The following is a 57,671-nucleotide window of genomic DNA, read 5'->3' on the forward strand; positions in this document are numbered from 1 at the left end:
AGCCGCTATCCGAACATGATGCGGGCCAGCCACCTGCCGTACCCGGACCTGATGGACCGGCTGATCCAGCTGGCCGAAGCGATGGAGGTGGTTCGATGATCGGGGTTGTAGGCACGGCAGGCCGCGTGATTCATATCCAACCGAGCATGGTGTACCGGGGACACCTGGTGCTCATTAACAGTGAGTATCCGCTCCGCCAGGCGCCTTATTCCAAGAGCCTCGCTCCCGTGGAATCACTCGCTCATGCCAGTACTCATGAGCGGGTGATGCGTCTGGAACGCAGCTGCCTGCAGCAGCTGGAGGCGCTGCTGGACGCCTGCGGGGGCCGGGGAGGCATCGGAGTGGTCAGCGGCTACCGTACCGCGATGGAGCAGCAGCGCATCTACGACCGGTCGCTGGTGGAGAACGGGGAGATTTTTACCGCAAGTTACGTGGCTCGTCCCGGAGAAAGCGAACACCAGACCGGACTGGCGGCCGATGTGGGCGATAAGCATACGGGGGTCGACTATTTATGCCCTTCGTTTCCGGAGGGTGGCGTTTATGCCTCTTTCCGGAAACTGGCAGCGGAGCATGGCTTCATCCAGCGTTACAAGCAGGGCAAAGAGCATCTGACGCACATTGCCTGCGAGCCTTGGCATTTTCGCTATGTGGGCGTGCCGCATGCCATCATCATGGAGCAGTATGGGATGTGCCTGGAGGAATACACATACTACTTGAAGCAGTTCACCCTGAAGGGGCCGCATCTATTCAAGAAGGTGAAGGAACATCTCGTGGAGATATATTTTGTCCCCGTACATGAAGAAGAGCAGGTGCTGACGATTAAGGCCCGCCCTGAAACAAGAGTGGAATGCTCAGGGAACAATGTGGACGGCTGCATCATCACCATCTTCCATGATTTGCGGAAGGGGCTGGTGGGTTGAGGGCGCATCGTCTTCGGGCAGAGACGTTCCCTGTGAGATGGGGATACTCGCTTACTTCTCCGGGCGAAAAGAGAGAGGCCCGTCCTTCCCTATCCCACCGGGCGTGGGCGGAAATCAGCCTGGATCACTTGCGGCATAACGCCGCAGAGCTCCAGCGGCTTCTCCCTTCCGGGTGCCGCCTGATGGCGGTGGTTAAAGCTAATGCATACGGACACGGTATTACGGAGATCGCGGGGCATTTGAACCGTTCGGGGATGGATAGCTTCGCTGTGGCGGAAATCGGGGAAGGGATCCTTTTGCGGGAACAAGGCATCCAGGGGGAGATTCTAATCCTTGGCTACACCGATCCAGAGAGGGCCGCCGATTTAGCCAGGTACCATCTGACGCAGACGATGGTAAGTTTGGAATATGGGCAGGCCTTGGAGGCGCTCGGTATCGACCTGGAGGTTCATGTCAAAATCGATACTGGCATGAACCGGCTCGGCGTGCCTCACCAGGATACGGAGTCGATTCTGCGGTGCTATGACTTTGTCAATCTTCGGGTGACGGGCATATTCAGTCATTTGTCCATGTCGGACGGACTTGGGCCGGAGGAGACCGAATTTACGCGCCGGCAGATCGCTCAATTTGATGGTGTAGTCGCGCAAATCAAGAAAGCGGGCATCGATCCAGGCCTTGTGCATCTTCAGAGCAGCTACGGCATGCTGAATTACCCTGAGCTGCGCTATGACCGGGCCCGGCCGGGGATCGCGCTGTACGGCCTGCTCAGCCAGGAGGGCGACGCCGTGCGGTGCCAGGCCGAATTGCGGCCTGTGCTGGCGCTCAAGGCGACTGTGACGCAGGTGAAGGAGGTGCAGGCCGGCCAGCCGGTCGGCTACGGACGCCGCTTCGTGCCGGAACGCGATATCCGGATCGCCACGGTGTCCATCGGCTATGCCGACGGCGTTCCAAGGATGCTGTCGGACGGGGGTGGACAAGCTCTGATCCGCGGGAAGCGGGCCTCCATCATCGGCAGCATCTGCATGGATCAGCTGACCGTCGACGTGACCGGCATTGACGGCGTGCGGCAGGGGGACACCGTTACGCTGATCGGACAAGATGGCGATGAGCAGATCACTGCCGGCGAGATCGCCGCACGCTGCCGTACGGTCACCAACGAAATCGTGAGCCGGATCGGCAGCCGGGTGCAGCGCATATATGTTGAGTAGCCGCTGGAGACAGCGGCTTTTTTGCGCTTATGGCTGTGGTTGGGGTTACCCCGTTACTTCGTTGTATCGGCGCTTGAACTCTTTTATGATGAAGTTTTTTGCGGAGACGATCAGCATTTCCGGGATGAGAACGCACCCGATGTATAGCAGGATGATGAATGGAAGGGAGGCCGTGAAAATAGCGAAGGTTTGTTCTTCCTGCGGCTTCATGATAACCAGCCATAAAGGGATCGCGACCACCCAGGTTAATAGGTTGGAGATCAGCAAATAGGTCAGGTTTTCCCACAGCAAGCTGAATAGAATCAAAGCAGCAATAGGGATCGTCCACGAATCTAGCTGTTGATCCAGACTCAAAAAGCAGAAGAAGGCCATGGGATAGATCAGAGTGATCACGATTTGGCTGGCCTTAATTCGACTCCGTTTCATTTGGCTCTCCTTTCTTGATGTAATAAAAAACCACCGCCTTGTGAATGAACCTCCAGCGGTTAGCGGATGCCTAACAACGAGGAGACAGTTCCATCGATGAATCCTCCATCCCTATTCGTTTCAAAACTCCATTGTATTCGCTGCAGACCAACGAAATCCCTTTTAAACGGACCGGAATAAACTATATTTTCATACCTTTGAAAAAACACGGAAATTAACCGTTGACAGGGGTCACCCCCGGTGATAACCTCAACCAGAGGAAAAAAGCCAACCTGCTATACGATATGTATGATTGATTAACGCGGCAGACCCTTGAGGAGCCGTTTTTTAAAGACGTTATGTCCTTTGTGGACCCCTAGATCCGCATACCTGGCAAGCCGACTCTTCTTTCCGAAGGGTTTTTTCATTTTATAAAAACGTGGGCATGCTGCCAGATGCCTAATCCGACAAAAAGAAAGTGATCCCTTGTATCAGCTAAAGTTTAAGGCGAACACCGAGCGCCTGCTAGACAAACATCTTACCGGTGAATCGATCGATTACCGGCAGATTATTTCCCTGTTCATCCCGATTCTGATCGACCAGGCGTTTATTATTTCGCTGAACATGGTCAACGCCGCCATGATCAGTTCGGCCGGAGTCGCCGCCATTAGCGCCGTCAATATGGTCGACTCGCTCAATATTTTTCTGGTCAGCGTCTTTATCGCCATGTCGACGGGCGGAACGGTCGTCGTCGCGCAGTATAAGGGCAGCGGCAACGACCTGATGGTTTCCAAAGCAGCGTCCAGCACCGTCTCCGCCTGCGCGATCCTGGCGCTGGCTCTCAGTCTGATCCTGGTCTTGTTCCACCAACCGCTGCTCAGCGTGCTGTTCGGAGCGGCTTCACCGGAAGTTATGGACAACGCCAAAGTATATCTGCTCGGAGGCGGCGTGTCTTTTGTGGGGATCGCCATTACTGAAGCGGTGTGCGGGGCGCTGCGCGGGATCGGCAAATCGAGGGCTTCGCTCATGCTGTCCCTGTTCATGAACCTGACCTACGTCGCGCTGAATTTGGTGTTCATCAACCTCTTGCACATGGGCGTGCTTGGCATGACGATCGCGATCAACATCGCCCGGTACCTGGCAGCCGCCTGCGCGCTGTACTTTCTGGTGAAAAGGGACACCGATCTGCATTTCCAGCTCCGGTCCATCGTTCAGGTGAACCTGAAGATGCTCCGCAAAATCTTTTCCATCGGCATCCCGTTTGCAGCGGAGCAGATGTTCTTTAACGGCGGTAAAATGCTGACGCAGATCTTCATCGTCGGCCTTGGCACTTATGCCATTGCCACCAATGCGATCAGCGGGTCGCTGGCAGGCGTCTCCCAAATTCCGGCGAACGCTCTCTCGCTCACGCTGGTGACGGTAGTGGGGCAGTGCATCGGACGGAGAAACGTGGAGGACGCGCGCAAGTTCACCAAGACGTTCCTGTGGCTGGCGTCCTTCTCCTTCGTGCTGACGGGTGTAATCATGATGGCCTTGTTTCATCCGCTGGTCAGCCTGTTCCACCCGCCGAAAGAGATCATCGGGGACATCTTCACGGTCCTGCTCATCAACCTGATCGCGCAAGTACCGCTTTGGGCGATCAGCTTTATTATGCCGTCGGCGCTGCGGGCCGCCGGGGACTCCAAGTTCACCTCGCTGGTCTCCATGCTGTCGATGTGGCTGTTCCGGGTCATCCTGGGCTATGTGCTCGGCATTGTGCTGCATTGGGGAATCGTCGGCGTCTGGCTGGCGATGAACTGTGAGTGGGGTGTGCGCGGCACCGTCTTCCTGCTGCGTTTCATGGGCAAGAAGTGGTATCAGCACCGCTTGATCGATTGAATATATACGATATCCATTCTGAATTTTACGGTAAAAAAAGGACTTTCCCCGGTTTGTCAGCCAATCAGGGAGAGTCCTTTTGCGTTAGGCGGTTGCTCCGCTATTCGTCCGCAATAATAAGCTTCGTCTGCGTCTTCTTAAATTTGGCGGCATAACTGCGGTTCACCAGGTTGTCTGTCACGATCGCATCGATTTTATCCAGCGGCGCGATCGCAATGGTGACGTCCCGGCCGAATTTGCTGCTGTCGGCGGCGACGAAAACCTCTTTGGACAGCTCGATCATCTTTTTGCGCGTGGTCGCTTCCTCCAGATTGTAGTCGGAAATTCCCCGTTCGGTTGTGATGCCGCTGCAGCAAATAAACGCCTTGAGGACGTTCAGTTCATGAAAGTTGAAAATATACTCAAACGTTACGACCGACTGCTCGTCCTTGCGGATTTTTCCCCCGATGATCATCAGCTCGATGTCGGTGTTCATCAGCTCGGTAATGACCGGGATGGAGTTGGTAATGACCGTCAGCTTCTTCTTGTCCTTGATGTATTTGGCAATATGGTATGTCGTCGAGCCGCTGTCGATATAAATGCAGTCCCCATCCTGAATGTATTCGCAGCATTTCCGGGCGATGGCTTCCTTCTCCTCCAGCCGGTCGATCATGCGCTCATCCATGGAAGGCTCGCCATACTTGGGCTCGGCCAGCTTGATGCCGCCATAGATTTTGACGATTTTCCCCTGATTGGCCAGCACATTGATGTCCCTGCGCAGCGTGTCCACGGAGATGTCCAGCTCTTCGGTCAGCTCGTTCATCTTCAGCACCTTGCGGACATTCAGCAGGTCGATGATTTTCTTTTGTCGTTCTAATGGCAGCATGTTTTTCACCTGTATTTGTGACGTGGAAGCCTCGATATTCAAGTTAAGTCAATTCCAGTGTACTGATTACACCTTGCAACTTCAATACCGTTTATATCTTGTAGCCACAGGTTTCTGTTGAGCATCCTGCCTGATACTGTTTGGTCTTGTACCAGCTAAAAAGGGCCGTTGCCGGCCCTTCTGAATTCAATCCGCGACCCGCAGCACGATTCGTCCCCGTCCATGGCCGGTTTGGCATAGCTCGTGAGCTTGCCTGATCTCATGCAGTGGAAATTCCCTTCCGACCGGTGCCTTTATTTGTCCGCCTGCGATCAACTGTCCTATTTGCTGGAAAACGGTATCGGGTGCGAGCTCATTGCTGAACCGCGCAGTAATGCCCAATTGCTGAGCCCGCTCCGTAGAGGGGACGTCTACAAGCGAGAGCAAGGTTCCCCCGCGTCTCACGATGGACCAGGAGCGCTCCAGCGTGTCCCCGCCAACCCCGTCCAGAACCAAGTCCACGTCGTGTACCCTGTCCTCAAATCGGGTTGTTCGATAATCGATGACAGTGTCGGCACCCAGCCATTTGACGTAATCGATATGGTCCCCTGAACATGTGCCGATGACTTCGGCGCCTTTCCATTTGGCCAATTGAACGGCATACGACCCGACCCCTCCGGCCGCCGCATGAACCAGAACACGCTGGCCTGGCTGCAAATGGCCATGAGCGAACAGCGCCATCCATGCCGTAGTAGCACTTCCTGATATGGTGGCTGCTTCGCGGAAGGAGAGTTTTGGCGGCATGCTTGCAAGGGTGTCCACTGTTGTTGTGACGAACTCCGCGCATGCGCCTTGACTGGCTCTGCCGAATACCGCCTGACCTTTCCGAAACTTCGATACACGGGAACCGACATCGGCGACGACTCCCGCTACAGCTGAACCCGAGATAAAAGGAAGCTGCAGCGGGACATGCTCCTTCATCAGTCCTTGACGATACGCCCAATCCACCGGCAGTACGCCGACGGCATGAACACGAATCAAAACTTCCTCCGGTTTAGGAACCGGTACAGGCAGTTGTTCCAGTCTCAGCTCCTCCGGTCCTCCATACTGGTGAATACGAACAGCTTGCATCAGGTTTGAAGTCATTCTTCCATCTCCTTCGAAATCATTTTTGTGTGCTGGATATTGAGGATCCAATGGTTTTACGGGCTCGCACCAGCATAGAATAAAGCGCGACAACCACGACCAGGACGGTGAACAGCAGGGAAAACGCGTTGCTGTAGCTCATCGCTTGCTCGTGAAAGAGCAGCGGATTCAGCTGAACGGGCGCTCCCCAATCAAGTACTTTGCCGATCAAAGAAGTAGAGACCGCTCCGATGATGAATGTCATCATGGTAAGAAAGCCCATCCCGATACCCATATGCTCCTGTGACAAAGTGAGGGAAACGCTATTTGACGTAGCTACCTGGATAAAGGTCTGCCCCGTGCTGGCTAGAATCAGGAAGATCCATATATAGGCGGGCGGCATCCCGGGGAATACGGACAAGATACCAAAGGAAACTAAGAGCGGGGCTGCAGCCAGATAGAAGAGAAAGCCATTTCCCCTTTCGTCGGCGAGTTTCCCGCCTGTTCTTCCCAGCAAAGCGGATGCCATGGCTCCCGGAAACATGACAAAACCAATGAATGCGGGAGATACGTGGCTTATGTTCGTGAGCAGCTGCGGCATAATGAAGGGCATCCCGGAACTCAGGCTCGCCGCTAACAAAGCAATCCCTACGCCCAGGACATAACGCCGATTATGAAACAAGGCGGGCTGAACAAACGGCTCCTCTGCGGACCGGATGCGAAGGATGAATAGAGCAAAGAAGATGAAGCCGGTACCAAAGAACAGCCATGAACTATAAGTGATAGCAAGAAGGATTAACGCAATGGTACCTGCGAGCAGAAATCCGCCGATCCAATCCAGCTTGCTCCCTGTCCGCTCTGGTTCTTCATGCAAATATTTACGAAATACAGGCAGAACCAGCAGGATGAACAAAGAAAAACAAAAAAGCATACGCCAATGAAGCATACCTGTCACCAGACTAGCCGCTATAGGGCTAATGGCCGTCCCAAGAGCCAGCCCGCTTACCATGGTGCCAATGGCCCGGCCTCTGTTCTCCGGGGGAAAATATTTGGCCGGTATAATCATGGATACGGCAGGGATTACCGCTCCTCCGGCAGCCTGCAGCATCCGTCCAGCCACCATCATCCCGTAATGCTGTGCCGACAGCCCTAAGAGCGAGCCCGTGACCATAAGGATGAAGCCGAAAGTCAGCAAATCCTTCAGCCGGTAACGGTCTGCCAATTTACCGTAGGTCACTGAACCGATCGCATACATGATTCCATAGCCCGTGGTCATCCAGCTCACCTGTGAAGCCGTCAGCATAAACTCCTGACGAATGGAGGTGAGCACCACGTTAAAAATCGTTGCGTTCATGACCGATATGATCAAGGTGAAGTACATGATATGAAGCAGCTTATTGGCCGCATCCTTTTGACCCTCCATCTCCGTAAGTCCCCTTTCCTTTGCGTTCCATCGTGAAGATGGAGATTCATCCATATTATAAAGTTGATAAATGGCCGTTAAAAATATAAATTGGTCATAAGTTCATAACTTTAAAGCTATAAACTTGATTCGGTCCATCAGAATGGAAGGGTGGAATCCATGGAATTATTGCAATTGAAGTATTTTCAAACCGTCGCCAGGCTGGAACATATGACGAAGGCAGCCGAGGAACTGCATATCGCCCAGCCGGCCCTCAGCAAAACGATCGCCCGGCTGGAGCAGGATATAGGAGTTCCGCTATTCGACCGCCACAAACAAAAAATCCGCCTCAATTCGTATGGCAGACTGTTTTTGCAGCAGGTTGAGCCGGCCCTGACGATGCTGGAAGAGGGGAGACGCCAGGTTGCCGATCAGGCTGGCCTCGAGCAGGGACGTATTGTGTTGGCCACAACGAACCACAAATGTGACGCGGAGTTTATCAGTTCATTTTTATCGGCGTACCCGAAGGTCAATCTTCGCCTAACCCAAACTACCTCGCACGAGGAGAAGATCGAGCTCCTTCTTGACGGCGAACTGGACTTTTGCATTACTTCGCTGCCGATTGAACATGAGGAGATCGAAAGTATTGAATTTTTGCGGGAGGAGATTTATCTGGCTGTACCCTCCGGGCATCCTTTATCGAATCGAACCAGGATCTGCTTGAGCGAGTTGGCCGGGGAACCCTTTATCGGTTTGGACAGGAAGCACAGCTACCGGGTATTAACCGATCAATTGTGTAAATCGGCGGGGTTTGAACCAAAGATTTCATGCGAGGTTGACGATACGACCGTTATGAGTGCTTTTGTCAAAGCGGGTATGGGGGTTGCCTTATTAAACGAACCGGCGAAATTAAAAGAACCCTCACTTGTTCTGCTTCCGATTGAGCAGCCTGTGTGCCAGCGCGCTTTTCTGTTGGCCTGGTCGAGACATCATTACCTATCCAAAGCGGCTCATACGTTTCGTGATTTCCTGATCCGCTATTATGCGGACCTCACAACAGAATTAGCACAGTAAGCCTTGGTCAAACGCCAAAGCGCCGAATCGGTACTCCAAAGTACGGGTTGGGCGCTTTTTTTACGTATATATGAGAAGAAATGAAGGTAATTTAGGATGAAGTTAGTCAAAATATATGAATAACATATGCATAATTTACTTCGACTTTACACAATGGACGATTTGGATTGACATTCGCTTTTTATACTGGGGTTGTGTTTATGGGAGGTGAGCCGTCTGCTCAAGCTGCAGCATATTCGTAAACAATTCGACGAAAAGGTAGTTTTGGAAAACATCAGTCTCGAGATCGGCACGGGCGAAATTGTATCGCTCCTCGGTCCGAGCGGAAGCGGGAAGACGACCCTTCTCGGCATTATTCTCGGGTTAACCGATATGGATCAAGGCAAGATCCTGTTTAATGGTAACGACATCAGCCGGGTGCCTATGAACAAGCGCGGTTTCAATATCGTGTTTCAGGATTATGCCCTGTTCCCGAATTTGAACGCTTACGACAATATCGTATACGGGCTTCGCAACAAGAAGGGCATCAGCAAGGAGGAGGTTCGGGAAACGATCGATTTTCTGGAGCTCGGGCCACATCTGAAAAAAAGAATCAGCGAGCTGTCCGGGGGCCAGAAGCAGCGGGTGGCCTTGGCCCGAACGCTGGTCACCAAGCCGAAAATCCTGCTGCTGGACGAGCCGCTCAGCGCCCTCGACGGGGTGATCAAGGAATCGATCAAGCAGCGGATTCAATCGATCGCGCGGGAATTCAAGCTTACGACGATCATTGTGACCCACGATCCGGAAGAGGCACTGACCTTGTCGGACAAAATTCTGATCATCAACCAGGGCCAAATCGCCCAATACGGCACGCCGCAGGACATCATCCAGCAGCCGGCGGATGCTTTCGTGGAACAGTTTATCATCCGGCAGCTGCAGATCAAACGGCAGAACATTTACCAGCTTTTTGGTGCAGCCCATGCATAAAGTCAAGCCCGAAATGCGGGTGATCTTCATCCTGATCGTGCTGCTGTTCGCCGTGTTTCTGTTCATCCCGCTGGTGGTGCTGCTCATTCGCTCTTTGAAAAATGACCAGGGCTTTACGCTTGCAAACTATATCGATGTGTGGAGCAACCGGGACCTGACCCGTTCCATTCTGAACAGCGTCAAAATATCGGCGCTGACCGCACTCATTACGACGGTGCTTGGCTTTATTCTCGCTTATGGTATTCACTGTACCAATGTGTACCGCCCCATCAAGGGCGCAGTAAGGATTTTGGTCGCGCTCCCGATGCTCCTGCCCACGATTACCTACGGATTCGCTATCATGTACTCCTTCGGCAACCAGGGATTAATCACGCGGATCACGGGACGGAACTGGTTTGAGATTTACGGATTCAACGGACTGCTGCTCGGATATGTCATTTACACGCTGCCGTCGGCCTTTCTGCTGATCCACAATGCGTTCCGCTACATGGACCGGAAGTTCATCATCGTCTCCAGGTTGATGGGGGACGGCACGCTGCGCAGCTTCAAAAATACGGTACTGCGGCCGCTGGCGGGAGCGCTGGGCGGCGCGTTGATCCTGTCTTTTATCCTGAGTTTTACCGATTTCGGGATTCCGGCGTCGGTCGGCGGCACCTACGAGGTTGTAGCAGGACAGCTGTACCAGGTCATGCTCGGCTCCATCCCGGATTTTAACCAGGGGGCGGTCGTTGCGATCGTCATGCTGATCCCGGCGGTGTTCGGCATCTGGCTGCTGCAGGCGCTGGAGAAGCTCAACTTCCACGTCGATAAAATGGCCGATACGCCGCTGCCCAAGCACCGCATACGGGATACGAGTTTCGGGATCCTCTCCCTGATGGTCGTGCTCGGCATGCTCTCTATCTTTGCGGTTATGTTTATCGCACCGTGGATGAACGGATATCCGTACGATCTCACGTTTACCTTCAAGCATGTGGCGAGTGTGCTGGAATCCGGAGATCTCACAGGGGTGTACAAGCATTCGCTGTGGGTCGCGCTGCTGACGTCCGTCTTCGGTACCCTGGCTGCTTATGCCGCTGCACTGCTCAATGTGCGCACGAACCTGCGGTGGCGGGGAGTCACGGATACCATCTCGATGATCACCAACACGGTGCCGGGCATGGTGTTGGGGATTGCGTACCTGCTGTTTCTGAACGGGAGCAGTCTGAAGGGGACGTTTACGATTCTGGTGCTCTGCAACATCGTCCATCTGTTCACGACGCCATACCTGATGGCTAAAAACGCCCTTTCCCGGATGAATCCATCCTGGGAAACGACCGGGGAACTGCTTGGAGACAGCTGGCTGCGGACCGTCCGGCGGGTCGTGCTGCCGAATTCGGCCGCCACGGTGGTCGAAATGTTCGGATACTTCTTCGTCAACGCGATGGTGACGATCAGCGGTATCATCTTTCTTGTATCGGCGCAGACGTCGGTGGTGGCAAGCAAAATCAAAGAACTGCAGCATTTCGCCAAGTTTAATGAAATTTTCGTGCTGTCCATGCTGATCTTCGCAACCAACCTGATAATCAAGGTGCTGTGCGAAGTACTGCAGAGAAGGAGGGCGGTGCAGCGGTGAGCCCGGGGGTTGCCTACCACCGTAATGAAACGACTTGAAATGTTTTCATCACATTTTCTCAAACACCAAGCCCAGCGGAGGGGCCGAAGTCGGTTTGGAGAAGCGCAGCGATCAGAAAACCGATTCGGACCCGGAGCGGCCCCAGAAGGCACGCAAGCAGCAAGCCAGCATTACCATCATTTTATTTGAAACGAGGAATTTACCCATGTCCAAGTCCAAAACGTTCAAAGGCCTTCTGCTCACCCTGCTCGCCATCAGCCTCGTATTCGCTCTAGTCGGATGCAGCAGCAGTAAAGCGGAGGAATCCAAGAAGGTCGTCATCTACACCAACGGCGATGAAGAAGCGGTGGCCGCCATGGAGTCTGCGCTGAAAAATGCCGGCTACGACGGCAAATATGTGCTGCAGTCACTTGGTACTTCCGAGCTCGGCGGAAAGCTGATGGCGGAGGGAAGCGATATCGAGGCCGATCTCATCACGATGAGCTCGTATTTTATCGACAGCTCGCAGAGCAAGTACCACATGTACAAGGACCTGTCTTTTACCACGAACGCCATGGATTCCTACCCTTCCTACTATACGCCGATTCTGGCCAATACCGGATCGATCTTCGTGAATACCGAGGTGCTGAAGCAAAAAGGATTGGCGAAGCCGGCATCGATCAAGGATTTGACGAAGCCGGAATATAAAGGCCTGGTATCGATTCCGAACATTATGGACTCCTCCACCGGCTGGCTGCTCGTGCAGGCTGTCATCACGCAGTATGGAGAAGAGGAAGGCAAGGAGGTGCTGCACGATCTGATCGCGAACGTCGGCCCGCATCTGGAGAGCTCGGGCTCCGGCCCGATCAAGAAGGTCGAAGCCGGCGAAGTTGCCGCAGGCTTCGGACTGCGCCACCAGGCGGTCAAAGCCAAGGCTTCGGGCGCGCCAATCGATTATGTCGACCCGTCGGAAGGCAACTTCTCGCTGACCGAGTCGATCGCGGTCGTCGATAAGAAGAATGCTACAACCGACCTCGCCATGAAAATGGCCGAGACGATCATTAAGGATGCGCGCAAGGGCCTGATCACGAACTATCCGGTCGCCCTCTACCAAGGTGAGACGGTGGAAGACATCAACAAGCCGGCCAAATCGATGAAGTTCGCCAAACCGCTGACGGTGGAGCTCCTTGAGGAGCACCAGAAGTTTTTTAACGATGCCAAATAACAAGTGGCGACGACCCAAAAATGAACCCAATACACCGCAGGGAGTGACTTACCCATGAACCAATACAAGCTGTTAACCCCGGGACCGCTGACCACGACCCGTACGGTGAAAGAAGAAATGCTCCTGGACCGCTGCACCTGGGACGATGACTATAAATCGATCACGCAGCGGATCCGGTCCCAATTGCTCGGCATCGCCGGCGCCGATCCTGCGGAATACACCGCCGTGCTGATGCAGGGCAGCGGCACGTTTGCGGTTGAATCGGTCATGACCTCGGCCATTTCCGACCAGGACAAGGTGCTGATCATCACGAACGGCGCCTACGGCGAGCGGATCGTCCAGATGGCGCGGTATATCGGCTTGAACTATGCGGAATATCGCATCGATTATGACCAGCATCCCGACGAAATGGAGCTTCGTGACTTGCTTGAAGCCGATCCTTCCATTACCCATATCGCGATGGTTCACTGCGAGACGACGACGGGCATATTGAATCCGCTCGAAACGGTGGCTGCGTTGTCCCAAGCGTACGGCAAAACACTGATCATCGACGCCATGAGCAGCTTCGGCGGCATTCCGATCGATGTGACCGGTCTCGGAATCGATTATTTGATCAGCAGCGCCAATAAATGCATTCAAGGCGTACCCGGCTTCGGTTTTGTCATTGCCATGCTGGAGAAGCTAAAGGAGCGCCAGGGCACGGCGCGCAGCCTGTCGCTGGATCTCTACGACCAATGGAAGGGCATGGACAAGGACGGCAAATGGCGGTTTACCTCGCCTACCCATGTCGTGGCAGCCTTTGCCAAGGCGCTCGACGAGCTGGCGGAGGAGGGTGGCGTAACGGCCCGGTTTGAACGCTACCGCCGGAACAACCGGCTGCTTCGCGACCGGCTGGCCGGCATCGGGCTGTACGCCTATATCGAGGAAGCGAAGCAGTCGCCGATCATTACGACGTTTTTGTTCCCTGAGGGGCAGCATTTCAGCTTTGCCGACTTTTACGCCTATGTGAAAGAAAGGGGCTTCGTCATCTACCCCGGCAAGCTGACGGACGTCGATACGTTCCGCATTGGCAACATCGGGGAGATCTATGAGGAGGACATCGAGCAGTTGTGCGGTATAATCGAGGAATATATGGGAGGAATGAAGCGATGAACCGGATCGAGGGCGTGATTTTGGATTGGGCCGGAACGGCCGTGGACTTCGGCTGCTTTGCGCCGGTGAACGTCTTTGTCGATATTTTCAGCCAAGCCGGCATTGAGGTTACAATGGAGGAAGCCAGAGCACCGATGGGCATGCTCAAAATCGACCACATCCGCGCCATGCTGGCTATGCCGAGGATTTCTGCTCTCTGGAAGGACAAGTACGGACGGGATTTCAGCGAAGAGGACGTGCACCGGCTGTACGCCGCGTTTGAGCCTGCGCTGATGGCCTCCCTGTCCGAATATACGGATCCGATCCCCGGCGTCATTGAGGCGGTGGATGCACTGCGGGCAGACGGACTGAAGATCGGCTCCACTACAGGGTATACGCGTTCCATGATGGACGTCGTCACTCAGGGCGCACGGGAAAAAGGGTACTTTCCCGACCATCTCGTCACCCCGGACGAAACGGGATCTTACGGCAGACCGTATCCGTACATGATTTTCCGCAACATGGAGCATCTGAAGCTGTCCGCATCCTGGAAGGTGGTCAAGGCCGGCGATACGGCCTCCGATATCCAGGAAGGCGTACAGGCCGGCGTATGGTCGGTCGGCGTCGTCATCGGCAGCTCGGAGATGGGCTTAAGCCAGGAGGAATACGACCGTTTGTCCGCGAACGAGCGGGCCGAGGCGATCAAGCGCACGAGACGGGCGTTCCTGGCGAACGGAGCCGATTTTACGATCGATACGCTGGCCGAGCTGCCTGCCCTCATCGGAACGATCAACCAGATGCTGGCCAAGGGCGAACGCCCGGGCCAAGCACGGCGGCTGCAGACCGCAGAGCTTTAATAGCATATAGTTCAGCTGTCATCCAACCGCGCTTCGGCGCGGTTTTTTTGTATTGTCTTCTTTAATTCAGGCAACTCTAAAGTTGCTTATCATTGACATGCAACCACAGGGTTGCTTATAATAGGTTTATGAATTGGGACAAAGACGCTATATTCAAAGCTCTTGGCGACTCGACTCGGCGGCTTATGTTAGACGAGCTGTCCGAGCGCAACGAGCTGACGTTGTATGAACTTACCGCACGTCTCATTATGAAGCATGAGCTCTCCATTTCACGGCAGGCGATTGCCAAACATCTGGCTGCATTGGAAGAGGCAGGGCTTGTCAAGACAGAAAAAAAGGGAAAATATCGAGTCATTATATTCAACAACGAGCCGCTTAAAAATTTGCTTGAAGGATGGGTAGAGTAATTTAATGGCGCCGGATTGTGACGAGAGCACCAGCACCACTAATTTCAAAGGAGGCAAAAAAGGATGAAAATCGTTGTGACCAGCATATTTGTATCAGACCAAGACCGGGCACTGAAGTTTTATTCGGAAAAGCTCGGGTTTATCAAAAAGGAGGACGTTCCCGCCGGTGAATACAGGTGGATCACGGTTGTTTCACCTGAAGAGCAGAACGGTACCGAGCTCTTACTCGAACCGAATGACCATCCTGCCGCCAAAGAGTACCAATCGAAGATATTTGCTGATGGCATCCCGGCAACGATGTTTGGCGTGGAGGATATTCATACAGAGTATAAGCGGCTATTGGAAAACGGCGTGAGGTTTACGATGGAGCCGACAACAATGGGCGATCTTACGATAGCCGTCTTCGACGATACATGCGGCAACCTTATTCAGATTGTGCAGAAGTAACTTCATGGCCGGTTCTGTAGGCTTAACTTTGATGCTAACCCTGTCCTTTTGTAAGGATGGGGTTATTTTATTATTACAGGTTTTATATTCTAGTGTTCGGCTGAAGAAGCCCCTGCAATAATGTACTATCCGGCTGCCGGCCCCGCACCCTATAATGCTAAAAAACGACGGTGTGAGGAGTATCGAACATGAACATTGCTTCTTTTCTGCTGTACTGTGTCATTGTTACCTTTACGCCGGGGCCATCGAATATCGTCATTTTGGCGGCGGTCCGGCAGGAGGGCTTCAGACAGGCGGCCAAATATATTGCCGGGGCTTCTATCGCTTACTCTTTGCTGGTGGCTGCTTCGGTCGTGGTGAACCGGGAGCTGGTTACGGGGATGCCCGTCGTTCTTACGGTTCTAAGGATCGCGGGCAGCCTGTTCATTCTGTACCTGGCTTACCAGATTTACCGCATGGACGTGTCCAAGGCGGCGGCCAAGCAGACGACGTCCTTTATGTCGGGTTTTTGGATGCAGTTTTTGAATCCGAAAGTGGTGCTGTTCACCATTACCGTCATTCCCATTTACGTCATGCCCTATTATTCTTCAGGTTGGGTCTTGGCCCTGTTTGTGGGATTGGTCTCGCTGATCGGCGTTGCCGCCTATTTTTCCTGGGGACTGTTCGGCACGCTGCTCAAGGGCATTCTGCAAAAATACCAAAAAATCTCGAATATCGTTTTCGCCCTGCTTCTGGTATACTCGGCCGTAATGGTATCCGGGATCACAGACATCGCGAGGGGGTGAGTGAAGGATGGAACGATTCGAGTATAAGCAGGCGGCGGGCATTACCGCGCTGTCGGCGAGCATTGCCGATTTTACGTACAAAAAGCACTGCCACGAGGAGTACGCGCTCGGCGTCACCCTCCGCGGCGTTCAGCAGTACGACCTGGAAGGGAGCCTACAGTCCTCCCACCGCAGCGGCGTGATGCTGTTTCATCCCGAGCAGACGCATGACGGCTGGTCGCAGGAACGCTCCGGCATCGATTATGTCATGCTCTACATTCACCCGGATCAATTCCTGGAGGCTTTGGGGAAAAAGGAAGTGCTCCGCTTCTCCGACCCCATCGTGTACGACGCGGGGCTGCGGCGCAGCATTCTCGATCTGTCCACTGCCATTGCCGGCGGCCAATCCGAGGATGTATGCAGCGAGCTGCTGTTTCGGGTTGCGGGCCACTTTTCGCAGGACATTTTGCGGCCGATGGACATCAAGGCCCCGTCGTTCACCCGCAAAGCCAAAGAACGGATTCATGAGAACCTGGAGCATGTGCTTCGCCTGGACGAAATCAGCGGGGAGTTTGGGATGTCCAAATATCAGTTCATCCGGGCATTCAAAGCCAATACCGGGCTCTCCCCCTACCAGTACTTCCTGAACTGCCGCTTGGAGCGGGCCCGGCGGCTGATTGAAAAGCACCGGGACATTTACCTGGCGGTGAGCAGCTGCGGTTTTGTGGATCTGGCCCATTTGAACCGCCATTACAAGCATGTGTACGGCACGACGGCATTCGAATACTTGTCTTACTTGGAGGGGAAGATCTGACCTTGTTTGGTTCATTCTAATAAGTTCGTTATACGGCATGTCATCCGAAAGGATGGCATGCTTTTTTGCGTTTTGCGTTAGAGACATCGGACTGACTCCCGGATGGTGGTCCTGTCCGACAGGGGGGTTCTTTCGTCATTTCCCCATGGATCTTCGGATTGAACGGCTGCTCATGTGAGCGACGTTTTAAAAGAGAATGTATCGGGAACAATGGATGTCATGAAATGCTCATGATTATAGTATAGGGCACTAGGGTATATTAAAAGAGGGCAGTCATTCTGAAGACGAAGAGGAGTGCTGACATGATGAAAAAACAATGGCTTATGCTCATCGCCGGAGCCATGCTGGTGCTGGGAGGGTGCCAAAATAATGACTCCGCGTCGGAGCCGGCATCCGTGACCCCGTCGCAGCACGAGCAGGCAGCGGATGATTCGGACATGAATATGGACCAGATGGACGAGATGCATCATTCCGGTTCCGGGGAAGTTCCCGCAGGGCTGAAAGAAGCGGCGAATCCGGCTTTCAAGGTGGGAAGCCAGGCGATCATCGAGGCCGGCCACATGAAAGGGATGAAGGGCGCCAAGGCTACCATTGTCGGTGCCTATGACACGACGGCCTATGCCGTCTCCTACACGCCGACGACCGGGGGTCCCAAGGTGACGAACCACAAGTGGGTAATCCACGAGGAGATCGAGAACGCCGGGGCAGAGCCGTTCAAGCCGGGGGACGAGGTCGTTCTGGAGGCGGACCATATGCCGGGAATGAAGGGCGCCAAGGCAACGATCGATTCCGCCGAGAAAACGACGGTGTATATGGTGGACTATGAGCCAACGACGGGCGGCGATCCGGTCAAAAACCATATGTGGGTTACGGGAAGCGAGCTGTCGGCTGCCAAATAACCGTCCCGAATACCCCTAAACCATCCAGGGCCACGATCAAGTGGCCCTTTATTATTTTCCAGGCCGATGCTCGTAGAAGAATTTCTATTACTGGATTCATCGCCCCCCTCGCAATATTGGATAAGCATCGAAAATAAAAAAGCACCCTCTAAGGGTGCTCACGCAAATTTGGATCGGATCCCAATCCCTACTTTCCGGAAAGGCTAATGAGTTACTCTCCGGAATATAGGCCGATACGGTTCCCGAGGGTCGACAGCCTCTTCGGCTTTTGGTCCAGCTCACCGGCCAAGACGGTCAGTGCTTCTTTGAGCTGCTGCTCGTTCCAATACACGTAAGGGCTTTTCCATTGGCCCTCGACGGTCTGCATCTGGATTTGGTCCGGTTTCATTTTTTTGTAATTGAGGAGCCAACGTTCCATGTTCTTGGCGGGAATATCCGTCTGGACCTGTTCCCCGATAATGTCCAGCACCTGCCCCCATTGGCTGATGCCTTTAAATGAAGTGAGCTTGTCTAGAACCTGGTTCAACACCTGCTGCTGACGCCGGTTCCGGTCGAAATCCGAAGACGGCGACGAACCATCGTTGGACTTCCGGTAACGGACGAAGTCGAGCGCCTGTTTGCCGTCCAGATGCTGCATACCCTTGCGCAGATTGATATCCGTGCCATCGGCCGTATCTTTGTAGCGCATGTCCATGTCGACGTCAACATCGACGCCGCCGACGGCATCGATGATCTGCCGGAATCCTTCAAAGTTGATCATAACCATATAATCAACCGGAATGTGGAACAAGTCGCCAAAGAACTCCTTCGTGTCGGCCATGGCCGCCTTTTTGTCCTTGATATAGTAATGGGCGTAATAGTAGTTGGCTTTGTGCGTCCCCAGCTGGGATTGGCTGACTTTTAAATCCCGGGGGATGGATATTAAGCTTGCCGATTTCTTTTCAGGATTCAGCGCCCCCAAAATCATCACATCGGTATTGATCGTTCCCCCGCTGCCTTCGCGGTTGTCGATTCCGGCGAGCAGAAAAGTCATCGGCTTCATGTCGGACTCGGTTACGCTTTCAACCGGCGGCTCGCTAACGGTCTCCCCCTGTTCCTGCTGCTGGGACTGGGGTGCGTAATATTCGGCGGCAGCCGATATTTTATGTAAGGTTGATATCGCTTTATGATGCAAAAATCCAAGGAATCCGCCTACTCCGATCAGTACGAGCGCGATTACGGCCGTGATGCTGAGCATCCACTTGCGGAGCCGGCTCATTTTCTTCTTTTTTTTGGAACGTGGTTGCATAACATCCTCCAATCCTGTTCTATATAGAATGAACTAAAGAAATGAATGTTCTAGGCTTCTATTAGGCCGTTATAACCGAAAGTTCAATGCAAAACTTTAATTCATTCTATCTATCAAAAAAAAGCACTATACATATGTATACTATAATTATTACAAGCGAGCAACTTTACATAGGTTTCATTATACAATGTACAAAATCTAGCGTTGAATACAGCCGGCAATGGACCTTCAACGGAAAGATGATTCGTTCTCTTGACAATCGGCATATTCTGGAATAAGATGATTCCATAAATGACAGTAAGTACTGACAGACATGATTAGCTTGGCATTGTTTAAAACAAAGGAGGGAAGGAAATGGGAGATGATAAAATGGGCGGAAAACCGGTCGTGTGGGTCAATGCCTTTCAAGTGAAGCCGGGCAAGCTGGACGAATTTATGCGGATTCAGTCTGAGGAGCTGCGTTCTTTTGCAGAACAGGACACCGTAAACGGAGCGCTTGGGAGCCGACTTCTGCGCGCATCCCATCGGGACCGGGCCATAGCCATTGCACTGTTTGAGAGTGTAGAGGCCCACCAATCCTGGCTTAAACAGGCGGATTTCTCAGCGCATTACGACAAGATCAAGGATCTGATCGAAGGGGCGGAAGGCGATTATTATACGGTTGAGGCCGCCTACGGGGCAACCATTGAATAAACAAAGGCGGCGAGGGTGACGGGATGGCTGTGAGTGAGTACTTGTGAATGAAGTATACCATGAATGACAGTAAGTACTTACTGTAATCTAATTATGAACTATTAATTTATTTATGAGCTACTAATCTATTTTGAATAATGGAAGGGGTTATTAAGTCATGATGAATATTGGAATTATTATTGGGAGTACCAGACCGGGACGCAACGGGGAGGCGATCGGCCGCTGGGTGCATGACATCGCAAGCAGTCGGAGCGACGCCAAATTTGAGCTGGTCGATATTGCGGATTACCGGCTGCCGCTGTTTGATGAGCCGATGTCCCCGATTATGGGGCAGTACTCCAAGGAACATACGGTGGCATGGTCGAAGAAAATCGCCGAGTTTGACGGCTTCGTATTCGTGACTCCCGAATACAACAAATCCATACCCGGAGCACTGAAGAACGCCATCGATTTCCTGTACCATGAATGGAACAACAAGGCGGCAGGCATTGTGGCTTATGGCGGCGGCGGAGGCTCGCGTGCAGCGGAGGCGCTTCGATTGATCCTTGGCGAGCTGATGGTAGCTGATGTTCGCGCACAGGTGGGGCTGTCCCTGCATACCGATTTTGAAAATTACACGGTTCTGAAGCCGGGCGCCCATCAGGAAGCGGCGGTTCACGCCATGCTGGATCAGCTTGTGTCCTGGAGCGAGGCGCTGCACACCGTTCGGCAGAAGGAGAAAGCCCACGCCTAAAGGGCTCTCCATGTTATGCTCTTTAAAGCCAATCCGGAGGATGAAGCCGGGTTGGCTTTTTTTCTACTATATAATAATGGGGTTTAGAGCAGGGCGTCTATCCTCCGACCGAGTGTCCCTTGACAAGACGACCAGGGATCGTTAAGATTAGAATGAACGTTCTATCGTGATTCGAATTTCGAAAGCAGGCTGGAGGCTAAACCGATCATGTTTGAGAAATATAACAAAGTTCAACAGGCAGTGCTGGAAACGACGCTGCGCATTATTATCGAAAAAGAGCTGCAGGCGACGTCGATGGCGCTGATCGCCAAGGAATCGGGCGTGTCTACCGGAAGTATTTATCATTATTTTTCAAGTAAGGAAGAAATTATAAACGAACTGTATCGAGCGATCGTTCTATACAACGGAGAGTATGTAACACGGGGGATGGACGCCAAGGAACCGATCCGGACCCGTTTTAACCGCGCTTGGGAGAAGGTGTTCCAAGTCAGCCTTACACATCCGGAAGGTTTTCAGTTTATCGAACAGTATTCGTTCTCCCCGTATATTAACGATGCCGTTAAGCGGGAATCGTATGATGGCGGCTGGTGTAAGCCGATGGCGGCTTTGTACGCCAAAGCGATCGATTACCAGCTGTTCATTGAGCAGGAGCCGGCCATGATGGTGCAGATGCATTACGGCACGATGGCTTACCTGGTCAAAGGTCATTTACAGAAGCATTTTACGCTGACGGATGAAGTGATTCAGACGGTCATTAACTCCTGTTGGAAGTCGGTTGCCAAATAACGCCGCACCATAGGTGTGGTTTTTTCAGCCTGCTAGAATGAACGTTCGATATAGAGGAGAAAAGGAGTTTATACAATGAGCAAAACGATATTAATTACCGGAACCAGCTCGGGTCTGGGTAAATTAACGGCCATCCATTTTGCAAAAATGGGCTGGAATGTAGCGGCGACGATGCGCACGCCGGAAAAAGAAACGGAACTGACGGCATACAGCAACATTCAACTGTTCAAAATGGATGTGACGGATGTAGACCAGGTTCAAACCGCCGCGAAGCAGGCAATCGAGGCTTTCGGCACCATCGACGTCGTCGTTAACAACGCCGGGATGGGCACTTACGGGGCGCTTGAGCTGGCGGAAGAAGAGGCGATTGACTGGCAGTTTGCGGTAAACACACGGGGACCGATCAATGTGATCCGGGCGTTGCTGCCGCATTTTCGGGCGAACGGGGGAGGGATGTTCATCAATATCAGCTCCTTCATGGGCGTAACGAGCGCGGTTCCGCTGGGCTCCTTGTACAACATGTCCAAGTTTGCCCTTGAGGGACTGACGGAGGGCCTTTATTACGAACTGAAACCGCTGAATATCGAACTGAGGCTTGTGGAGCAGGGAGGATCATCGGGGAACAACTTTATGAACAATATGGTCTGGAGCACGAATCCCGACATTCACGACTACGATGAGCTCACGGCCCAGCTGAAGAAGCGGTTTGAGCAGCCGGAGGGGGCCGACGCGGATGATCCTCAAACGATCGTGGATGTCATTTCGGATCTGGCCACCGGCAAGAACAAGCAGTTCCGTACGCTCGTGGGGAATGCGGCCCATGAATTGATGCGGCTCAGACAGTCCGTGCCGATTGAGGAATACTTGGAGACGATGCGAAAGACATTTTTGTGAAAATCGATCTCCTTGTTCAACGCATGCGGCATGTCATGTATAAATAAATCTGTACGGCTTTGTTCCAACCAGATTAGAATGAACATTCTATCGGTAACAGCGGCTATTTCATATCTAAAAAAAGATCAACTCCGGTGGGGTTGATCTTTTTCCTTTTCGCAAATGATAAGACATGGTGATACTGGCTCGGTTAGAACCATTTCTCGGCCCATTCTTCCACGGCTTGAAGCGCTCTGCCGAGTTCGGTTCCCTTGCGTGTCAGAGAATACTCCGTACGGATCGGCCGCTCGGTAATGACATTGCGGATAATGATCCCGTTATCCTCCAGCTCTTTAATGCGTTCGTTGAGCATGCGTTTGCTGAGATCAGGGATGTATGCATGAATTTCGCTAAAACGCTTTGGTTCCTCCATTAGGGTATGAACAATCAGGCTGACCCACTTCTTTCCCGTAATCTGGTGTGCGAGCTCGACCTTTTCGCATAAAAGCCTGGCGCGTTTCTCATCCATAGTGCTGACCCCCCTGTGTGCACTGGTTACTTAATATTAACAAGTTATGATCTCTGTAAGGATTCCAAAAGATTCCCAAATCCAGCCGTCAATGGTCATACATTGCCATTATAATATCATAGAAAGCGCTGTCATCAAAGGGATTTTATTTCCGTTCATAATTTGGACAAGAATCTGTTGACTAATCGCTTAAATGGGTTTATGATTGCCAATGTGAATTCAACAGGTTATTAAAAGTAACCTTGTTGCAACGGATTTATCTGCCAGCATGCGCATGGTTTTTGGTGGGAATGGAATGGAGGAGTCATACGTGGACAACATGACATTTGTCTTGTTTGGAGGAACAGGGGACCTGGCAAAGAGAAAAATATACCCTGCACTCTACAATCTGTTTATAGATAAAAAGATGCCTGAAGCGTTCTCGATTATCGCCTTGGGCCGCAGAGAACAATCTAGTGCAGATTTTCAGCAAAACGTAGCGAAATCGCTGCAAACTTTTTCAAGAAGAACCGTAAACGACCCGGCCGTTTTGGAAGCTTTTCTCCAAACGATCCGGTATACCGTCCTTGATGCCAATCAAGTGGAGGATTACCATAAGCTGCGGAGCCTAGTAGAGTCGCGTGAACAGGAATTGAACATTCCTCAGAATCGCATGTTTTATCTCTCGGTGGCGCCGGAGTTTTTTGACGTGATCGCCTTAAATATTAAAGACAGCGGACTTGGTTCGACAAGCGGATGGAAACGTCTGATTATCGAAAAGCCTTTCGGACACGACCTGCAGTCTGCGCGCCATCTGAACGAGCAGCTAAGCAAAGCGTTTGATGAAAGCGAAGTGTACCGCATCGACCACTACCTCGGTAAGCCGATGGTGCAAAACCTGGAAATCCTCGAGTCTTCCAACCCGATTCTCAAAGCGCTGTGGTCCAACCATCACATTGCCAACGTCCAAATTACGGCAAGTGAGACCGTCGGCGTGGAAGAGAGAGCCGGATACTACGACAACTCGGGCGCAATCCGCGATATGGTGCAGAACCATTTGCTGCAAGTGCTGATGATGGTTAGTATGCGTCTTCCCGGCAGAGGCGATGCGAACGAAGTCCGCATGAAGAAGAAGAACGTCATGCAGTCCCTTCGTCCGCTGCAGAAGGAAGATATCGCGAAGAACGTGATTCGCGGCCAATATGCCGCCGGTCAAATGCAAGGGAAGCCGGTTCCCGGTTATCTGGATGAGCCTGGCGTCCCTGCGGGCTCGAAGAACGATACGTTTATCGCTACGCGCCTCTGGATCGATAACTACTTCTGGAGCGACGTTCCGTTCTACATTCGCACAGGCAAGAGAATGAAGGAAAAATCTACGCGGATCGTCATTGAATTTAAGGAGCCGTTGAAGGGACAAAATACCACCAACGATCCGAATCTTCTCGTGATTGAAATCAATCCGAACGAAGGCATCTTTATGCAATTGAACAAAAAGAATCCGCGGAACGATTCCAAGCTGGAGCCGATGCGCATTCACTTCCATGAAAATGGAAAGGACGTACCGGAAGCTTACGAAAACCTGATTTTCGATGCGGTTCGCGGGGATTCCACGTTCTTTGCCCATTGGGATGAAGTCGAATTGTCCTGGCAGTACGTGCAGCCGATTCTGGATGCTTTCGAGGAGGACAGCGTTCCGCTTCATCAGTATCCTGCAGGTTCGAACGGACCTGAAGCGTCTGACCAGCTGCTGGCCGAGGACGGCTTCAAATGGTGGCTGGATACAGAGCCTGAAGTTGTGAAAGAAGAAGAAAAGGTACTTGTGGGTCAATCTTGATCCAGGTTGTAAACCATACTGGTAAAGGTTTCAATAAACAAAAATAGAGAAAATGCATGGTGTGGAGGGAATTATAATGAAAGTCGGATTGATTGGATTAGGCAAAATGGGTTTGAATTTGGGACAAAATTTGATGGATCATAACCACAGCGTCGTTGCATTCGATTTGAACACAGCCGCTGTTGAAGACATGAAGAGCAAAGGCGCCGAAGGCGCTGCAAGCATCAAAGAGCTTGTGTCCAAGCTGGAAACGCCAAGAATCGTGTGGATCATGGTGCCTCACTCCGTTGTAGACTCGGTTCTTGACGAGCTGAAACCACTGCTGTCCAAAGGCGACATCGTGATCGAAGCCGGCAACTCGCACTACAAAGAGTCGATTGCAAGATACAATCAAATGAAGGAATTCGGCGTAAGCTACCTCGACGTAGGTACTTCCGGCGGTATGGAAGGCGCTCGTAATGGAGCTTGCTACATGGTTGGCGGAGATCAGGAAGCATGGGACATCGTTGAACCGATCTTCAAGGACACCGCTGTAGAGAACGGCTATCTGTATGCTGGCAAATCCGGCAGCGGCCACTTCCTGAAAATGGTGCATAACGGCGTCGAATACGGCTTTATGGCTGCTATCGGCGAAGGCTTTGAGGTATTGGAGAAGAGCGATTTCGATTTTGACTACGAAAAAGTGGCCCGCGTATGGAACAACGGCTCCGTTATCCGTTCGTGGCTGATGGAATTGACGGAAAAAGCCTTTGCCAAAGACGCGAACTTGGACGAAATTAAAGGAATTATGCAATCTTCCGGCGAAGGTAAATGGACTGTGGAGACAGCTCTTGACCTGCAGACCGCTACTCCGGTTATCGCTCTGTCCCTGCTGATGCGTTACCGTTCCCTGGAGAACGATACGTTTACAGGTAAAGTAGTTGCCGCGCTGCGTAACGAATTTGGCGGCCATGCTGTAGTCAAGAACTAATCCTAATAAATAAGTTGAACTAATGAATAAGATGCAGGCAAGGGAGTAAAAGGATTCCGAAGAAGCGAAGCGGTCGTAAAAGCTTTCCAAAGGAAAGCTAACATCGAAAGCATATGCTTTGGCTTTCGGATTTCTACCTTAAGCGGGCTCTGTACTATCAAGAAATCCGAAAACAAGAGCGATCGTAGGAACATTTTACGTTCTTGTCCCATTATCCATTTTAATGGTTCAACTTATATAAAAGAAAAAAATAATTGGAGGTAGTGAAATCATGAAATTTTTCATCGACACTGCAAACCTGGACGACATTAAAAAAGCATATAAAATCGGCGTTCTTTCCGGCGTAACGACAAACCCTTCTCTGGTTGCCAAAGAAGGCGTGAAGTTCGAAGACCGCATCGAAGAAATTTTGAAGGCTGTTCCTGAAGTGGAATCCGTATCGGCAGAAGTTACTCCGGATGCGGAAACTGCGGAAGATATGATCGCACAAGCCGATGAACTGATCAAAATCAACGGCGGAGACAAAAACATCACGATCAAGCTGCCAATGACACTGGCTGGTCTTGAAGCTTGCCGCTACCTGACGAAAAAAGGCGTAAAAACGAACGTAACCCTGATCTTCACCGTGAACCAGGCTCTGTTGGCTGCACGCGCAGGCGCAACGTACGTATCCCCATTCCTGGGCCGCCTGGACGATATCTCGGAAGACGGCGTGCTGCTCGTGGCCAAAATCGCTGAGCTGTTCCGCGTTCATAACCTGGACACTCAAATCATCGCTGCTTCGGTTCGCCATCCAGACCACGTAACCCGCGTAGCGATGGCCGGTGCGCATATTGCTACCGTTCCATTCAGCGTCATCGCTCAACTGGTAAAACACCCGCTGACGGATCAAGGCATCGAGAAATTTGCTGCCGACTGGAAAAACGCAACGAAGTAATATTCAGCAGAGCAGCTGAATAAGTATATATTAGGATAAAAAGGCTTCCTTCCTGCCGGGCCGCGGCGGAGGGGGGCCTTTTTAGCTTATAGAAATGGATGTGCTCAAGAGGCTTACGCTAAAGGATCTGAAACAAAACCGGTGCAAACTCCCGCTAGTATGGGGAATTTAGCAATCTTGTAAACTGAAGGAGCTGGTGTTGCCCAAAGTTTAGTGTGTAAAATTTTTGTATTAAGTAAATTTTCCCTTTCTTGGGAGAGGCAAAGGGTGTATGATATTTCGTACCTAATAAGACGACTGAAAAGACAACAGAATTTGGAGGACTCATGGATACACTTCCAAAGGCAATCATGAACGCACTGGCGCAGCACGGCGTGGCAAGTGAAAGCGTGCTCTGCTGGCTGCTGTGCGACCGGGCCCTGGAGAACGGGTTCAGGGATACGTATGTACTTTTGACCCGTGAGGAGCTCTTGATCTTGTCCCATGACCAGGCGCCAGCGCGGGAGAAGACATACAGCGGGTATGCGGCAAACACCCCGTTGAAAGGGCTTTCCCCGGAAAAAGAGGCCCACTGGGAGCTGGAAACGCTGAAGATTCGGGACATCGAATCGCTGAGTATCGTCAATCTGGTAGCCTCCGGCATGGTCGTCATCAAGGCACCCGAGGAGAGGGCCGTTGCCGCGTTCACGAACGGCGGCATGCGGAGCGCAGCCAGGCTGGCCCAAATATTCGAGAAGCTGAAGAAAAGCGAAGAGCTCGGTCCGGAAGAGCTGCGGGACGACCAGGAGCGGGCCACATGCCCGAAATGCGGTATGATCTACCCCGAAGAGGGGCGCCAAGTTTGCCCCAAATGCATGAAGAAGCACGCCGTCTTCGGCAGGCTGCTGTCCTTTGCGGGCAAGTATAAAGTTTCGATGTTCTGGATCGTGCTGTTTATGCTGCTGAACTCGGCGGCGGGATTGGTCATTCCTTATTTTCAAGGTACGCTGCTGTTCGACCAGGCATTGGGCGGCAAAGGCACGTTCGCAGGTCAAATCGGGCTGGTCATCGCGCTTATTATCGTTTTCCGGACGCTCTCATTGCTGTTTGGGGTCATTTTCGGCGTCATCAACGCCAAGATGGCGGCGAATATTGCCTTTGACCTGAAATCGAGCGTGTTCCATGCCATGCAGCGGCTTTCCTTAAGCTTCTTTGAGAAGAAGCAGACGGGGCAGCTGATGACCCGCATCAACAATGATGCGACCGAACTGCAGTATTTTTTCGTCGACGGCATTTCGTATTTCGTGGTCAACGCCATGAATATCATCGGAATCGTCACCGTTCTGCTGATCATGGATTGGAAGCTGACCCTGCTGTGCCTGCTTCCTCTCCCCTTCGTGTTCCTGCTCGTCCGCAAAGTATTCCCCAAACTGTGGAGGCTGTCCATCCGCCGGCATAAGCGGGTCAGCGCGATGAATGCCATCATCAGCGACACGATCCGCGGCACGCGGGTGGTGAAGGCGTTCGGGAAGGAGCAGATGGAGAATACCCGTTTCCAGCGGGCCAGCGGGGCTTTTTCCGATGCGGAGCAGTCTTTTAACAAAATGGGCGTAACCTTGTTTCCCGTATTGAACATTCTGACGCAAATTGGCGGCATTCTCATTTGGGCCTTCGGCGGCTGGAAGGTCATGCAGGGGGATTTTACGTTCGGTAAAGTCATGACCTTCATGAACTACATGCTCCTGCTGTACGGTCCGATCCAGTTTATGAACAATATTATGAACTGGTGGTCCTACTGTATGTCCGCGGCGCAGCGGATTTTTGAAATCCATGATGCGGTGCCCGACGTGGTGGAAAAGCCGAACGCGATGCAGCTTACAGAAATGCAGGGCGAAATCCGCATATCGAACGTCACCTTCGGTTACGAGCCGAACAAGGCGATCCTGAAAGGGGTGTCGCTGCATGCAAGGCCCGGTCAAATGATCGGCGTCGTCGGGCACTCGGGGGCCGGGAAATCGACGCTGGTCAACCTGATTCCGAGGCTGTATGACGTCAATGAAGGAGAGATCCGGATCGACGGCATCCCGATCAAGGATGTGTCCATGGCGTCCCTCCGGACGCATATCGGCATCGTATCCCAGGACGTCTATGTCATGTCCGGAAGCATCGCGGAAAATATCGCCTATGCCGATCCGGACTGCACCTTGGCCGACCTGATTCACGCTGCCAAAGTGGCCGGCGCACACGACTTCATCGAGAAGCTGCCGGACGGCTACGATACCATTGTCGGTACCGGGGGGCATAATCTGTCCGGGGGCGAGAAGCAGCGGCTCAGCATTGCCCGGGCCATTTTGCACAATCCGAAAATACTGATTCTGGATGAAGCCACCGCCTCGCTCGATACGAAGACCGAGCTGCAAATCCAGGAGGCGCTCGATACGCTGATCAAGGGAAGAACGACGATTGCGATTGCGCACCGCTTGTCCACGCTAAGAAACGCCGACTATCTGGTCGTGCTGGAGCAAGGCAAGATCGTGGAGGAAGGGACGCATGAACAGCTGCTGGTGAAGGAAGGGGCTTATTACGACCTGGTCAAAAAGCATGACGAGGCGCTGAAGATGAATGAGGTGATTACGGCATGACGCTTAAGGATGTGAGTGTTAGCGAGATTCTAAGGCCTGAGGACGGCGGGAGCAGCCCCGGCCTCGCGGAGGCGGCGCAAATCCGTTATTTGTCCCCGGACGATACGGTGTTTACCCTGACGGAAGGCCATATGCTGAACGTGAAGGCGGGGGGCAAGGAACACTCCGGAGTGTACGTGCACTGCTCTTTTCCGCATACGAATAAGCGGATTTACCTATCGATTCGAACCGTCGAGAATGAGGAGATCGGGATGATCCGCTCCCTGGACGAGTTCCCGGAGAAAACGCAGCGGATGCTGGAGGAGCAGGTGGAGCTGCGGTATTTTGCCCCTGAAATCTCGAAGGTTCTCTCCGTCAAAGAGGAGTTCGGATATTCGTATTGGGATGCGGAAACCACCTCGGGGCGCTGCCGCTTTACGGTTCGCGGCGGCGGCGGGAGCGTCAAGCTGATGACCGCAAACCGGCTGCTGATCGTGGATGTGGACGGCAACCGGTTTATCATCCCGCATCTGGACCGACTGAGCGACAAGGAATACAAGATGGTTGAGGTATGCATGTAGGTTGAACTTCGACGCCTGTCGATACAAGGACGGAGGTATTCATGAACCTTAATTTTACACTGCCGGAGCGCGAGCTGGAGGCCGCCTCGCAGGCTGTGGGGGAGCATATCCGCTACTGCGTGCCTGTCGATTTGACGCTGGGCGGGCAGCGGACGGAAGGTTATTTCGTAATTGGAGAGCAGAAATGGGCCCTGCTTCTGGAGGGCCGTGTGGTCGACAGCCGTCTGATTACCGACGCGAAGGAATACAAGGTGGTGCCGCTGATCGGTAGCGCCGTGCTGGAAGGGGACGAGGCCGGCACCAAATTTATTCTTACGAGGCTGTCCATGAAGCACGCAGCGAGGTACGGTTATATCGCCCAGATTCTGAACGATCTGTCCAGGCAGCGGACAATCCGCATATACAACGATGAAGAGGAGCCGGTCTGCGCCAGCTGCGGCGGTTCGCTCATTCCGGGAACGAGAGTGTGCCCGAAGTGCATGAACAAGGCAGCTGCATTCAAGCGGCTGGTCTCGGTGGCGATGAATCACAAAAAAACGTTCGCGATCGGGCTTGCAGTGACATTGGCGGCTTCCGCCATATCGATGGCCGGCCCTTACTTTCAAAAGCTGCTGGTGAATTCCTCGCTGCAGCCGCCTCCCGGCCAATCACCGAGCGTTCCCGTGTTCATCTGGGCCATTCTCGGCCTGCTCTTCGTCCTCGTCGGCGGAGAGGGGCTCGGCATCATCAAAGGGCGGATCATGGCGGGGGTCAGCTCGCAAATCGCGGCCGACCTGCGCAAGCTGGTCTATGAGCGGATTCAGAGCTTGTCTCTCGGATTTCTGACGACGCAGCGGGCCGGGGACATCATGAACCGGGTCACCTCGGATACGGACCGGATCCGCAATCTGGTTCAGGAGCTGTTTACGACGGCCGTCTTTCAGCTCATTATTCTCGTGTCCGCGAGCGTGCTGCTCTTCTCAGCCGATTGGCGCCTGGCTTGCGTCGTGCTGCTGCCTGCGCCCCTCGTTGCGTACATCCAGCGGTATATTTGGAAAGGCGTGCTGTGGAAGCTGTTCCGCAAGCAGTGGAGGGTGTACGACAAGGCGAACTCCTTCCTGCATGACGTGTTAAGCGGGATCCGTGTCGTCAAGGCGTTCGGCAAGGAGGAGCGCGAGGTGAAGCGGTTCAAACAGTACAATGCCGAGTTTGCTGCGGCGACTATCCAGACCGAGAAAGTATTCAGTATCCTGTCGCCGATCTCGAACTATCTGATCCAAATGGGGCAGTATCTCGTGCTCCTCATCGGATGCAATATGATTCTCGGCAAGCAGATGTCCCTCGGGGAGCTGGTGCAGTTCAGCGGCTACGCCGGGATGATATACGGGCCGATCGCGTGGCTGATGTTTATGCCGCGATGGCTGTCCAATGCCATTATTTCGGTGGACCGCATCTTCTCGGTGATCGATGAGCAGCCGGAGGTAATGGACTCCGAGGCGTCCGTCAAGCATTCGATTCAGGGAACGATTACGTTCCGGAATGTGATCTTCGGCTACAAATCGTATGAGCCGGTGCTGAAAGAAATTAATGTGGAGATCAAGCCGGGGGAAATGATCGGTCTGGTTGGACATTCCGGGTCAGGGAAGTCGACGCTGATCAACCTCGTCTCCCGGTTCTATGACGTAAATGAAGGCGAGATCCTCATCGACGGAGTGGACATCCGCCGGATCGAGCAGGCGCATCTGCGCTCGCAGATCGGCGTCGTGCTGCAGGAGACATTTCTGTTCAGCGGCACGATTCTGGATAATATCCGGTACTCGAAGCCGGAAGCGACGTACGAGGAAGTGCTTGAGGCGGCCAAGATCGCCAATGCGCATGATTTTATCCTGCGCCTGCCGGACGGCTATGATACACGCCTGGAGGAGAACGGCGGCAACCTGTCCGGCGGAGAGCGGCAGCGGCTGGCGATTGCCCGGGCGGTGCTGAACGACCCGCGTATCCTGATTCTCGACGAGGCGACGGCCTCGCTCGATATCGATACGGAGAGCGCCATCCAGGAGGCGCTGCAGCGGGTCACGCGCAACCGGACGACGCTGGCGATCGCGCATCGCCTGTCTACGCTGCGGCATGCCGACCGGCTGATCGTCCTCGACAAGGGCGAGATCGCCGAAATCGGCACGCACGCCGAGCTTGTGGCCAAAAGAGGGATCTACTACAACCTCATCACCGCGCAGCGCAACATGTCCAAGAAGGCCGAGGCGGTGGGGTAGACCGGCGGGGGATGGCTGCGCCGGGTGGCCGAGATTGATGTTGTGGAAAATGTATAGTTGTTCATCGCACTCCGGCTCTACCACGTAGAGCCGGAGTATTTTTGTTTTAGTACGGGACGTCTTGGCAATTGTACTTATTGCGAATGTATCCGAATGAGGAAGGATAACAGCTTGTTATCTAGCTTTGCTTCTCCTTCGTAAAGAGACCGACCAGCAAAAGAACCACCCCGGTCAAAAAGAACAGCGGAATCAGGAGCATCATGAGGCCGATGGCGGCGAACCCGTCATGGGCGATCCAGTCCCCGTATATTAACGCAACGAGCCACGAAAATACAAATGCGATTGGCAGCATCGTCGTGATTCCCCACACCATGTATTTTCTTTTCGCCGATTTCCCCCTGCTGAGCTCAAAGGCTAAGCTTAACGCAGCGAGTACGATGATCGCTCCGACGACCAATGCCATTGGTATCCCTCCTGGTAGTTAATTGTCTTATTTTTTTGCTTGTCATTGGTGAACTGCATAGGACAAAGCTTAGGATCTGCTGATCAAATGATAGCTTATGATATAGAACGCTTTAACATCCAGAGGGTTGGTTAAAAAATGGTTTTTCGCTGCTTCGCAAAGGTAAAATCATCCATTTGTTGAATAGTATTTCAGTAAGGCCTTAGGCCAAGAAGCCTATTCTCGTAGGGGAGGAATACACATGGCGCGCCGATGGGTAAATTCGCCGTACGCCTTTGCGCTGGGGATGTTTGCGATGATGGTTCCGAGTCAGGCATTCAGTTCGTTTTACAGCTATTTTTACGTGGAAAAGCTGGGACTCGGCGTCGGGCTCGCCACGCTCGCCAGAACCATTTTCCTGATCTGGGATGCGGTGAACAATCCGCTGTTCGGCTATTGGTCGGACCGGACCGAGACGCGCTACGGTCGGCGCAGGCCTTGGGTGTTTGCCTCCATTCCGCTGTTTATGCTTACCTTCGTGTTGGTCTTCTCCCCGCCGGGAGGATTATCGCAAAACGGGCTGTTCACCTGGTTTCTGGTGACGCTGGTGCTGTATGAGGCGGTGGCGACCGTTCTGTGGGTCAACTACGGGGCGCTGTTTCCCGAGCTGTTCCGCGGCGACCGGATCCGGGCCAAAGCCTCCGCTATCCAGCAGGGCTATCAGGTGCTGGCTCTTCTCATCGCCACTGCCCTGACGCCTATCATTTACGCGGCGATCAACTTCTCCAATATGGCGATCGTGTATGCTTTCGTGTTCGGCATCTGCATGCTCATCTGCATGCTTAGCGTGCGGGAGCAGCGGGACCCTGGCAGGCCGGAGCCGATGAAGCTGGGCGCCGCCTTTAAGGAAACGCTCAGCAACAAGAAGTTTTGGGTCTTCAACGTATCGAACTCGTTCGCCCAAACCGTAAACGGGCTGGTCAGCTCCATGATCCCGTTCTACGCCAAATACGTGCTGCGGATTTCGGAGGGCCAGGTGTCGATTCTGCTGGCGGCCGTGTTTGTATCGGTCATTCCGCTCGTAGGCGTTTGGTACTGGATCGTCCGCCGGATGGACGGCGTGAAAGCCTGGCGGCTGTCGCTCATCCTGTACGGTCTGTCGGTCATTCCGCTCTGGTTCGGTTATAACCTGGTGAGCGGCGTGGCGGCCGGCATTGCGGTCGGTTTTGGTTTGGCCGGTTTCCTCGTCACGCCGGCGATGGTCAGCGGACGTATTATCGACGAGGATGCGGAGCGGACCGGACGGCGGCGCGAGGGCATTTATACGGCAGTCAGCGGGTTCATTACCCGGTCAAGCGGGCTGATTTCGGCGCTGGCTTTTTACGTGGTCGGCCTGATCTTTGGTTATGAAAGCGGTGACAATCCGGGATCGAATCCGGAAGCGACGTTTCGTTACCTGATCAGTGTCGTGCCGTTATGCTTATTGGTCATATCGGTTGTGATATCTTTTATGGCCCGGTTTGAATTTCATATGACGGGGAAAGGAGAGGTGAAGCATGGCCAAGAGGCTCATCATCAACTGTGACGATTTCGGGCAGAGCCCGGCGATGAACCGGGCCATCATGCATCTGCTCGAGGAGGGCAAGGTCTCCTCGGCGACGATCATGGCAGTGGCGCCCGGTTTTGAAGAGGCGGCCGACTGGGCCGCGCGCCGGCAGCAGCCTAATGTGGGGCTGCACCTGACCCTGACGAGCGAGTTCGACGCCCTGCGCTGGAGCAGTCTGACCGGGCACCCGTCGCTGCATGACGCCGAAGGCAAGCAGTACCGGACGGTCAGGGAATTTGAGCTGGGCGCAGAGACGGGCGCCGTCGTGAAGGAGATCGACGCCCAGTACGAACGGGTCAAGCTTGCCGGCATTCGAATCAGCCATGTCGACAACCACATGGGCAGCCTGTACGGTATGGAGACGGGGCGCAGCCTGCTGCCCCAGACCTTTTGGAAAATTTCACGCTGGGGCCTGCCTTCCCGCTTTTTCCGCTACATCCACCCCGATGACCCGCTCCTTCGTTCGCTGAGCGGCATTGAACGCCCAGTAGCCAAAGCGGCGGCGTTGGCGGATACCTTCGGGGTGCCAATCCCCGATTATCTCCTGTCCCATCCCTTCGGATTGGTGGAAGGGGAGACATATGACAGCTTCAAACGGTCGATCATCGCCAAGCTGTACGCCCTGCCGGAAGGGGTATCAGAGACCTACATTCATCCCGGAGCGGAGGATGCGTGGATGCTGGCCAACATTCCGCAGTGGGAGAAGCGGGTATGGGAGTTCCGGCTGCCCTTTGATGACGATTTTGCGTACGGCTTGAAGGACGCCGGCGTGGAGCTGACCCATTACGGCTATGTCCATGAGCATCTGAGACGGCCGCGCTTCAGGTCGGCTTTCCGGCTGATCCGGGAGTTGACCCGGAAATAGGTCGGCGGATTAGAGGGCACGGCTGCCGGTTGTGCGGAGAGGATAAGGCTTCAATTTTTTGGCATAAATATGTTCCTTTCGTGCATAGAAAACAGCCCTTCGCACACGATTGCGAAGGGCTGTATTGGCTTGTCCGGTTTATTGTTCGCTGCCCGCTGAGAATCAACGGTTCTATAAACCGCTCAAGCCGAGTTTAGATGTCCGACCAGTTCCGGTCGCCCGTCAGGAACTTCTCCGTCAGGATCGACAGCAGCTGAATGCCGACTTCGTTTTCCCCGCCTTCGGGAATGATGAGGTCGGCGTATTTTTTGGATGGCTCGATAAAGGCCTCGTGCATCGGCTTTACCGTCGCCAGGTACTGCTGGTGAATCGACTGGATGCTGCGTCCGCGTTCCTCAATGTCGCGCAGGACGCGGCGCAGAATGCGGACGTCCGGATCGGTGTCGACGAACACCTTGATGTCGAGCATCTCGCGCAGCTTCTCGTCCGAGAGGACGTGAAGGCCTTCGATGATGACGATATTGTTCGGCGTCAGCTCCACCTTGTCGACCGAGGAGCGGGCGTGAACCGTAAAGTCGTACACCGGCGCGTAAGCGGTTTGGCCTTCTTTTAACTGGCTCAAATGCTCGATAAGTAGTTCATTATCAAAGGCGAACGGATGATCATAGTTGATCAGCTCCCGTTCCGCCAGGCTAAGATGAGGGTTGTCCTTGTAATAATTGTCCTGGGAAATGAAGGTGACCTTTCCCGAACCGAGACGATCGATGACCGAACGGGCCACCGTCGTTTTGCCGGAGCCAGTGCCGCCGGCGATACCAATAATAAGCATGACGAGTCGTGTACCCCCTAAATGAATTGCCACCTGCAACTATAACCCAAGTATTGTAGCACAGCTGCTGCTTTTTTTCACCTTATCGGGGTTATGAGAAAAATGGTAAGGTAGTTGAGTGAGCAAGGCGAGCGCCATGGAAAAAACTTGTAATGGATGGGTTAGCAAACCATGTCGAGAATGGCTTCTTATTGGTTGCAGGCACGGGCAGGAAATAAAACGTTAACGGGCGAATGTAAGTAAGATTAAAAATTACTAAATTGACTTTGTAAACAAAGAAAGGTTGATGATTGTGCCACTCGTAGATATGCCGCTGTCCCAGTTGAAGCAGTATGAAGGAAGAAATCCGAAGCCGGATGATTTTGATACATACTGGTCGCAGGCACTGGAAGAAATGCGGGCTGTTGATCCGCAGGTGGAACTCGTTCCGGCGGATTTTGAAGTGCCGTTTGCCGAATGCTTTTCGCTGTATTTCACCGGGGTGAACGGCGCGAGGATTCATGCCAAGTATGCCAGGCCAAAAGGAGCCGCCCAGCCTCACCCGGCCGTGCTGCAATTTCACGGTTATACGGGAGACAGCGGGGATTGGATGGATAAAATGGTCTACCCGGCGATGGGTTTCTCCATCGCGTCGCTGGACGTCCGCGGCCAAGGCGGCTTGTCCGAGGATAAGGGCGGTGTGGTCGGCAACACGCACCATGGACATATTATTCGCGGCCTAAGCGACAAGGACCCGCACAAGCTGCTTTTCCGTGACGTGTTCCTGGACACCGCACAGCTGGCGGCGATCGTGATGGGCTTCCCGGAGGTCGACGCAGACCGCGTGGGGGCGACGGGCTGGTCGCAGGGCGGAGCACTGACGATTGCGTGCGCCGCGCTGGAGCCGAGAATCAAGAGGGCGGCCCCGGTATATCCGTTTCTGAGCGATTATAAGCGGGTATGGGAGATGGATCTCAGCGTTCATGCGTACGAGGAACTCCGTACCTATTTCCGCAAGTTCGACCCGCAGCATCAGCGCGAGGACGAAATTTTCACCAAGCTTGGCTATATTGACATTCAGAACCTGGCTTCGCGCATTGAGGCCGACGTCATGGTTGGCGTAGGACTGATGGACACGATCTGCCCGCCATCGACCCAGTTCGCCGCCATTAACAAAATGAAGTCGTCTGTGAAGCTTGAAATCTATCCGGATTTCGGCCACGAAGGTCTCCCTGGCTTGAACGACAAGATCGTGCAGTTTATGAAGGGGCTCCAGGAGGAATAGTCGCGTATCATAGCCGCAGATAATAGCGGTGGATTGATTGGCTAGCTCTTAGGCTGTAAAAGAGGCTGCGTTTCATTCCGGCGTTGCACTGATCGAATGCATTGCATCGTTCGACAACCGGCTGTCATGGAGCGGACTTTTTTGCACTCCTTTTTCTAACCTACTTGCTCCTTAATCAAAGGTATTCCTTGAGGCTAAATATTGGCCAGGGAATGCCTTTTGGCGTCTGTTTAATGGTACGGGTTACAGAAATGGATAGTTTTTAGAATGGGGGTACGACCCGATAGAAAAAAATATCGAATTTTGGCGGCCCAGTTAACTTTCGTTAATTGTTGGTGCCTGTTTGCCTTGCTACGATAGGGATGCCTTTTTGATCCCGATTCAAAAGACCTAGACGGAAAGACTCATGCTGGCTTGGGGTTGGGACAATTTTCATATCTGAAAGAGCAAGGAGAGATAGGAAATGCACCGATTAAGAAAGCTAAGTCTGGGAGCCGTGCTTATGTTTGGCCTGCAGCAGCTGTACCCGGTGGCGGCATTTGCCGAAATTGCAGTGGAGCCGCAGGAGGACCCGTTTGTTTTTTATGTTAGCGACAACGATTATGGTGAGGGATACAAGCTGAGGGTTAGCTCCTATAACGATCAGGAAGACCTTTTGCACGAGGACACCAGCGAGGGCCCGCCGAATGAGCCTTTCGTCATTTCCATTAATCCGTACGAAAATCAATGGATTCCGCACGTTGATCTGGATGACCCGCATCCAGTTACGTTCCGGGTGGAGACGATTAAAATGAACGGCAGCGGTTCGGAAGGGGATGGATCATCCCCTGAGACCTCTGGCGGGACTGGCGGATCGAGCGGAGCAGATAGCGGCAGTGAAGAGCCGGGCAACTCTAGCGGCGAAGTCGGCGACGGCACGACCGGGGGCACGAGCAGCGGCAATGAGGGAACTGTAGGCTCGGATTCCGGAGAAACCGGCGGCGGTACCGGCGGAAATGAAAGCGGCGAAAGTGAAACCGGAGATGCGGGGCAAGGCGATCCGATTCCCGGGAACTCCGGGGAGCCTGGGGGTTTGCCTGGAATCGGTATCGAATCATTTAGCTCCGATGTACCGCAAGGGGATAGCACAAGTGTGGCGGCGGTTCCCGGCAATGAAAACAGCGAAGAGATTGTGGACAGCGTCGATTATACGTGGAGCCCAATGGCGACCGTTGAAGGGGATATCCCCATTGAACCCGGATCGGTGGACGACCTGAGAGTGTTGGTGGCGAGCGGAGACAGCCTCGGGACCTCCGTAGGCGAAGGCGATGAAGGATTTAAATACGATGAAGAAACACACATGGTCCATTATAAGGTAAACCTGCCGAAGGGCGGACCTTACCTCGTCGAGGCCACCGTTGACGGTGACCCTTATGGATCGGCTCTGGTGAAGCCGGTTACCGGGGTGAACCGTTTCCCAAGTAAAACGCTCCTCGAGGGCAACGAGATCCATACTTACTTTGAAGTAGACGCTGATCCTCTTGTCCCGTACACCGTAGAACAATTGAATGGGATGGACGACAGCTTGAATGCGGACGATGGACAGGCGGTCGATTTCGGCGAACAAACCTACAATACGTCCAAGGAGGTCGAACTTCCGTTCGAATTTCCGTTTTATGGGGAGAAGCATGGCCAGATCTGGATCGATATCAACGGAGGAATTTATTTTGACAATTATTCCACTCCGGGTCCAGAGAATTATCCGGATGTAGATGCACCGCCTGCTCTGCAGGCCTACGTATCCGGTCTGAGGCTGAATCCTACCGACCCAAACTCCAAAATCCTGACGAAAACGATCGGGGAGGAAGGGGACCGGAAGTTTATCGTCCAATGGAACAATATGTATTTTTATAATGACGATGCCCCGATTACGTTCCAGGCGATTCTATTCGAAAATGGGGATGTGCAGTATCAGTATCCGAACATCACGATAGAAAACGGCGAATACGATGACGGCGAGGCTTCAACGATCGGCATTCAAGCCGCTCAGGGCTTGTCCCTAAATTACCTCCTCTATTCGCATCGCATGTCTATGATCGAAAGCAACCAGGCGATCCGCTTCAGACCGGTAACGGTCTCGGATGAGAATCCCTCCGATCCCGGTCATGGCCAGTACACAGTGACCTACAACGGTAATGGCAGCACAGAAGGCGTAGTCCCTGTGGACGGACAAGCTTATGGTACTGAGGATAGCGTAACCGTTCAGGGGAACTCCGGCGGCCTTAAGAAGGATGGGTACGATTTTGCCGGGTGGAGCCAGCATTCGGACGGAAGCGGCACGCTGTATAAGGAAGGCGACACCATTTCGGTCGGCTCGGAAAATATAACGCTCTATGCGGTATGGGCGCCGGTAACTCCTCCAGGTGGCGGTGGCGATAACGGAAACGGCGGAGGAGGAGATAACGGCTCCGGCAATAACGGCGGATCTAACGGCGGTGGAAGTAACGGTGGCAACAATAGCTCGGGTGGCAGCGGCGGATCGAATAACGGCGGCGGCAGCACTGGCGGCTCAACCACGCCAGCGTCTTCGGGAAATTCGACTGCCAGCGTTCCTGCGCCGATCGTGGTGAACGGTAAGTCTTACGATGGAGTGCTTCAAACGACGACTTCTACCAATAACGGGCAGACGTCCGTAACGGCGGTCCTTGATTCGTCGAAGCTGCAGGCCATGCTGAGCCAGGCCGGGCCGGGACAATCCGTCACCATTCCGGTCATGCAGGCGGCAAATACAACGACGGTGGGGCTGACAGCAGAATCGCTGAGGGCTCTGGAAAACGGCGCCAGTCAGCTGGTGATCCAAACCGCAAACGGAAGTTATCAGATTCCGGTTTCTGAGATCGGCACGTCAAGACTAACCCGGCTCTTCCAAGCTTCAGGTGATGTTACGGGCATGAACGTCCAGATCACCATCGCCGGGTATGACGCGGCAAAGGCAGCACAGCTGCAGGCAGCCGCCCAAAAAATGGGGCTGCAGCTGGTGACCGGACCGGTCGATTTCCGGATTGCCGCTTCGTTCCAGGGTCAAACCTTGAACGTTAGCCCGTACAGCACTTATGTGCAGCACATCCTGCCGATTCCGGCAGCAAGTGAAGGTATGGTGTCCACGGGAGTCATGCTGGACGAGAACGGAACCGTGCATCCGGTGCCTACCCGGTTGACCGGAGAGAATGGCAGCCGCAGTGCGGTCGTGAGCAGCGTAACCGGCGGTACGTTCGCCTTGGTTGGCTACAGCACAAGCTTCAGCGATGTGAGCGGGCATATCCAAGAGGTCGTACAGGACCTTGCCTCCCGCCTGATTCTGCAGGGAATCGGGGATGGCCGATTCAGTCCTGACCGTACGGTGACCCGCGCAGAATTCGCGGCCATTCTGGTCCGCGCGTTAGGGCTTGCCGGCGGAAGCCAATCAAGCAGCTATGCCGATGTGAAGCCGGGCGACTGGTATACGGAGGCCGTCACGCTCGCCCAAAAATACGGCATCGTGAACGGTTACAGCGACGGCACGTTCCGTCCAGGCCATACGATTACCCGCGAGGAGGCGCTGGTCATGTTCAACCGGGCCGGTAAGCTGGCCCGCCTGAAAACCGGTGCCGATCAGGAAGGCTTAAACCAAGCATTGTCCGCATTTACAGACAGTCAGGCTGTGTCGGGCTGGGCGGCCCAGGCCGTGGCCGAAGCGGCTCAGAACGAGCTCTTGAACGGCCTTGGCGCTCAGCTGCAGCCGAAAAAAGAGATCACCCGAGCGGAAACGGCCGAGATCCTTCAGCGTTTGCTGGAGAAGTCAGGCCTCATCTGATCGTATAAACACTATAGAACATGTTGAAGCAGCTGCCGGGAATATCCCGGCAGCTTTTATGTTCCAGCCGATGGGGCTCAGTCCATACCCACCAGCGCTTCAAGTTGAGCCCGAATGGCGCCCCGGGCGAATCCGCCGTGATAACAAATGACGTTCTCGATCTCGTAATTCAGATACCTCTGCAGCGAATGTACCGCCGCGTCCATATCCGGCGTGGAAGGGCGGTGGGGTCCCATCAGCTTGCCGTTAACGCTGAACATTGCATCCCCGGCAACGAGCGTTTGGCTCCGGTGCAGATACAGACTGAGGTGTCCCGGCGTATGTCCCGGTGTATAGATTACCTCGATTCCTCCGCAATAGGGCAGCACCTGCCCGTCTTCCAGCGTGTGATCGACCCTGCCCTTAGGCAGGTTGGCGATCAGGAAGGAGACAATCTGCCTGCGCTCACCTTCCGGCAAGCCTTCCAGCTGCCAGGCCATGTGCTCCATGGTGGCCTTCATTAATGGGAGCTCGCCTTCGATATACGGCTTCTCCAACGGGTGGGCGTATACGTTGATGCTGAATCCCGCTTCCTCCAGAATCTCCGGCAGGCTGCCGATATGATCGATATCCTGATGGGTCAGCAATATGGCCCGCAGTCGCTCTGCCGGAACGCCGTGCCGCTCCATTTCGGTCCGGATCTTCCCCCACTGGCCGGGCGTACCGGTATCGATCAGCACCGCATCAAGTCCGTCCCAAACAAGTGTAGGGTGTATCGTTTGGGGGCCACCAAATCCGTCAATCTGCAGTTCCAGCATGATTGCACCATGTTCAATGATCAAGGGAACACCTCCTTTATAGTCAGTTCATAGCGAATGGGCTGCGAAGATACATCTCCCTACCAGAATAACGATCCAAGCGGGCGTAAGGATACGTGAACAGCGTGCCGCTCGAAAAAAACATTCCCGGACCAGGCAGCGAAGGGACCGGACCCCACATAAAAAAAAGCGGTAAGGCCAATAGGCCTCCCGCTATACTTGCAAAACGTTAGGATTTTTTCTTGTCGGAGCCTCCAAAGTTCAGGCCGAGCTCGCCGTCATGGCTGCCGACATTGCCGCCGACCTTAAAGCTGACGCCTTTACCGCCGCCAACTTGCGCCCCGGCATGTGCCCCGAGACCGTGATCGCCGCCCACATGGGCACCTGCGCTGACGCCGGCCCCCTGCCCGCCGCCAACCTGGCTGTTCACATAGGCACCGATGCCGTGGTCTCCGCCAAGCTGGGCTTCCGTATTCAAGCCGATTCCCTGCTTGATGCCGACATGTCCGTCGGCGTGGACGCCCAGGCCGTACTTGCCGCCCAATTGGGCGCCGGTATCGAAGCTGAGGCCATGGCTGCCGCTTACCCCGGCTTCACCTTGAACGCCGAGCCCGTAGGCTTCGCCGCCGACATGCGTGCCGGCTTGGGTGCTGACGCCGGTGCTGTCCATCTGGCCGCTGGCGCTGACTCCAACGCCGTGTTTGCCGCCGATTTCCATCGAGGTGTTCATCTGGACCCCTTTGGTGGATTCGGCTTTTTGCTCACCCTTTACGGCTTCGCTTTTCACTGGCTCTTCTTTCGCGGCCTTTTCCTTGACGGGTTCGCTTTTTACCGCTTCACTTTTCACAGGAGCTTCCTTTACGGCCTCAGGTTTGACTGCCGTATTCTCGGGCTTTGCCAGCTCTGTTTTCTCGGTAGTAGGGTTAATCTTGAATTTGTAGCCTTGGGGCGTAGGTTCAACCCGGTTCCAATCATAGGGGAACGGCTGTGGAGCGATGGGGGCAAACGGATAAGGATAGGAGTTGAGCTGCCCGTTCGTGTCGTATGCGTAGTACGTGCGGTAGGGAACCGGATAAACGTACTGGGGCCACGTATAGGGAAGGGCGTATGGATAAGAGGATCGCTGGTTGTAAGCATAAGCATACGGGTCCACGCATGGCTGCCAGCACGGCCCGTACGGATGTCCATTCGTAATCATGGGGAACCTCCATATTTGAATTTAATACTATAACCTATTCACATGGAGCCCGTGATGACACCCGCCTATGGGTTGTTTCTTCGAAAGAGAAGATGTATTATTTCCGAGCCTCGCTAAGGTGCCTATTCGCTTGTCTCTCACACCCCCGGTATATGACGTTTGTCATACTCCCTACCTGATGTTCATGACTACTCGGTGACGGTCTGGTTTTCTATACTTAGGCTAGAAGACGTCCTCGGAAGCCCCGAGTATGACGGCATGCTTCATTCAGGGAGGAAGACAGATGAAAACACAAACCAAGGTCACCAATCTAAAAAAAGAAATGGCCCCCTATGAGAAAAGCAATACGAAATCGAGCATCATGCAGGTCGTGACAACCCTAGGACCTCTGTTATTACTCTGGTACGCCGCATATTTAAGCTTATCCGTATCGTATTGGATAACGATTCCTATAACCCTGATTGCTTCCGGATTCGCCATTCGGACCTTTATTATTTTTCACGACTGCTGCCACTATTCATTCTTTCAGAATCGGCGGGCCAATGAAATCATGGGTATGATTACGGGGATTCTGACGCTTGTTCCGTACCAGCAGTGGAAGAACGAGCACTCCATTCATCATGCCACGAGCAGCAACCTGGATAAACGGGGGATCGGCGATATGTGGGTGATGACCGTGGATGAATATGCCGCGGCGTCATGGACGAGGAGACTCGCTTACCGTTTCTATCGCCACCCGGTTGTTATGCTCGGACTCGGGCCGATCTTCGTGTTTGTCATATCGTACCGTTTTAACCGTAAAGGAGCGAAGCGGAAGGAACGCATCAACACCCATGTGACGAATGCAGCGATTGTCGGTTTGTATGCAGTGATGTGCTGGGCGGTAGGCTGGGAGGCGTTTCTGATGGTACAGCTCCCGATTTTATTCGTATCCGGGATGCTGGGCATTTGGCTGTTTTACGTGCAGCATCAGTTTGAAGATTCCTACTTTGAAAATGAAGACGAATGGAGCTACGTAAAAGCTGCGGTGGAAGGAAGCTCGTACTACAAGCTGCCCAAGGTGCTGCAGTGGATCACAGGCAATATCGGTTTCCATCATGTCCACCATTTGAGCCCGAAGGTGCCCAATTACAATTTGGAGAAGGCGCATAATTCGACGCCGCCGCTTCAGAAGGCTACGACAATTACGCTCGCGACGAGCTTGGCCTCTCTTAAATTCCGGCTGTGGGATGAGGAGAACAAAACATTTGTCAGCTTTAAGCAGATCAAACTTGGTCGGCGGCAAACCGAGCGTGGAGCTAAACCGATCAAAGCCAACAGAGCAAGCATACAAGGGGAATAGCGCTGTGATCCCGCGTTTATGATAAACTACAAGGAATACTATCGTTCGCACATCGGGGGGGCAGCGGCCTTGCAGAAATGGTACCAAATTTTCCACAGGAGCACAGGACTTAGTCCGTATGTGTGGGTCATCTTTTATATTTTCCCTTTTTACTTCATATTTCGTTCTTCGTCCACGGTTCATGTGGTGTTTGGCACCCTGATGATTCTGGCGTTCTTCGGCTGCTATGTGTTGTCGTTTGTATCCAAGGGCTGGTGGTTATATTTTTGGACGTCCATTCAGATTCTGATATCCTTGGCCATGACCCTGATCTTCGGATATGTCTATTTCGCGCTCTTCGTTGCATTCTTTATCGGAAATATTCATCACCGGGTTGGATTCGTTACGCTGTATACGATTCATCTCGTCACAACGATGGTTACGGTGAATTATGAATATGTGACGCAGAATCCCGTCATGATTACCCAAATTCCGTTCGTCCTGATCAGTCTGATCGCGGTGATTCTGCTGCCTGTCACCACATACTATCGGAACAAGCGAGGGAAACTGGAGACACAATTGGAGGATGCGAATAAGCGGATTTCCGAACTGGTGAAGCTGGAGGAACGCCAAAGGATTGCCCGCGACCTCCATGATACGCTCGGTCAGAAGCTGTCCCTTATCGGGCTGAAGAGTGATTTGGCCGGCAGATTAATCAGCACCGACCCGGCTCAGGCGAAGTCCGAGATCAATGATGTGCGTCAAACGGCAAGAAATGCTTTGAAAGAAGTGCGGGACATGGTCACGCAGATGCGCGGCACGCGCCTCGAAGATGAAATGTTCCGCGTCAAGCAGATCCTTAAGGCGGCTGAGATTGAATTTGTCATGGCAGGGGACCCGATTCTCAGCAATACTTCGTTATTGGTTGAAAATGTGCTGAGCATGTGCCTGAAAGAAGCGGTGACGAATGTGGTCAAACACAGCGGCGCCACCGTCTGCTCGATCGTCATCGAGTCGTCTGCAACCGAGCTGACGATGAAGGTCATCGACAACGGGATTGGAATCCAAACGGACCCGGTCTTGGCCAGAGGAAGCGGTCTGCGCGGGATGAAAGAACGGCTGGAGTTCGTAAACGGCAGCATGGAAATCGCCGCGGGCATCGATCAGGGCACGAAAGTGATCATTAAAGTGCCGAACGCCGTTAAACACCCGGATAAGGAGGTCATCATATGATCCGAATCGTTATAGCCGAGGACCAACGAATGGTGCGGGGCGCGCTTGCCTCGCTGGTCAATTTGGAAAAGGATATGCAGGTTGTGGGCCAAGCGAGCAACGGCGAGGATGCCGTGAAGCTGGTTCAGCAGCTGAAGCCGGATATTTGTATCATGGATATCGAAATGCCGGGGAAGAGCGGGCTCGAAGCGGCCGAGGAACTGAAAGGAAGCGGCTGCAAGGTGATGATTCTGACGACCTTTGCACGGTTTGGCTATTTCGAGCGGGCCATTAAGGCCGGGGCATATGGATATTTGTTAAAGGACAGCCCCAGCGAAGAATTGGCAAGTTCCATTCGGAGCATCATGGCGGGCAGACGGATTTATGCGACAGAGCTCGTGGACGATGCTTCCGGTCAGGAGAACCCGCTTACCCCACGGGAAAAGGACGTGCTCGGCCTCATTGCCGATGGCAAGAACACAAAGGAAATCTCCAGTCAATTGGATATCACGCAAGGAACGGTCCGGAACTACATTTCCGTTATTCTGGATAAGCTTCAAGTCACGAATCGGGTGGAAGCCATCACGCGCTTTAAAGAGAAGGGCTGGTTCAAATGATTCGATCCCGATGGCCCCTTGGAATGGATTTTGGATGAACCTTAAGGTTTACCGGGTCCGTTTCCAGGGGGCATTTTTGTATTGGACCCTGCAGCCGTTGGAGCTGCCGGAAAGCTCATCGAGATCACAGCCCCGCCTTCCTGCCGGTTGCCTGCGGCAATGATCCCGCCGCAACGCTCCACAATCGCCCGCGAGATCGCCAGCCCCAGGCCGGACTCCCCGTCCTTGCCCTTTACGAATCGGTGGAAAAGAAAGGGGAGAAGCTCATCCGGAATGCCGGGCCCGTCGTCGCTGATGGTCATTTCGATCCGACCCTCCACGACCTTGGCGTGTACATTCATTTGCTCAACGGCATAGCGGGCAGCGTTGGACATGATATTCAGCAGTGCCTGAAGCAGCTTGTCCCGGTCGGCCACGACCTCGAATGGCCCGGACGGCGGGGCGTAATCGATCTGCAGCCGGATCCCTTTCTTGACCAGCAGCGGATTCATGCGTTCCGAAGCTTCAGTGATCAGTTCCTTCAGGGATACAGCGTTTTTGCGGAATACATCTTCCTCGCTGTCCAGCTTCGCAAGCAGGGTCATCTCCGTTACCAGCTTCTTGAGCCTGCCGCTTTCGCTGATGATGATATCGAGGCCTTTGCGGATGCGCTTACCTTCAAATACCCCGTCACGAATGCCTTCCGCATAACCCGCGATGGACATCAGCGGGGTTTTCAGCTCATGCGACGCGTTTTGGAAAAACTGCTTCTGCACATGGTTAAACCGGTCCAGCTCCCCGGCCATGTCATACACGGACTCCGCCACGGAGCCGATCTCGCCTCCAGCTCTGATGAAGCGAACCTCGGAAAACCGACGCTCCTTGACCTTGATCAGCTCCTCCTGCAGGCTCATGAGCGGCCGGATCAGCTTCTTTGTAATAAACAAGCTGAACGCGACCATGAACGCGCCTCCGACGCCGAAAATAATCAGCAGCCGCTTCAGCAGCGCCTGTTCAATCGTTTTGACGCGGCTTACCGGCGTAAGCAGCGTAAGCGTTCCCTGCGGCATGACGCTCACGGATGTAATAAACCTCTTGTCCGTCCCGTCTACGATGTCCTTAAAGACCTGCTCGCCGGAAACGCCCTTTACAGCCTCAGTGATTTTCATGGCGGCGTTCGGAGCGGTTACAGGCATGCTTTTGCCTTGGATATCCGTGAAAATGGCCGCAACTCCGCTGGTGTCCGCCATTTTAACCGGTAAGGCAGGCATCGTTGTGGACGACCAATCCGTGGCAACAGTTTGAATCGTGTCGACCCGCAGTTTGGCTGACATGACGGCTCCCATGGCCTTCAGGTCCTCCTTCTGGGAGCCGATCAGGTGGTCCAGCAGGACGAAATGGATCACCACGGCCGTAACGGACAGGACCAGCAGCAGCGCGATCCCGAAGGCCAAATTAATCTGATGCACGAGCTTCATCGTGAGCGTCTCCTCCTTCGTGTCTTAACCGGTAACCATGTCCCCAGATGGCTTCGATCGGCACATGCTCCAGCTTTTTGCGCATCCGTTTGATCAAGTGGTCGACCGCCCGGTCGCTGCCGAAATAGTCGTCGCCCCAGACCCGGGTCAGCAGCTCGTCCCGCGTGAAGGCTCGGTTCGGATGCTCGGCCAGCACCTGAAGCATCGCGAACTCCTTGCTGGTCATGTCCACTTCTTCCCCGTGCCAGAATACGCGCCGTTCGTCGGGGATCAGCTGCAGCCCTCCCGTTTCGATCCGGGCCGGATAGGACAGGCCCGCTGCGGCATCGCCGGATCCGCTCAGCTTGTACCAGCGCTGGAGCTGCCGTCTGATACGCGCGACGAGCTCGCGGGGGCTGAATGGCTTGACGAGGTAATCGTCGCTGCCCAGCTCCAGGCCCAATATTTTATCGACCTCGTTGTCTTTGGCCGAGATCATGATGATCGGCACTTCCGCTTCCTGCCGGATCCGCCGGCAAAATTCGTAGCCATCCATGCCCGGAAGCATGATATCCAGGACCCACATGTCCGGCGGTGACGTCCGCCACAGAGCCCAGGCCTCTTCCGCGCTGCCGAGGCCGACCGTGCGGTAGTTTTCTTTTTGTAAATACGCCTCGACAAGATCCCTTATATGTACATCATCATCGACCACGGCGATGACGTAACTGTTGTTCATCCCATGTACCTCCCGGATTGGAAATTCATCTCCAGTATATCAAGCGGGCGCCTGCCTATGGAGCTCTGCCATTGTTTTTCCATAATTTCTCCCGCGGGCTGCCACAATCGTTCCGTAGACTGGGACATGTAACACCATATCCGAATTAAAGGAGTGCTGAATCAATGATTCGAAACGCATGGTTTAAAAAGACGGTAGCCTCTGCGCTGCTCATGTCCGCCGTAGCGGCCCCGGCCGTAACCAATGCAGACGCGAGTGAACAGCCCCAGGTTCCTTCCGATGTTCCAACCAAGGTGGCTGCGATACCGGCAATCAAGGGAGCGGTTATTAAATCTGCTATAGCCGATCCGCTCGAGCTGGCCCAAAAATATGCGCCGGACACCGTAGAGGACTGGAAGCAGACATTGGAGCAGTTCAAAAAGGTGGCAGGAGAGGGTCCCCGCTTCTTCAGCGTAATCAAAGCGGTTCCTGTGGAAGATGCAGCGAAAGTAAAAGCGGGTGAAGCTTCTCCGGTTACGGAGACGCTTCAGCAGGCAGCAACTATTTCCGGGGAGAAGATCCGGATCGAAATCCTGGATAAGCTGAAAAACAAGGCGGCCGAGGTGCTGGGTCAGGCCAAGGATCTGGAGCTGGCCGATGTGCCGGGTCAGATCAAGGTGTTCGATAAAGCCGAGGTGCCAGGCGAGATCCTGGAATTGGACAAAGCTGAGGTATTGGGCCAGATCAAGGAGCTGGTGAAATCCGAAGCGACGGACCAAGCCAAACCTGTGGATGAGGCCAAGGCGCTCGGACCTGCCAAGGTCATCATCTCCAAGCTGGGGGACCTGAAGGTGGAGGCGGCTAAGACTGAGCCGGCGGCGGCAGGCGACTCAGAGCATTCCAAAACGTTGAGCATTGCCGTCAGCAAAGAAGCAAGCGAGTCCGCCATTGCGTTTATGAAGGCCCACATCGCTTTGCATGACGCCGTGGAGTCCAAGGACGAGGCGGCCATCAAGGAAGCGCTCGCCAAGCTGCTCGTTCAATACAAGGTGCAGATCAAGGAGCTTGAATCGACGGCTAAATCTTAATCGTTCCGTTGAGCAACCCGTACAGACACATAGAGGAGATATGAAGGCAGTCCCTGTTTCCAGCCCCGGCTGGAGCTGGGACTGTTTGCGTGCGCAAAAAATTTTGCATCTCCCTTTCAAGATTTAGTATGCTAAAGACAGCAAACAACGATCGTTGTTGAACATGTCACGTGAACGGCCGGACTTATGTATCGTCCGGTTGCAATGCGCGAGTTGAAAGGGAGTCGGTCCGGACGAATGAATACGGGTAAAACATTGGCAGAAGCAGGCAAGCAGGCGGAATATGTATTGGGAGGGCACGGTCCCCGAAATCTGGAAGTACTGAAGGAGGCCTTCCGGGAGGTGGACGGGTCCCTCGGTGGTGATGCCTACGGCAAAGGCAAGGTGATAGAGGATTTTCAGAACAAAATGGCGGCGTATTTGGGCAAGGAATCGGCCGTCTTTTTCCCGAGCGGGACGATGGCCCAGCAGATTGCGCTGCGGATCTGGTGCGATGAGAAGCAGGTGAAGAAGGTGGCATACCACCCGCTGTGCCACCTGGAAATCCACGAGGAAGACGGTTTGAAAGAGCTGCATCATATTGAACCGGTGCTTCTGGCGGACAAGGATCGCCTGATCCGGCTGGAGGACGTTGAGCGGATGCCGGAGGACGTCTCCTGTCTTCTGCTGGAGCTGCCCCAGCGCGAAATCGGCGGCCAGCTGCCGGACTACGGTGAGCTCGAAGCGATTTCCGCCTATTGCCGCGAAAAGGGCATCCGCCTGCATCTCGATGGAGCGAGACTGTTCGAGGTTACGCCTTACTATGGAAAAACCGCCGCGGAAATTTGCTCGCTATTCGACAGTGTCTACGTTTCTTTTTATAAAGGCATCGGAGGCATTTCCGGTGCGGTCTTGGCGGGAAGCCCGGATTTTACAGAGCGGTCCAAGGTATGGAAGCGACGGCACGGCGGGGATCTGTTCAGCCTGTATCCGTATGTAGTCAGTGCCGATTACTATTTTGATCGGCGCATTGGACGGATGGAGCAGTATTATGAGGAAGCCAAAGAGCTTGCCGCGCTCTATAACGAATGCCACGGCGTCACCACAAGGCCGGCTGTTCCCGTATCGAATATGTTTCACGTCCATATCCAGCTTGGCAAAGAGCGGCTTGAGGCGCTCCTGGTGGATATCATCAGCGAAACAGGCATTCAATTGAATCATTATGTAAAAGATAACGGGGATTCGGAGTCCTCCTATGAAGTCAGCATCGGGGACTTGTATGCCAAGGTGCCCAAAGAACGGATCCGGGACGCGTTCCGGGTGCTTGACCGGAAGCTGAAGGAAGAGCTGGGCTAAGAAAGGGTCAAACTATTGAGGATGGGATTCTCAACGGACCGGAAGGCGGCATAAGTTAAAAGGGGGCCTGTCTGGCAGCGTGCCTTCAGGGCTTCAGCATGGACTATTTTTGCTGGGTATGGGAGGAACCGAAAGAGTATGGATACGTTGATGGGACTCATTGAGCAGGTGGGTTATTTTGCGTTCTTTTTCGTATTGTGCTTAGGCATTATTGGCCTCCCGCTTCCGAACGAGGTGGTGGTCATGATCGGCGGGGTGCTTGCCGGGACGGGGCATCTGGCACCGGTCTCTTCGTTTATCACGATTTACCTGGGGATCTGTTCAGGCTTGACCGTCGGCTTTGTCGTCAGCCGTCTGGCGGCAAGCCGCCTGCTCGACCGTCTGACCAGGTCCAAGCGGATGGCCAGGTATATCGATAAAGCGGAGCTGCTGAACCGGAAATATGGCAATATGGCCATGTGCATCAGCGTATTCCTGCCTGTTCTGCGAAACGTGACGCCGTATGCCGTTGGCATGAAAGGAATGGCTTACCGCCGTTTTGCCCTGGTCTCTTACACGACGGCGTTCGTGTGGACGCTGCTGTATTTTCTGATCGGCAGCACGCTCGGCCTCCAGGTCGACGATATCAGTACGATGTTCGCCTAAATGTTGAAGGGGGTGAAACCATTGCGCATACAGGATTCCGGATCCCATCATTCTCAAGAGCCAGGTGTTGCTCCAGAGATAGTGACGCTGGGGATGGGCTGTTTCTGGAGCCCGGAGGCATTGTTCGGCCATATGCCGGGGGTAATCCGGACGCGGGTTGGCTACGGAGGAGGAACGACATCAGACCCAACGTACCGGAACATGGGTGATCATACAGAGATGGTCGAGGTCGTGTATGACCCTGGCGTTATTTCCTTTTCCGACATTCTGAACGCGTTCTGGGACAATCATAACCCTTTTAATATTAACGATTACAAAGGCAGGCAGTATTTGTCGCTGCTCCTCTATCGCGGTGATGGACAGCTGAAGGCGATTCACCAGGTCCTGGCCTGGCGCGAGGAGCAGGGCAAAGGACGGCCGGATACGGAAATCGCTCCCCTTACGGCCTGGTACCCGGCGGAAGACCGCCACCAGAAATACTACTTGAAAAGGCATCCGGATGCGATCGGGCAGTTGAGCCGGCTCTATCCGACGCATGAGGAGCTGGTGAGTTCCACGCTGGCCGCCAGGCTGAACGGACTAGCCAAAGGATACACGAGCCTGGAGCGAATACAAAAAGAGATCCATACCTGGCCACTCGCGGAAGAGGAGCGAAGCCTGCTGCTGGAAACGGCCAAGCGGATTAAATGGTGATATATAACGGACAGAAAACAAACCGAAGGGGACAGGCTCCTTTGGTTTTTTTGTGTTAATGCATGATTCACTTACAAATTGTTAGTTAGTCAAAATGGCAGGATTATCTCCAAATCATTTGCGTTCTTACGATTTGTTTGTACCTTTCATATAATTCAATCAAGCGAAAAGAACGGTGCACGTTGATGTGCCAGACGTGGCCCGGCGCTGTACCGGTCTTGCGCTCATTGATTCTATGAGTATCGGCTTCAGGGTGCAACCAAGGCATGTGCCGGTCATGCCTCGGATCCACCGGCTGCCGGTCGTATATATGGAGGGTATGAACATGATCCAACAAATGAATCGCTTATATATTTACTTACTGACGCTGGGCGTTTTCCTGACGGCCACCTCGGAGCTGATCGTAAGCGGCGTGCTCAGTGAGATCGCCGGTGATATGAACGTTACCGTCGGTGCCGCGGGGCAGCTGATCACGGCGTATTCTTTAGCCTTTGCGATCGGCACGCCGGTCTTGATTTCGCTGACCTCCCGTCTCGGGAGAAAAAAGGTGATGCTGGGTTCGCTGCTGGTTTTCGCAGCCGGCTGTGGACTGTCCTTCGCCAGCACCCATTTTGTCCTGCTGATCGCGTCGCGCATCATTCTGGGTATCGGTTCGGGCGTGTACCTGGTGGTCGTGTTCAGCGCCGCCGCCAAGCTCGTCCCGGCGGAGAAGGTCGGCAGCGCCATCGGTACGATTATCCTGGGCTTCAGCTTGGCCATGGTGCTAGGAGTCCCGCTTGGTATCGCCATTACCGGCTGGATCGGATGGAGAATGATCTTCGTCCTGCTGGGAGCGATGAGCCTGCTGATCATGGCGGCGATTTACCGGCTTCTCCCGGCCGTGGAAGGTAATGAGCCCGTCTCCTTGGGACGCCAGCTGCGCCTGCTGGGCAGCGGAGTTATCGTGAGTGCTCTGTTCATTACGCTGTTCCGGGAGACCGGGAATTCGGTGATGTATACCTATATGACCCCGTTTTTGCAAAGCGTACTTCACATGAACGCCGGAGGCGTGGCGGTGACCATGCTGGGCTTCGGCATCCTCGGGGTGATCGGCTCCCGTCTGGGAGGCTACGCCGTGGACCGGTGGGGGGCTGTACGCATTCTGCTGGCCGGTCTGCTCGTCCATGCCGCGGCCCTGGCGCTGCTGCCGGCGTTTTCCTCCTGGCTCGTTCCGGATCTCATTCTGATCGGCGTGATGATGTTCGCCATGTTTGTAACGGCACCGGCCATTCAAACTTACTTTATCCAGCAGGCGCCAGAATCCTCCGATCTCGTACTCAGCTTGAATACGTCGGTGACGCATTTAGGGCTGGCGGCAGGGGCAGGTATGGGAGGAGCCGTGATCAGTGCCACCTCCACCGTGCTGTACAATCCTTGGGTTGCGGGTCCGGTGGTAGCGCTGGGCCTGGGAGCCGCTATCGTCTGCTTCTTTCTTGGCAGGAAGGCATACCGGAGGCTGGCGTGACGGTTACGGCTGCGGCTGCGGCTACCATCCTGAGCGTGTATGACCCATGAAAAAGCGGCGGTACGCCGGGAGCGTCAGGGACGCTTTCCGGATACCGCCGCTTTGTCGTACAGCAGGCGTTTCTAGAAGCAGGTGAACGATTGGATGGTTCTGAGGTCGAGCCCCGAGTACATCCAGAAAAATCCGTTCCAGCGGAATCCGGCAACGGAGGTCCGGCCGACGAAGACGGGATAAAACCAGAAGCCCGGACCGCGTACGGGCCAAATGAACGTATTGCGGAAAAGGCAGCCGGAGATCGCGCCGGGATCAACGGCGAGCGCCGATGCGCCGGTTTGTGCAGGCGTAAATTGCGGCGGCGGGGATGAAGGCGGCTGCACCTGGCCTTGAGGGCCGAAGGGAGGCATGAATGCCATGGGAATGACTCCTTTCTTTGCTCATTTGAGCATAGTTATGGCGAGCTTACGCTAATAAGCTGATGACTAGCAGTTCGTACAGGACCAGAGGCAGGATGGTTTGGTTAAAGAAAGGGGGGCGTCCGGGGATGAAAGCCCGGTGTCCGGGTGACTGCGGAATTTGGATATACACGATACCCTTGTCGCAGTGCAAGAGGGTTCCTTCAAATACATCGCCGTCCAGCGTTTCGATCCGGACATGCTTATTGACATGTTGGCGGCACAGCTGCTTGAAGCGTTCCCGAGCCGAATGAAGCGTTTGGCTCATGTGAGGCTCTGCCTGGTACAGCGTTTGGTGCTGATAGCCTGAATATTGCACACTCATGATGTTGACCTCCGTTTGGAATTGACCTGCTGCATCCTATGCAGATGCCTAGACGGAAGTGTCTTAAAATAAACGAAATGTCATAAACATCAGTAGGAACGGTCCTTAATGACCGTGGATCAATGGATGTCGCCGAGTTTTTAAATAAAAATTTCTAAATATACGATGTATGTTGAAATAAAATTTCGCAAGCGATATAATAGGCACCAGAAATGTTAACATCTCAAGGCAGCATACAGGGCTTTTCGGCTCATTCGTGGGCGGTTACGGATTGCACCGTCTGTTCGGAGCATTTACGCCATTGAGTCTGCGGGCGATCCTGAAGGGAACCGGAAATCGGGAGGGAAGATCATGTACGCTGATATAGCGGAAGGTGCCAAGGCGCTTGGCCTGGACCCCAAAGGGCTCGAGGCCGCCGGGCGTGCCATTGAGCGGGAGATGGCCGCCGGGGTGATACCCGGGGCGGTGCTGGCCGTCACCCGGCACGGGAAGGAATGGGTTTATGCAGCGGGGAGCGCAAACCCGGGTCCGGATCATCCGCTCCCGGCCGGACCGGATGTCCTGTATGATTGTGCTTCGCTGACCAAGGTGAGCGTCACGCTGCCACTTGTGCTCGGACTGATCGATGACGGCGTCCTGACGCTTGGTACAAAGATTGCCGCCTGGATCCCTGAGTTTACCGGTGAGGGGCGGGAAGAGGTGACGATCGGGCAGCTGCTCACCCATACCTCCGGTCTGCCGGCGGATCGAAATATCCACGCGCACGGCTGGACGCAGCCCCAAATGTGGGAGGCGGTCACCGGCGTGGCGCTGCAGCATCCGCCGGGTACGGCCGCCGTCTACAGCGATCTCGGCTTCCTCCTTCTCGGCCGGATCGTCGAGAAGGAGGCGGGCATGCCTCTGGACCAGGCGGCCAAGGCCCGCATCTGGGAGCCGCTCGGCATGGCCGGCGCCGTCTTCGCCCCGCCGGCCGGGCTGCGGGCGCGGACCGCCCCGACGGAATATGACCGCGCTGCCGGCGGTCATCTCCAAGGGGTGGTCCACGACGAGAAAGCCCGCGCCCTCGGCGGCGTCTGCGGGCACGCCGGCCTGTTCGCCACCGCCGGCGACCTGGCGCGCTATGCGCGGATGTGGCTGGCCGGCGGCGCCGTGCCGGAGCCGACCGCGCCGGGCGGCCAGCCGCGGCGCGTCCTGTCGGCGGCGGCCGTCAGGGCCGCGACCCGGACCCATACCGCCGGCATCGCCGGGGCGAACCGGGGGCTCGGCTGGGTCCTGAAAGGGGACCGCTGGGACGCCTCCGGCGACTGGATGGGCCCGCGCAGCTACGGGCACACCGGGTTTACCGGGACCAGCCTGTGGGTGGAGCCCGATCTGGACCTGGCGGTGGTGCTGCTCACCAACCGGGTCTATTACGGCCGAAGCGGCAGCGTCGGCGTGCTGCGGGCGGCGGTGCACAACGCGATTACCGCCGCCGTCAGAGATTGATAACGATGCGAACGAGAACGAGCAGGGATGAAATCTGCTACGATACGATACGGGCAAAGGAGAGAGCATCATGAACGGGGGACTAGTCAGACTGCGAGAGATTTTGGACGACCTTACGCCCTCAGAGCGCAAAGTGGCTGAATACATTATCAGCTATCCGCACAGCATACTCGACATGTCCGTAGCGCAGCTGTCTGCGGAAAGCGGCGGCAGCCAGGCGGCGATCATCCGCTTGTGCAAATCCATGGGGGTGAAAGGATACCCGGAGCTGAAGCTGAAGGTGGCCGGGGACCTGAACCAGAACGAGGAGCGCTATGAGTACCGGGAGATTCGTCCGGGCGATTCCATGGAGCAAATTATCCAAACCGTGTCCGCCAACAACATTCAGTCGATCCGGGACACGGTAACGATTCTTGATCCGAAAACCGTGGACCTTGCGGTGGAGGCGTTAAGCCAAGCCTCCCGAATTTTTTTCTACGGGCTTGGGGCTTCCCATCTGATCGCGCAGGATGCGCATCACAAATTTTTGCGGATCAACAAGACAAGCCATTCCTTTACCGATCCGCATCTGGAGCTGACCTCGGCGGTCATGCTGAATCCGGGCGACGTGGCGGTCGGCATTTCGTATTCGGGCGAGACGGCCCACGTCATCGAATGCCTGAAGGAGGCGCGCACCTGCGGAGCCAAGACAATTTCCATCACCAAGTACGGCAACAATGCCGTGTCGGCGCAGGCCGATTATCCGCTCTACACGTCATCGACGGAGAACGAAATCCGCAGCGGCGCGATGTCGTCGCGGATGACCCAACTGAACGTCATCGATATTTTATATTTGGGCGTGGCCAGCCGGGAATACGATCAATCGGTCCGGTATTTGAAAAAAAGCCGGGAGATTATCAAGCGCCTGACGGGCCGCTGACCGGAACAGGCCGGCTTATCTTTATCCCTACGTATCCTCTTTCCCTGAGCCGTTGATGGCTCTCGCGGAAAGGGGATGATTTATTTTCAGGTAAAATCTCCATATTATGCGGACGCTTTCGTCCCAAAGGATGATAGAATAGAGGGAATTGAACGTCATCTTGGGATGGAATATCGGCATAAATGGGGTATAGGCAATGGATAAAGAGATAGACCAAATGGATGATCGGCAGATCATTGCAGCTTTTAACGCGCATTACAGGCAGCGGGGCCTTGATCCCGCCAAGTTTCCCGTTCTCAGCAAGCGCTACACCACAGAGGAACTGGAGGAACGGTTGTCCTTTTATAAGGAATATATTGATATCATTCTATTTTTCGTCAACAAGTTTCTGTCGACCATTCAAGGGACCCCGATCTTGGTCACGGTGACCGATCAATGGGGATATCTGCTGGAATGCTACGGCGAGCCGATGTTTCTCGAGGCCATCGCGGAGCTGGGCATTACCAAGGGGGTCCGCTACAACGAGGAAACCGGCACGGGCTCGGTCCCGCTGTGCCTGCGGTTTAAGCGTCCGTTCCAGACCTTGGGCGAAGATCATTTCTTCGAGGCGCTCCATGGCATGGCCTGTTACTCGGCCCCTTTCCACCGGGAGGACGGGGCGGTGCTTGGAACGCTTTCCCTGATGACCGGGGTCGATTCGGCCCATCCGCACCTGCTGACCCTGCTGTGTACCATGGTTGATTCCGTGGAGCGGGAAATGCTGCTTCGCCGGAACAACGCCCACCTTCACACGTTGAACCAAGTGCTGCTGGAGGCGAATTATCAGGGGGTTGTCGTGACGGACGCCGCCGGCCGGATTATCGACATGAACGATCAATACTTGAGGATGCTCCGCTTAGACGGCGGGGACAAACATCTATACCTGGGCACGCCGGTGCTGGAACACCGCCTGGTTTCCCCCTATTTCGAGCGGGTGCTGGCCAGACAGGAGGAATGCATCGGCGTGGAGCTGCAGGACACCCGGATGGACTCCGACAGCTATTATATGCTGGACGTTCTGCCGGTTTTTGATATGGGCGGCT

Annotated in this window: 54 protein-coding genes (2 of these 54 running past the window's edge); 40 read left to right on the forward strand and 14 right to left on the reverse strand. The window is 54.2% G+C overall.

Annotated features, from left to right (window positions below; all coding sequences use genetic code 11):
* The 3 genes in view from vanG to vanT are tightly spaced (each overlapping or abutting the next) and all read left to right on the forward strand, a layout consistent with a single transcriptional unit that may run on beyond the window.
* A protein-coding gene (gene vanG, locus ABID47_RS18490; RefSeq protein WP_354498943.1) for a D-alanine--D-serine ligase VanG crosses the window boundary here: on the forward strand, positions 1-99 show its 3' portion. The gene continues 963 nt to the left of window position 1, outside the view; 99 of the gene's 1,062 nt are visible here — the last part of the coding sequence; its start codon lies off the left edge, out of view; the stop codon is at positions 97-99.
* Positions 96-920 (forward strand): D-alanyl-D-alanine carboxypeptidase family protein, encoded by an 825-nt coding sequence (locus tag ABID47_RS18495; RefSeq protein WP_354498945.1) that lies wholly within the window; start codon positions 96-98, stop codon positions 918-920. Before vanG ends, ABID47_RS18495 begins: the two co-directional genes overlap by 4 nt.
* On the forward strand, positions 917-2,128 hold the full coding sequence (gene vanT / locus ABID47_RS18500) for a serine racemase VanT catalytic subunit (RefSeq protein ID WP_354498947.1): 1,212 nt from the start codon (positions 917-919) through the stop codon (positions 2,126-2,128). The genes ABID47_RS18495 and vanT overlap by 4 nt, the downstream gene beginning before the upstream one ends.
* Positions 2,129-2,173: 45 nt before the next feature.
* On the opposite strand, the gene ABID47_RS18505 is transcribed toward vanT, so the two are convergent.
* Positions 2,174-2,554 carry a hypothetical protein gene (locus ABID47_RS18505; RefSeq protein ID WP_354498949.1) on the reverse strand — a complete coding sequence of 127 codons (381 nt, stop codon included), beginning with the start codon at positions 2,552-2,554 and terminating at the stop codon, positions 2,174-2,176.
* A 465-nt stretch (positions 2,555-3,019) separates the two neighbouring features.
* On the opposite strand from ABID47_RS18505, the gene ABID47_RS18510 reads away from it, so the two are divergent.
* Positions 3,020-4,411, forward strand: a complete 1,392-nt coding sequence (locus tag ABID47_RS18510; RefSeq protein WP_354498951.1) for an MATE family efflux transporter — start codon at positions 3,020-3,022, stop codon at positions 4,409-4,411.
* A gap of 100 nt (positions 4,412-4,511) precedes the next feature.
* Here ABID47_RS18510 and ABID47_RS18515 read toward each other — a convergent pair whose 3' ends face one another.
* The 3 genes from ABID47_RS18515 to ABID47_RS18525 form a co-directional block, all read right to left on the reverse strand.
* Complete coding sequence (locus ABID47_RS18515; protein WP_354498953.1) at positions 4,512-5,276, reverse strand: DeoR/GlpR family DNA-binding transcription regulator; 765 nt, start codon at positions 5,274-5,276, stop codon at positions 4,512-4,514.
* A 186-nt stretch (positions 5,277-5,462) separates the two neighbouring features.
* Positions 5,463-6,401, reverse strand: a complete 939-nt coding sequence (locus ABID47_RS18520) for an NADP-dependent oxidoreductase (protein WP_354498955.1) — start codon at positions 6,399-6,401, stop codon at positions 5,463-5,465.
* Between the two features lie 19 nt (positions 6,402-6,420).
* Entirely contained in the window at positions 6,421-7,803 is a 1,383-nt protein-coding gene (locus ABID47_RS18525) for an MFS transporter (RefSeq protein ID WP_354498958.1), read from the reverse strand.
* Positions 7,804-7,962: 159 nt separating this feature from the next.
* Between ABID47_RS18525 and ABID47_RS18530 the strand changes: the two genes are divergently transcribed.
* The 11 genes from ABID47_RS18530 to ABID47_RS18580 all read left to right on the forward strand — a co-directional run bounded on the left by ABID47_RS18530 (position 7,963) and on the right by ABID47_RS18580 (position 17,957).
* Positions 7,963-8,856 carry a LysR family transcriptional regulator gene (locus tag ABID47_RS18530; RefSeq protein ID WP_354498960.1) on the forward strand — a complete coding sequence of 298 codons (894 nt, stop codon included), beginning with the start codon at positions 7,963-7,965 and terminating at the stop codon, positions 8,854-8,856.
* A 216-nt stretch (positions 8,857-9,072) separates the two neighbouring features.
* Positions 9,073-9,822, forward strand: coding sequence for an ABC transporter ATP-binding protein (locus ABID47_RS18535; RefSeq protein ID WP_354499690.1), 750 nt, complete (start codon positions 9,073-9,075; stop codon positions 9,820-9,822).
* Positions 9,815-11,434, forward strand: coding sequence for an ABC transporter permease (locus ABID47_RS18540; protein ID WP_354498962.1), 1,620 nt, complete (start codon positions 9,815-9,817; stop codon positions 11,432-11,434). The genes ABID47_RS18535 and ABID47_RS18540 overlap by 8 nt, the downstream gene beginning before the upstream one ends.
* 205 nt (positions 11,435-11,639) lie before the next feature.
* The gene (locus tag ABID47_RS18545; RefSeq protein ID WP_354499692.1) at positions 11,640-12,638 is read left to right on the forward strand and encodes an extracellular solute-binding protein; all 999 of its coding nucleotides are present in this window, start codon (positions 11,640-11,642) and stop codon (positions 12,636-12,638) included.
* A gap of 54 nt (positions 12,639-12,692) precedes the next feature.
* Complete coding sequence (gene phnW, locus ABID47_RS18550) at positions 12,693-13,790, forward strand: 2-aminoethylphosphonate--pyruvate transaminase (RefSeq protein ID WP_354498964.1); 1,098 nt, start codon at positions 12,693-12,695, stop codon at positions 13,788-13,790.
* Positions 13,787-14,626 (forward strand): phosphonoacetaldehyde hydrolase, encoded by an 840-nt coding sequence (gene phnX / locus ABID47_RS18555; RefSeq protein WP_354498966.1) that lies wholly within the window; start codon positions 13,787-13,789, stop codon positions 14,624-14,626. The genes phnW and phnX overlap by 4 nt, the downstream gene beginning before the upstream one ends.
* Before the next feature lie 128 nt (positions 14,627-14,754).
* A complete protein-coding gene (locus tag ABID47_RS18560) occupies positions 14,755-15,033 on the forward strand; it encodes an ArsR/SmtB family transcription factor (protein ID WP_116233037.1) in 279 nt (92 codons plus the stop codon).
* A 63-nt stretch (positions 15,034-15,096) separates the two neighbouring features.
* Positions 15,097-15,480 carry a VOC family protein gene (locus ABID47_RS18565; protein WP_251677838.1) on the forward strand — a complete coding sequence of 128 codons (384 nt, stop codon included), beginning with the start codon at positions 15,097-15,099 and terminating at the stop codon, positions 15,478-15,480.
* A 188-nt stretch (positions 15,481-15,668) separates the two neighbouring features.
* Complete coding sequence (locus ABID47_RS18570; protein ID WP_354498968.1) at positions 15,669-16,265, forward strand: LysE family translocator; 597 nt, start codon at positions 15,669-15,671, stop codon at positions 16,263-16,265.
* 7 nt (positions 16,266-16,272) lie between these two features.
* The gene (locus tag ABID47_RS18575; RefSeq protein WP_251677839.1) at positions 16,273-17,058 is read left to right on the forward strand and encodes an AraC family transcriptional regulator; all 786 of its coding nucleotides are present in this window, start codon (positions 16,273-16,275) and stop codon (positions 17,056-17,058) included.
* 305 nt (positions 17,059-17,363) lie between these two features.
* Positions 17,364-17,957, forward strand: a complete 594-nt coding sequence (locus ABID47_RS18580; protein ID WP_354499694.1) for a YdhK family protein — start codon at positions 17,364-17,366, stop codon at positions 17,955-17,957.
* 211 nt (positions 17,958-18,168) lie between these two features.
* Here the strand turns inward: ABID47_RS18580 and ABID47_RS18585 are convergent, their stop codons facing one another.
* Entirely contained in the window at positions 18,169-19,245 is a 1,077-nt protein-coding gene (locus ABID47_RS18585) for an LCP family protein (RefSeq protein WP_354498970.1), read from the reverse strand.
* A 354-nt stretch (positions 19,246-19,599) separates the two neighbouring features.
* On the opposite strand from ABID47_RS18585, the gene ABID47_RS18590 reads away from it, so the two are divergent.
* The 4 genes from ABID47_RS18590 to ABID47_RS18605 all read left to right on the forward strand — a co-directional run bounded on the left by ABID47_RS18590 (position 19,600) and on the right by ABID47_RS18605 (position 22,351).
* Complete coding sequence (locus tag ABID47_RS18590) at positions 19,600-19,938, forward strand: antibiotic biosynthesis monooxygenase family protein (protein WP_181153080.1); 339 nt, start codon at positions 19,600-19,602, stop codon at positions 19,936-19,938.
* Between the two features lie 157 nt (positions 19,939-20,095).
* Complete coding sequence (locus tag ABID47_RS18595) at positions 20,096-20,671, forward strand: NADPH-dependent FMN reductase (protein WP_354498972.1); 576 nt, start codon at positions 20,096-20,098, stop codon at positions 20,669-20,671.
* A 207-nt stretch (positions 20,672-20,878) separates the two neighbouring features.
* Positions 20,879-21,457: a TetR/AcrR family transcriptional regulator gene (locus tag ABID47_RS18600; RefSeq protein WP_116233032.1), complete on the forward strand. Its 579-nt coding sequence runs from the start codon at positions 20,879-20,881 to the stop codon at positions 21,455-21,457.
* 75 nt (positions 21,458-21,532) lie between these two features.
* Positions 21,533-22,351 (forward strand): SDR family oxidoreductase, encoded by an 819-nt coding sequence (locus tag ABID47_RS18605; protein WP_354498974.1) that lies wholly within the window; start codon positions 21,533-21,535, stop codon positions 22,349-22,351.
* 190 nt (positions 22,352-22,541) lie between these two features.
* Here ABID47_RS18605 and ABID47_RS18610 read toward each other — a convergent pair whose 3' ends face one another.
* Entirely contained in the window at positions 22,542-22,859 is a 318-nt protein-coding gene (locus ABID47_RS18610; RefSeq protein ID WP_076173085.1) for a winged helix-turn-helix transcriptional regulator, read from the reverse strand.
* Between the two features lie 310 nt (positions 22,860-23,169).
* Here ABID47_RS18610 and zwf point away from each other — a divergent pair, with 310 nt between their 5' ends.
* The 6 genes from zwf (at position 23,170) to ABID47_RS18640 (ending at position 32,009) form a co-directional block, all read left to right on the forward strand.
* Positions 23,170-24,672 (forward strand): glucose-6-phosphate dehydrogenase, encoded by a 1,503-nt coding sequence (zwf, locus tag ABID47_RS18615; protein ID WP_354498977.1) that lies wholly within the window; start codon positions 23,170-23,172, stop codon positions 24,670-24,672.
* A 76-nt stretch (positions 24,673-24,748) separates the two neighbouring features.
* Positions 24,749-25,642, forward strand: coding sequence for a phosphogluconate dehydrogenase (NAD(+)-dependent, decarboxylating) (gene gnd, locus ABID47_RS18620; protein WP_116233030.1), 894 nt, complete (start codon positions 24,749-24,751; stop codon positions 25,640-25,642).
* Positions 25,643-25,913: 271 nt separating this feature from the next.
* A complete protein-coding gene (gene fsa, locus ABID47_RS18625; protein ID WP_076173083.1) occupies positions 25,914-26,579 on the forward strand; it encodes a fructose-6-phosphate aldolase in 666 nt (221 codons plus the stop codon).
* 326 nt (positions 26,580-26,905) lie between these two features.
* Positions 26,906-29,200: an ABC transporter ATP-binding protein gene (locus ABID47_RS18630; protein ID WP_354498979.1), complete on the forward strand. Its 2,295-nt coding sequence runs from the start codon at positions 26,906-26,908 to the stop codon at positions 29,198-29,200.
* On the forward strand, positions 29,197-29,760 hold the full coding sequence (locus ABID47_RS18635; protein ID WP_354498981.1) for a DUF1854 domain-containing protein: 564 nt from the start codon (positions 29,197-29,199) through the stop codon (positions 29,758-29,760). Before ABID47_RS18630 ends, ABID47_RS18635 begins: the two co-directional genes overlap by 4 nt.
* A gap of 41 nt (positions 29,761-29,801) precedes the next feature.
* Positions 29,802-32,009, forward strand: coding sequence for an ABC transporter ATP-binding protein (locus tag ABID47_RS18640; protein WP_145161855.1), 2,208 nt, complete (start codon positions 29,802-29,804; stop codon positions 32,007-32,009).
* Positions 32,010-32,187: 178 nt separating this feature from the next.
* On the opposite strand, the gene ABID47_RS18645 is transcribed toward ABID47_RS18640, so the two are convergent.
* On the reverse strand, positions 32,188-32,472 hold the full coding sequence (locus ABID47_RS18645) for a hypothetical protein (RefSeq protein WP_354498984.1): 285 nt from the start codon (positions 32,470-32,472) through the stop codon (positions 32,188-32,190).
* 241 nt (positions 32,473-32,713) lie between these two features.
* Between ABID47_RS18645 and ABID47_RS18650 the strand changes: the two genes are divergently transcribed.
* Positions 32,714-34,036, forward strand: a complete 1,323-nt coding sequence (locus ABID47_RS18650) for an MFS transporter (RefSeq protein ID WP_354498986.1) — start codon at positions 32,714-32,716, stop codon at positions 34,034-34,036.
* Positions 34,008-34,922, forward strand: coding sequence for a polysaccharide deacetylase family protein (locus ABID47_RS18655; protein ID WP_354498988.1), 915 nt, complete (start codon positions 34,008-34,010; stop codon positions 34,920-34,922). The genes ABID47_RS18650 and ABID47_RS18655 overlap by 29 nt, the downstream gene beginning before the upstream one ends.
* 193 nt (positions 34,923-35,115) lie before the next feature.
* On the opposite strand, the gene udk is transcribed toward ABID47_RS18655, so the two are convergent.
* Complete coding sequence (gene udk / locus ABID47_RS18660; RefSeq protein WP_089549327.1) at positions 35,116-35,751, reverse strand: uridine kinase; 636 nt, start codon at positions 35,749-35,751, stop codon at positions 35,116-35,118.
* 292 nt (positions 35,752-36,043) lie between these two features.
* Between udk and ABID47_RS18665 the strand changes: the two genes are divergently transcribed.
* Both ABID47_RS18665 and ABID47_RS18670 read left to right on the forward strand, forming a co-directional pair.
* A complete protein-coding gene (locus ABID47_RS18665) occupies positions 36,044-37,015 on the forward strand; it encodes an acetylxylan esterase (protein WP_354498990.1) in 972 nt (323 codons plus the stop codon).
* Between the two features lie 463 nt (positions 37,016-37,478).
* A complete protein-coding gene (locus ABID47_RS18670; protein ID WP_354498992.1) occupies positions 37,479-40,847 on the forward strand; it encodes an S-layer homology domain-containing protein in 3,369 nt (1,122 codons plus the stop codon).
* Positions 40,848-40,924: 77 nt separating this feature from the next.
* Here ABID47_RS18670 and ABID47_RS18675 read toward each other — a convergent pair whose 3' ends face one another.
* Complete coding sequence (locus tag ABID47_RS18675) at positions 40,925-41,668, reverse strand: MBL fold metallo-hydrolase (RefSeq protein ID WP_354498994.1); 744 nt, start codon at positions 41,666-41,668, stop codon at positions 40,925-40,927.
* 205 nt (positions 41,669-41,873) lie between these two features.
* On the reverse strand, positions 41,874-42,842 hold the full coding sequence (locus ABID47_RS18680; RefSeq protein WP_116233023.1) for a hypothetical protein: 969 nt from the start codon (positions 42,840-42,842) through the stop codon (positions 41,874-41,876).
* A 283-nt stretch (positions 42,843-43,125) separates the two neighbouring features.
* Between ABID47_RS18680 and desA the strand changes: the two genes are divergently transcribed.
* The 3 genes from desA (at position 43,126) to ABID47_RS18695 (ending at position 45,992) form a co-directional block, all read left to right on the forward strand.
* Positions 43,126-44,184: a Delta(5) desaturase DesA gene (desA, locus tag ABID47_RS18685; protein ID WP_354498996.1), complete on the forward strand. Its 1,059-nt coding sequence runs from the start codon at positions 43,126-43,128 to the stop codon at positions 44,182-44,184.
* Positions 44,185-44,253: 69 nt separating this feature from the next.
* Entirely contained in the window at positions 44,254-45,396 is a 1,143-nt protein-coding gene (locus tag ABID47_RS18690; protein ID WP_354498998.1) for a sensor histidine kinase, read from the forward strand.
* Entirely contained in the window at positions 45,393-45,992 is a 600-nt protein-coding gene (locus ABID47_RS18695; protein ID WP_116233021.1) for a response regulator transcription factor, read from the forward strand. The genes ABID47_RS18690 and ABID47_RS18695 overlap by 4 nt, the downstream gene beginning before the upstream one ends.
* 41 nt (positions 45,993-46,033) lie before the next feature.
* Here ABID47_RS18695 and ABID47_RS18700 read toward each other — a convergent pair whose 3' ends face one another.
* Both ABID47_RS18700 and ABID47_RS18705 read right to left on the reverse strand, forming a co-directional pair.
* A complete protein-coding gene (locus ABID47_RS18700; protein ID WP_354499000.1) occupies positions 46,034-47,449 on the reverse strand; it encodes a sensor histidine kinase in 1,416 nt (471 codons plus the stop codon).
* On the reverse strand, positions 47,427-48,164 hold the full coding sequence (locus tag ABID47_RS18705) for a response regulator transcription factor (protein ID WP_354499002.1): 738 nt from the start codon (positions 48,162-48,164) through the stop codon (positions 47,427-47,429). The genes ABID47_RS18700 and ABID47_RS18705 overlap by 23 nt, the downstream gene beginning before the upstream one ends.
* 164 nt (positions 48,165-48,328) lie before the next feature.
* Between ABID47_RS18705 and ABID47_RS18710 the strand changes: the two genes are divergently transcribed.
* The 5 genes from ABID47_RS18710 to ABID47_RS18730 all read left to right on the forward strand — a co-directional run bounded on the left by ABID47_RS18710 (position 48,329) and on the right by ABID47_RS18730 (position 53,408).
* A complete protein-coding gene (locus ABID47_RS18710) occupies positions 48,329-49,231 on the forward strand; it encodes a hypothetical protein (protein WP_354499004.1) in 903 nt (300 codons plus the stop codon).
* Positions 49,232-49,468: 237 nt separating this feature from the next.
* Positions 49,469-50,566 carry a threonine aldolase family protein gene (locus tag ABID47_RS18715; protein WP_354499006.1) on the forward strand — a complete coding sequence of 366 codons (1,098 nt, stop codon included), beginning with the start codon at positions 49,469-49,471 and terminating at the stop codon, positions 50,564-50,566.
* A gap of 138 nt (positions 50,567-50,704) precedes the next feature.
* Entirely contained in the window at positions 50,705-51,211 is a 507-nt protein-coding gene (locus tag ABID47_RS18720) for a DedA family protein (RefSeq protein ID WP_354499008.1), read from the forward strand.
* Between the two features lie 93 nt (positions 51,212-51,304).
* Complete coding sequence (locus ABID47_RS18725) at positions 51,305-51,904, forward strand: peptide-methionine (S)-S-oxide reductase MsrA (RefSeq protein ID WP_354499696.1); 600 nt, start codon at positions 51,305-51,307, stop codon at positions 51,902-51,904.
* A 325-nt stretch (positions 51,905-52,229) separates the two neighbouring features.
* Entirely contained in the window at positions 52,230-53,408 is a 1,179-nt protein-coding gene (locus tag ABID47_RS18730; protein WP_354499010.1) for an MFS transporter, read from the forward strand.
* A 122-nt stretch (positions 53,409-53,530) separates the two neighbouring features.
* Here ABID47_RS18730 and ABID47_RS18735 read toward each other — a convergent pair whose 3' ends face one another.
* Positions 53,531-53,821 carry a transporter gene (locus ABID47_RS18735; RefSeq protein ID WP_089549316.1) on the reverse strand — a complete coding sequence of 97 codons (291 nt, stop codon included), beginning with the start codon at positions 53,819-53,821 and terminating at the stop codon, positions 53,531-53,533.
* A 46-nt stretch (positions 53,822-53,867) separates the two neighbouring features.
* Positions 53,868-54,185 (reverse strand): LSm family protein, encoded by a 318-nt coding sequence (locus ABID47_RS18740; RefSeq protein ID WP_105445196.1) that lies wholly within the window; start codon positions 54,183-54,185, stop codon positions 53,868-53,870.
* 351 nt (positions 54,186-54,536) lie between these two features.
* Here ABID47_RS18740 and ABID47_RS18745 point away from each other — a divergent pair, with 351 nt between their 5' ends.
* The 3 genes from ABID47_RS18745 to ABID47_RS18755 all read left to right on the forward strand — a co-directional run.
* On the forward strand, positions 54,537-55,670 hold the full coding sequence (locus ABID47_RS18745; protein ID WP_354499013.1) for a serine hydrolase domain-containing protein: 1,134 nt from the start codon (positions 54,537-54,539) through the stop codon (positions 55,668-55,670).
* A 70-nt stretch (positions 55,671-55,740) separates the two neighbouring features.
* Positions 55,741-56,589, forward strand: coding sequence for a MurR/RpiR family transcriptional regulator (locus ABID47_RS18750; protein ID WP_354499015.1), 849 nt, complete (start codon positions 55,741-55,743; stop codon positions 56,587-56,589).
* Positions 56,590-56,785: 196 nt separating this feature from the next.
* Positions 56,786-57,671: the 5' portion of an ATP-binding protein gene (locus tag ABID47_RS18755; protein ID WP_354499017.1), read on the forward strand. It continues 713 nt past the right edge of the window; 886 of the gene's 1,599 nt are visible here — the first part of the coding sequence; its start codon is at positions 56,786-56,788; its stop codon lies beyond the right edge, outside the window.

Source organism: Paenibacillus favisporus, assembly GCF_040545415.1.
GTDB lineage: Bacteria > Bacillota > Bacilli > Paenibacillales > Paenibacillaceae > Paenibacillus_AQ > Paenibacillus_AQ favisporus.

Coding starts and splice junctions, on each gene's coding strand:
- ABID47_RS18495 (WP_354498945.1), top strand. CDS start 96: ATGATCGGGGTTGTAGGCACGGCAGGCCGCGTGATTCATATCCAACCG.
- ABID47_RS18505 (WP_354498949.1), bottom strand. CDS start 2,554: ATGAAACGGAGTCGAATTAAGGCCAGCCAAATCGTGATCACTCTGATC.
- ABID47_RS18515 (WP_354498953.1), bottom strand. CDS start 5,276: ATGCTGCCATTAGAACGACAAAAGAAAATCATCGACCTGCTGAATGTC.
- ABID47_RS18520 (WP_354498955.1), bottom strand. CDS start 6,401: ATGACTTCAAACCTGATGCAAGCTGTTCGTATTCACCAGTATGGAGGA.
- ABID47_RS18525 (WP_354498958.1), bottom strand. CDS start 7,803: ATGGAGGGTCAAAAGGATGCGGCCAATAAGCTGCTTCATATCATGTAC.
- ABID47_RS18530 (WP_354498960.1), top strand. CDS start 7,963: ATGGAATTATTGCAATTGAAGTATTTTCAAACCGTCGCCAGGCTGGAA.
- ABID47_RS18540 (WP_354498962.1), top strand. CDS start 9,815: ATGCATAAAGTCAAGCCCGAAATGCGGGTGATCTTCATCCTGATCGTG.
- ABID47_RS18545 (WP_354499692.1), top strand. CDS start 11,640: ATGTCCAAGTCCAAAACGTTCAAAGGCCTTCTGCTCACCCTGCTCGCC.
- phnW (WP_354498964.1), top strand. CDS start 12,693: ATGAACCAATACAAGCTGTTAACCCCGGGACCGCTGACCACGACCCGT.
- phnX (WP_354498966.1), top strand. CDS start 13,787: ATGAACCGGATCGAGGGCGTGATTTTGGATTGGGCCGGAACGGCCGTG.
- ABID47_RS18560 (WP_116233037.1), top strand. CDS start 14,755: ATGAATTGGGACAAAGACGCTATATTCAAAGCTCTTGGCGACTCGACT.
- ABID47_RS18565 (WP_251677838.1), top strand. CDS start 15,097: ATGAAAATCGTTGTGACCAGCATATTTGTATCAGACCAAGACCGGGCA.
- ABID47_RS18570 (WP_354498968.1), top strand. CDS start 15,669: ATGAACATTGCTTCTTTTCTGCTGTACTGTGTCATTGTTACCTTTACG.
- ABID47_RS18575 (WP_251677839.1), top strand. CDS start 16,273: ATGGAACGATTCGAGTATAAGCAGGCGGCGGGCATTACCGCGCTGTCG.
- ABID47_RS18580 (WP_354499694.1), top strand. CDS start 17,364: ATGAAAAAACAATGGCTTATGCTCATCGCCGGAGCCATGCTGGTGCTG.
- ABID47_RS18585 (WP_354498970.1), bottom strand. CDS start 19,245: ATGCAACCACGTTCCAAAAAAAAGAAGAAAATGAGCCGGCTCCGCAAG.
- ABID47_RS18590 (WP_181153080.1), top strand. CDS start 19,600: ATGGGAGATGATAAAATGGGCGGAAAACCGGTCGTGTGGGTCAATGCC.
- ABID47_RS18595 (WP_354498972.1), top strand. CDS start 20,096: ATGATGAATATTGGAATTATTATTGGGAGTACCAGACCGGGACGCAAC.
- ABID47_RS18600 (WP_116233032.1), top strand. CDS start 20,879: ATGTTTGAGAAATATAACAAAGTTCAACAGGCAGTGCTGGAAACGACG.
- ABID47_RS18605 (WP_354498974.1), top strand. CDS start 21,533: ATGAGCAAAACGATATTAATTACCGGAACCAGCTCGGGTCTGGGTAAA.
- ABID47_RS18610 (WP_076173085.1), bottom strand. CDS start 22,859: ATGGATGAGAAACGCGCCAGGCTTTTATGCGAAAAGGTCGAGCTCGCA.
- gnd (WP_116233030.1), top strand. CDS start 24,749: ATGAAAGTCGGATTGATTGGATTAGGCAAAATGGGTTTGAATTTGGGA.
- fsa (WP_076173083.1), top strand. CDS start 25,914: ATGAAATTTTTCATCGACACTGCAAACCTGGACGACATTAAAAAAGCA.
- ABID47_RS18630 (WP_354498979.1), top strand. CDS start 26,906: ATGGATACACTTCCAAAGGCAATCATGAACGCACTGGCGCAGCACGGC.
- ABID47_RS18635 (WP_354498981.1), top strand. CDS start 29,197: ATGACGCTTAAGGATGTGAGTGTTAGCGAGATTCTAAGGCCTGAGGAC.
- ABID47_RS18640 (WP_145161855.1), top strand. CDS start 29,802: ATGAACCTTAATTTTACACTGCCGGAGCGCGAGCTGGAGGCCGCCTCG.
- ABID47_RS18645 (WP_354498984.1), bottom strand. CDS start 32,472: ATGGCATTGGTCGTCGGAGCGATCATCGTACTCGCTGCGTTAAGCTTA.
- ABID47_RS18650 (WP_354498986.1), top strand. CDS start 32,714: ATGGCGCGCCGATGGGTAAATTCGCCGTACGCCTTTGCGCTGGGGATG.
- ABID47_RS18655 (WP_354498988.1), top strand. CDS start 34,008: ATGGCCAAGAGGCTCATCATCAACTGTGACGATTTCGGGCAGAGCCCG.
- udk (WP_089549327.1), bottom strand. CDS start 35,751: ATGCTTATTATTGGTATCGCCGGCGGCACTGGCTCCGGCAAAACGACG.
- ABID47_RS18670 (WP_354498992.1), top strand. CDS start 37,479: ATGCACCGATTAAGAAAGCTAAGTCTGGGAGCCGTGCTTATGTTTGGC.
- ABID47_RS18680 (WP_116233023.1), bottom strand. CDS start 42,842: ATGATTACGAATGGACATCCGTACGGGCCGTGCTGGCAGCCATGCGTG.
- desA (WP_354498996.1), top strand. CDS start 43,126: ATGAAAACACAAACCAAGGTCACCAATCTAAAAAAAGAAATGGCCCCC.
- ABID47_RS18695 (WP_116233021.1), top strand. CDS start 45,393: ATGATCCGAATCGTTATAGCCGAGGACCAACGAATGGTGCGGGGCGCG.
- ABID47_RS18700 (WP_354499000.1), bottom strand. CDS start 47,449: ATGAAGCTCGTGCATCAGATTAATTTGGCCTTCGGGATCGCGCTGCTG.
- ABID47_RS18705 (WP_354499002.1), bottom strand. CDS start 48,164: ATGAACAACAGTTACGTCATCGCCGTGGTCGATGATGATGTACATATA.
- ABID47_RS18710 (WP_354499004.1), top strand. CDS start 48,329: ATGATTCGAAACGCATGGTTTAAAAAGACGGTAGCCTCTGCGCTGCTC.
- ABID47_RS18715 (WP_354499006.1), top strand. CDS start 49,469: ATGAATACGGGTAAAACATTGGCAGAAGCAGGCAAGCAGGCGGAATAT.
- ABID47_RS18720 (WP_354499008.1), top strand. CDS start 50,705: ATGGATACGTTGATGGGACTCATTGAGCAGGTGGGTTATTTTGCGTTC.
- ABID47_RS18725 (WP_354499696.1), top strand. CDS start 51,305: ATGGGCTGTTTCTGGAGCCCGGAGGCATTGTTCGGCCATATGCCGGGG.
- ABID47_RS18730 (WP_354499010.1), top strand. CDS start 52,230: ATGATCCAACAAATGAATCGCTTATATATTTACTTACTGACGCTGGGC.
- ABID47_RS18735 (WP_089549316.1), bottom strand. CDS start 53,821: ATGGCATTCATGCCTCCCTTCGGCCCTCAAGGCCAGGTGCAGCCGCCT.
- ABID47_RS18740 (WP_105445196.1), bottom strand. CDS start 54,185: ATGAGTGTGCAATATTCAGGCTATCAGCACCAAACGCTGTACCAGGCA.
- ABID47_RS18745 (WP_354499013.1), top strand. CDS start 54,537: ATGTACGCTGATATAGCGGAAGGTGCCAAGGCGCTTGGCCTGGACCCC.
- ABID47_RS18750 (WP_354499015.1), top strand. CDS start 55,741: ATGAACGGGGGACTAGTCAGACTGCGAGAGATTTTGGACGACCTTACG.